This window comes from Rhizobium sp. Root1203, assembly GCF_001424945.1.
In the GTDB taxonomy this organism is placed as follows: domain Bacteria; phylum Pseudomonadota; class Alphaproteobacteria; order Rhizobiales; family Rhizobiaceae; genus Rhizobium.
Window position 1 is genome coordinate 392713 of the sequence record NZ_LMCW01000012.1, and the last position, 56349, is coordinate 449061.

Sequence of the window (56349 nt, forward strand, 5' to 3'; positions counted from 1 at the left end):
CCTGGAACTCGCCGGAATTGCGGTCAGCAAGCTCCTGCGGCGTAATGCCTTCGGCGCGGGCCGTCTGCTGCATCTTCTGGCCGTGTTCGTCAGTTCCCGTCAGGAAGAAGACATCCTTGCCATCGAGGCGCTGGTAGCGCGCCATGGCGTCCGTCGCGATCAGTTCGTAGGCGTGGCCGATGTGCGGCTTGCCGTTCGGGTAGGATATCGCGGTGGTGATATAGTAGGGTGTCTTGTCTGTCATGGCGGCCATTCTTGTCCGGCTTACTCTATAAAATTTGTCAGCCGCTCCTTAGCGCATGTGACGGCGAAGCGAAACACTAAGTTTCGAAAGGATCAGGGATTGAGAGGCTGCCGGCCCGATGAGCTTGACTCGCTTTTTGCCGCACTCTAGGCAGGAGGAAGGCAAGACAGGGCGACAACAACGTGACATTTCAAGCACCCCGCAGCGGCGTTTCACGCCAAGGCTCGAGGCCCCCGGCTTGACCTTATCCAGTTTCGATCCGCTTTATTCATTTTCAGGTTTCTTTGTCGGCGCCCTCGTCGGCATTACCGGCGTTGGCGGCGGCTCACTGATGACGCCCTTGCTCGTTCTCCTCTTCGGCATTCACCCTGCGACGGCTGTTGGAACCGATCTGCTTTACGCCGCGGTGACCAAGTCTGCCGGGACGGCCGTTCACGGCATGCACGGCCGGATCAACTGGCGCGTCGTCGGCTGTCTTGCTGCCGGCAGCGTCCCGGCCGCCCTGCTTATGCTTTTCCTGATGGCAGGGGTCGACCGCAAAAGCGTCGAGGTTGCGCATACCATTACGACTGCACTCGGCTGGCTTTTGGTGATGACCGCTTTCATGCTTGTCTTTCGTCGGCAGGTGCTCGCACTTCTCAAGCGCAAGATGGGCGACCGACGTCCGATGCGGCCGGTGACGATCGCCATCCTGACAACGCTGCTGGGTCTGGCTCTCGGCATTCTGGTCACCCTCACCTCGGTCGGCGCCGGCGCTCTCGGCGTTACCGTCCTGTTGATCCTTTACCCACGCCTTGACGTTCGTGAAATCGTCGGATCCGACATCGTGCACGCAGTCCCGCTTACCCTCATCGGCGGGATGGGCTACTGGATGATCGGAGAAATCGACTGGGGGATCCTGCTTGCGCTGCTCGCCGGATCCATCCCCGGGATCATTGCCGGCAGCCTGCTGGCCCCCAAGCTGCACGAACGGACGATCCGCCTCGTGCTCGCCGGCACGCTGGCTGTCGTAGCCTGGAAACTGCTGGCCAGCTGATCTCAGCCGATCATGGACCTGGCTGCTTGATATCGCCGAGGATGCTCAGAACCGTCTGCTTGCGATCGAGATTGTAGGCGTCAGACACCGTCAGTCGTTCTGAAATGTCCGAATGGAGGCGCGAGAGCCTCTCGGCCGTGTCGACCTGCCCCGCCATCGCAGCCGCCCGAGCCTTCTGCATCAGATCATCGCCGACGTGGTTGGTGAAAAACTCGAAGATCGTATCGCCATCCTTGCCCGAGATCGCATCGGCCAGCCGGTGCATTGCCTTGCGCGCCGAAGCTCCGTGCGACGTCAAGACATCGTTATAGGCCGCAATGATCTCGCCGCCTCCGTAGTTGACGAGCTTCAAGGCCTCGCCGACGCTGCCGTGAGCGATTGCAAGCAGATCTCGATCACCGGCGTCGATGCCGAGATTGGCCAGCGCACTGCCGAGGGCATCATCGCCAAGAGGCGAGAGCTTCAACGGCAGGCATCGCGAACGGATCGTCGGCAACAGCTTGCCCGGCGCATGCGACACCAGAAGAAAGAGCGCGCGCTTTGGCGGCTCCTCCAATATCTTCAAAATGGCGTTCGCCGCACTGCGGTTCATGTCGTCGGCCGGATCGATGATGACGATTCGCCAGTTGCCTGTGCCGGATGTCTGCGAAAAGAAGCGCCCTGCCCGCCGGACTTCGTCGACCGTGATTGCCGACTTGATTTTGCCGGTCTTTTCGTCAACCGGGCGCGTAAGATAAAGCAGATTGTGAGAGGCGCCCGACGCGATCTGTCGGCTGACGGCCGAGTTCGGATCAGGATCGGCGATCACCTCCGGCGCGGTCGCCGGATCAGAGTGGGTGAGGACATGGTTCGCGAAGCGAAAGGCGAGCGTCGCTTTCCCTATCCCAGGCGGCCCCTCAAGCAACAGGGCATGATGCCCCTTGCCCGAGCGGTAGGACTGCGCCAGAAACGCTTCCGCATCCTCATGTCCAAAAAGTCTCGGGTTCTCCGGCGGCCAGATGGCGCCATCAAGAAGACCTGGCCGTTCGTCACTCATGAGCCGCTTCCGCCATTTTCTGTGTGTTTCGAGGCGCCAGGCGTTGTTCGACAATCGCGAGAATTTCGGTGGCGAGGGCTTCTTCGGTCTGCAGAGCATCGACGACATGGCAGCGCTCGGGCTCTCTGGCTGCGATGTCGAGAAAGGCTTCGCGGCGCTTCTCGTGCGTGTCCAGTTCCTCCTTCTCGAACCGATCAGGAGCCACGTCGCCGGCGACGCCACGCCTTTGTGCACGTGCAAGACCCGCCCGCGCCGGCAGGTCGAGAATGAGTGTACAATCCGGAACGACACCGTCCACCGCTACGCGCTGCAGCGTTTCGATGAAGTCCGGCTGCAGGTTGCCCGTCACGCCTTGATAGACACGCGAGGAATCCATGAAGCGGTCGCACAATACGACCTTGCCTTCATCGAGCGCCGGGCGGATGACCTCCTCGACGTGATCGTTGCGAGCCGCTGCAAAAAGGATCGCTTCCATTCTCGTGCCGAAGGACTCGGCCGCGCCCGACAGAAGCACGTGACGCACCGCTTCCGCACCTGGCGATCCGCCGGGCTCACGCGTCAGAAGCACATTATAGCCTTTCGAACGCAGAGCTTCCGCAAGGCGACGAATCTGGGTCGATTTGCCCGCGCCTTCACCGCCCTCAAATGTAACAAGCAATCCAGTACCGGATAACAATGACAAGTTCCTGCATTTCGGCGCCCGCGCCGCGCCACTGCCGTACATCTAGCGGAAGTTCGCCGTGAGCGGAACCGCCCAGCCATCAACTCGAAGGCAGTTTGCCTCACAGTGAACAGCGAATATGGCGATCACGTGGGCTCCGGCTTGTCCCACAGCCAGGAAAAGAGAAGTGACTCGCCAAGCTCCAGCAGCGCATCGACCGCGCGGCTGCTCAACGAACCCGCTTCGACCGCATCCTTGGTATAAAGCGGAACCTCACGCAGCAGCCGGCTGCCCGCAAATATGCGCAGCGTACCTGCTTCCCGGTCCGCAGCGACGGGCGCCGTCAGTGGCCAGCGATAGACGATCCGGGCGGCAAGCCGGTCGGGGTTGTTCACCGGAATATAAACGCTGACCATGCTCTTGGCGACGAGATCGACACTGCGCGAGGCACCTCCGTAGACGCTGGCCGTGCCGACCACCTCCTGATTGGCGAACAGCTGCCGGATCTCGAACGCGCCCAATCCCCATTCGAGGACGCGTTTTGCCTCCTCGGTCCGCTCCTTGTCGGAGGCCATGCCGCCGAGGGTCATGAACAGCCTGCGACCGTTGCGCTCGGCGGAGGCAACGATCGAATATCCCTCACCTTCGGCAAAGCCAGTGGCGAGCCCATCGACGCCGAGGCCGAAACCGAGCAAGGGATTGCGGTTGCGCTGGAAAATCTTGTTCCACTCGAAATCGGGCAGAGCAAAATAGGGATAGAAATCGGGATAAGCCTGCTGCAGCTGCACGGCAAGCGTCACCATGTCGAAGGCAGTCGTCTTGCTCCTGCCGTCAGGAAGCCCGGTCGAATTGCCGAAGATCGACCGTTGCATGCCGAGTGTCCTTGCCCGCCGCGTCATCGTCTCGGCAAACGCAGGTTCACCGCCACTCATTCCCTCTGCAAGGATAATGCAGCTGTCGTTCGCGCCCTGAATGGTGATCCCCTTGACGAGGTCCTCGACCCGCACGTTCGACTTGAGCGCCGCAAACATGGTTGCCGCGCGCGACGGCGCTCCGCCTGTTCGCCAGGCATACTCAGACACCGGATATTGTGTATCGAGCGTAATTTGCCCCTTCGTCAACGCATCGAAGACAAGCTCCACTGTCATCAGCTTGGCAAGGGAGGCCGGCGAGAACGTCTGGTGCTCATTCTTTGCCAGGAGCACCGTGCCGGTCGACGCTTCGATCATGTAGGCTTGGGAAGCCTTGGTCACAAAACCGGGATTGGAATCGGCAGTAGCCGCCATGGCGCCGCTCGCGAAGAACAGCAGATTGGCCGAGAGGCAAAGCACATGTTTCAACATCCAAACCCTCATCGACCAGATCCCTGCCAGCCTCCTGGAAGAATCGCAGAAGCATATCACTTCAGCGCGGGTTTTGCGGCCTTCTGACGCTTGAACGAGGCGAGAATGGACTCTTCGGTCATACCGTCGTTGCGGACCATGACGGCATCGAAGGCAAGGTCGACGGTGACGGTCTTCACGCCATCCTCCTGGTAACCCATGGCGAGCGAACCTCCCTGCTGCCAGCCAAAGGGACGCTCGTAGGGACGCGGACCGATTTCAGGCAAAACGACCATCTGGTCGAAGGGCTGCGCGACGGCACCTGATGACATCGGCCGCGGGACAGGTGCGGCATTGTACGGCGCGCTGGGTGTTGATCCGGCATAGGATGTCGCGGAAACAGGAACCGGCACGTTTTCCGGCTGCGGCGGTGTGAAGCCACCGAAGCTCTGGATCTCGTCGGCGGTCATGCGCTTGTTGTTGGATGCGACCATGACGCCGCTCGCAATCTGGCCGCCACCCGGGTTGTTGATGCCGGGAATACGGCTGCCCTTCGGCACATACGAGGCCATCAGGTAGGGCATGTCGTGTCCGTCCATGCGGGCGCGGCCGACATATTGGACGCGTACCTTGCCGGTGCCGCTGTGCTGCAGATCCAACATATCGGCAGTCTTGTTCGAAAGATCGATCAGGCGACCTTCATGATACGGCCCGCGGTCGTTGACGCGGACAATGACCGACGAGCCGGTTTCGACGTTCGTCACGCGGGCATAGCTTGGCAGCGGAAAGGTCGGATGCGCGGCGGAAAGGTGCATCTGATCGTAGACCTCGCCGTTGGCCGTCAGCCGGCCGTGAAAGGCCGATCCGTACCACGATGCCATGCCCACCTTGTTGTAGGAAAAGTCCTCCTTGGGGTAGTACCACTTGCCCTTGACCACATACGGATTGCCGACGAGATATCGGCCGCCGCCCTTGGGTATATTGTCACCGGAGGCGACGCGAGGGCTCGCCTTAACGCCATATTCCTTCTCGGAGAAGTACTCCTTGCCGTGGGTTCGCTTGGCTGTAACAGACGGCGCAGTGCCACAAGCCGTCACCGTCGCACAGACCAGCGATAGCCCCACCCATCGCATTCCCGTTGCCAATGACGCCGCCCCGAAGTCTCGTCTCATATATCCCACGCCGCACTCAAGACCGTTATGGTTAAGAAATCCACCCTCATGGGTAAGACACCCCTAATACCTTCAACCTAACGAGACTTTAATCATGCGGCTTTCATGGCAAATTTGCGAAAACTTTCGGCAAGATAGGAACAATTCTAATTAGTATGGTTAATAAATCACTAATATGCCTTGCAATGCCTCTGCCGTCGTAGTGACGGAGGCATTGTTCAGGTCGAAAAGATCGCGGCGAGCCGATCAAGGTCTGCCCGCCTCATGTCATCCGAAACGGGTTCGATGTTGTTGACCCGGAACCACTCCGCAGCCTCCCTGACACGGTCGCCGTGCGGTGCAGGATAGGCGCCCAACCTTGTTGCCCATTCGCGGACCGTTTCGCGTTCCATACGGCCCGCGCGGTACCGATCGTGAACTGTCGTCGCCGACGCAACCAGATCCGAAATGCTATTCACGGGCGTTCCTTGGTTTGGTTGTGATAAAAGACTCCGGCTGCGTAGCCGCTGTCGCCAATAGCATCGTTCTGGGCGCGCCAAAGGAAATACTTCGCCAACGATCTGAATTCTATAGAATGGTGGCGGAAGAGGTGTCCATCGATAGAGACACCCTATGTCCTTGAAATTGGCTCTCTAAATTTCGAGAGGTTGAGGATGGTGCCCACATAAATGCCCGCAATCTTCACCCCTAGAAATTTGGCCGTTTCTTGCTCCTTTCGGGCTTGAAACCTTCATGCTGACTAGCTCGAAGCTGCCATCACCCCGAATCCTCATGGCAACCTCGCAACTCATGTCATCACTGCCGTAATCAATCCCGACGAATACCTCCGCCATTACGACGCCTTTTTGACGGCAACGGCTTCGGGCCGGTTATCCTGCCAAGCTCTAATCTCCGATGCTCTCCACCGGACACAGTTCGCGCCGAGCTGCCTCGGCCGTGGGAAGGTGCCGGCATCGATCCAGCGATAAATCGTACTGCTTTGGACCTTCACTATATCGACGACTTCTTTCAGCTTTAGAAATGGGTCGATCGACTGGATATTACTCTGCTCTTGCATGCGGACCTCCGGCGTCGCGCCCGATGGCGCTGGCACTGAATACGTGGGGGAATTGGCGACAATGGTCGCCCCGTGGTCTGTCCGCGCGGACAATATGCGACAGCATGAGAAGATATGCAAGCGCCTGAGACGGCGGTCAGTGCATTGCCGTGACTATCCACACCAGGCAGATGAGGAAGGCGACAGCAATCACCCTCCCCTGTGGTTTCGCGGCTTCCGTGAAGTGCCTTGCCTTAAGCTTCGTCATCGCGGCGCCTCCTTCTACGCGCAGCCGGTTGGCTGAGCTCGGCGCTCCGCAGGCGGAATGCCTTCAGGACTATCTCGATGATGATAACACCCGCGAGCCCCATGATGAAACCGCCGACGCTGGCTGCTTGTTCCCCGGCGACCTCAAGGTGTCCGAGCGACCACTGGAACAAGGGGACGCCCAGTGGCGCCATGAAATAGGCGGCAACGGCGCCGACAAAGAGGCGCCGGATGCCCGATCCGATTCCATTCCACTCCATCACGACGGAGACGGCGGAGCCCGCGATCCCCGCCACTGCGATTTCACCTTTGCCGCTGCTGAGCCAGTCGAGGATATTCACTTTGGCAGCCCCCCTGTGGCGCGCCGAAATTGCTTGTAGGTATCTATCGAGATCGAGCAAGAGAGCAGCTCGTCGTAGATGGACCGTGTGAACTGGGCGAGCTCTCTATCGGACGCGCCCTTGGCCGGCACCGGTGGGATGGCCGGGCTTGGGAGCTGCTGGTCCGGATTGTCCTGGGATTTGTATTCGATCGCCGGGCGTGACACCGAGACCTGCTCCTTGGAGGAGACGCAGCCCGTCAAACAGAGCGTCGAAAGGACCACTATTGCCGCAAGCGGTACCATCGGTGGCATCGTCTATATCCTTCTTGATGCTGGCCATTCGAACTGCGACGTCTTTCTCGGCTTGAGCCTTCGCCAGTTCGGATTTCAGGAGGGCGTCCTTCTCGGCCACGATCCGGTCATGGTTCGCAGTGGAGACTTCTAGATTTGCATTCGCCTGATCGAGCTTTTGCTGAACCATTGCCTTTTCAGCGGTCAGCGTATCGATCGTCTGTCCTCGGCTATGGGAGAGCAGTGCCAGCCCACCCAACGAGAGCAACAGCACTGCGCAGACGACAATGAGCGCCTTTTCGATCATGCCGCGTTCTTCAGCGCTGCGTAGAAGGTCTTGGCGATGCCGGCGACTTTTTCAGCGCTCTCCACGCCATTGATGATCCGGCGGCCGTTAACCCAATCGTTCTTGGTGCCATTGAAGAAGTCGCCAAGCTTCGCCCCAGTGAAGAGCCCCTGGATCATTCCCAAAAACATGATGTCGATCGCGACCGGCAAATCCATTGCTCTATCGGGATCGGCAACGAGGTCGACACCGGTTGCCTTGGAGAGCTTCTGGTAGTTGGCTTTGTGAGTGAGCTGGGGGAAGCCGCGGCCGAGCCACGATTTCCCGTCGGCATCCTTGCGCCAATATGGGGCTTTTACCCAGGGCAGTTCCCGGTTGGCGTATGCCCGGTCGAGAATGCGGATTGCTTCGTCATCCGTTGAGGCTTTCGTCTCACGAACAGGCTGCATGGTCTGAGCCGTTTCCCAATAAGCGGTAGCAAGGATATAGGCGAGCCAGCGAGGATCGAGGGGAGCTTTGTCATTTTCCGACAGGATGGCGTTGATGCCATTCACCTGCGACTGGGCCATCCCCTTTGAAAACAAGACGGGCCGGATTTGGTCGAAGAATATGCTGGGATTTTTCAGCGCAATTGAGGCCATTGAAGCAGCTCCGATGAAGAAGCCGCACGTCTTGCGCAGTCATCGGTTCAATATCATGTGGTGCTTATTGCAACAACACACCATTTCCAGTATTTAGAGCGTGACTGCGCAAGACGTGCTGATTGTCCTCACTCAGGAGATTGGCACTCATGGCCCCAGTAACAGTCGGCTTTGGCGATCCCAAGGCTCAGAAAAAGTGGTCCGGTAACCTCTTCATCGCGACCTTCCAGAAGAGCTATTGGGACCGCAAATTCATCGGCGAAAGCGACGAATACGCTATCCAGCGTCTCACCGATCTTGAATCGGATGCAGGCGACACCATCACGTTCGACCTCTCCGTGCAGCTGCGCGGCAAGCCCACCTACGGCGACCAGCGCCTTCAGGGCAAGGAAGAAAACCTCCGCTTCTTCTCCGACCAGATCCTGATCGACCAGATGCGTCACGGCGTATCTGCTGGCGGGAAGATGAGCCGCAAGCGCACGGTTCACAATATCCGCAAGATCGGCAAAGACCGTCTTTCGGATTATTGGTCGAAGTTCATCGACCAGATGATCTTCATCTACCTGGCCGGCGCACGCGGCGTGAACGAAAACTTCATCGAAAGCACCGATTGGACTGGTCACGCCACGAACCCGATCGAAGCGCCCGATACCGACCACGTGCTGTTCGGTGGCGACGCAACCAGCAAGGCCTCGATCGACGCGACGGACAAGATGTCTCGCGGCTTGATCGAGAAGGCGGCAACGAAGGCCAGCATGATGGCGGCCGTTTCTCCCGAAAACGCGCAGATGATGCCGCTTATGATCAACGGCGAATCCCACTACGTCACGGTCATGAGTAAATTCCAGTCTTATGACCTGCGCACCAACGACACTGGTGGCTGGCTGGAGATCCAGAAGGCCGCGGCGACCGCGGAAGGTCGGAATAACCCGATCTTCAAGGGCGGCCTCGGGATGATCAACAACGTCGTGCTTCACGAGCATGAAGACGTCATCCGTTTCTCCGACTACGGCGCCGGCGCGAATGTGGCGGCTGCCCGCGCGCTCTTCATGGGCCGACAGGCTGGCGTGGTCGCCTTCGGCTCCACCGGCGGCTTCCGCTTCTCGTGGACCGAAGAAATGCAGGATCACGGCAACGAGCCGGTAATCTCTGCAGGCGTGATCGCAGGCGTCAAGAAGACGCGTTTCAACGGCAAGGACTTCGGCCTCCTGGGGCTCGATACCGCTGCCAAGGATCCGAACTCCTAAGCATCAATGGCGCGGCTCTCGGGCCGCGCTCACCGCCTTTCACCTTACGCTCACCGGCTACCGGCGTTTTCAGGAGATTTCCAATGGGGCTCATTCAGAGCAAATACGCAAAGGGCATAATCGTCCCTCCGTTCCCGGCTTTCGCCGGAGCGATCGTGGCGCACCGCTTCTTTCACGACTTCGCGGCTGCACCGGCCTTGAACGACATCCTCGAGCTGGCCGTCATCCCGGCTGGTGCGCGTGTCGTCGACATGATCCTTGACTCGGATGATCTCGACAGCGGCACGGCTCTCGTGTTCGACCTCGGCATCATGTCGGGGAAGTGGCAGGAGAACAACGGCGCGCGAACGGTCGGCGCGGAGTTCCTCTCTGGCTCAACTATCGGTCAGACCGGCACCACAGCGCGCCCGACACTCAAGACGGCGTTCCGCACGGTCCGAACTGGGGCTGACCGCTCGATCGGGCTAAAAATCGCCACGGCAGCCGGCACGTTCGCCGCTGGCCAAGTCGGGCTTACGCTCCTGATCGAAGGCTAAGCGGCCGCCGCTTTCATGCATTGAGAGGGGGCCTCGTTTCGCGAGCCCCCTATTTTCTTTCAGGGGACACCATGACGTTAATCCAATGCAAGCTCGGTCCTGTTCAGCCCGTCGTCGGCGACCATCAGTATCAGTTCACGGCCGACGGACACGGTCGCTACGTTGCAGAGGTTCATAACCTCATTCATCAGCGGGTTTTCCTGTCGGTCGAGCACTACATCGTCGCTCCCGAGGTTGCGGAAGAGCCGCCCCCTGTCGAGGACGATGGGGACGTCACGGACCTTCCGCCCATCCTGACAGCCCCTCGCTTAGCCGCGAACACGGATTCTGGCCAGCAGGTGCGCCGTCGCGGCAAGCGCAGGAGCTAGTTCATGGACGCCAGCTCAATCATGCTGAGTGCTTCGACGCTGCTTCTCGACGATGAGCATGTTCGCTGGCCCCTGTCCGAGCTCGCAGGTTGGTTGGATGAGGGGGTGCGGGCGATTGTGACCGTCAAACCTTCAGCTTCCAGCGTGACGATGGAATTGTCGCTCGTGAGGGGCACAAAGCAAAAGCTCCCCGAGGACGACACGAGCATCCTTCAATTGCTCGATGTGCTGCGAAACATTGAGGGTGTCAACGGCGCCGGCGGTCGGGCTATCCGATCAGCGTCCCGGGCCGAACTCGATTCCAACCAGCCACGGTGGCACGATCCATCGTACGTCCAGTTCCGAAAGGAAGTTCGTCAGTTCGTGTTCGACGAGGGCCTGCCGCGCGAGTTCTTCGTTTATCCGGGGAACGACGGGACCGGGAAGATTGACGCCGCGGTTGCCAAGCTCCCTACCACGATCGTCAGCAGACACAGCGGATCGGTAGACGACATTTCGACTTGGGCAATCGGCGTTGGCATCGCTGACCAGTATCAGCCGGCTCTGCTCGACTACGTGATGTATCGGGCCTTCAGCAAGGAAGATCCAGCAGCGGCGCCCCAACGTGCCGTTACGCACTATCAGGCGTTCGCGACCGCGATCGGATTGCGGTCTCAAGTCGAGAGCGCAACCAGCCCTGGGAGGAAGTAATGGTCAAGATGATCGACATCGACGACTTCCTGCCCGAAGCGTTGCGACACTCCCCGAATACCAGCGACTTGGTGGCGCAGCGCCATATTCTTGCGGCGGCACGCGAGCTTTGTGCTCGCCTACGGGTTTGGCGCGAAACTGATACCTTCGAGGTCACCGCACCCGACATGCAGGGCGTCTGCACCTATCGCGACGCCGCAATTGAGAAGATCGAGGCCGCCTTCCTAAACGGCGTACCACTGGAACCGAAAACGGTGGCGTGGCTCGACGAAAACGAGCCTACGTGGTCCATCGCCGACGAAGCGACGGGCAACGCGCGATACGTGACGCAGTTGGAGCCAAACACTGTCACGGTGGTACCGCGCATCGCAGGAACCATGAAGATACGGCTGATCCTGAAGCCCGCCCGCGACGCATTTTCGCTGCCCGAGTTTCTGCTTGAGGACTACTCCGACGAGATCAGCCGCGGCGCTGCCGCTCGTATCCTTACCGACGCTAACTCTACCAATCCTCAACTCGGCTTGGACCATCGCGCATGGTTCACGGATCGTCTCGACTACCTCGCAATCAAGGTAGCCAAGGGACAACAGAGCGCGCCGCTTCGAACCAAGGGATCCAGTTTCTGATGTCTGCGAGCACATACGCTGCCCACGCCATTCTCAATCTCTTCCTTCGGGGTGTTGCCGTAACACCGCCGACGAGAGTGTACGTCTCCTTTCATACCGCGGATCCCGGCAACGCCGGCGCAAACGAGGTGACCACTGGCGCCTGGCCGTCGTACGTGCGCCTCGATGCCGCCCAGGGCGCCGCGATCGCGACAGGTTTCAGCGCGGCTGCAGCCAAAGCCTCCGCAAACCTCAAGGAACTCCTATGGGCGGCCAACGACGGGGCTGCACCGGTGACCGTCACCCATTTTGGTATTTGGGACGCCGCCACCGGGGGCAACCTCCTGTTTCACGATGCCCTCACCGCTTCGAAGACCTTTCAGCCGTCCGACGAAGGCGTTCTGCATGCCTCCGCCCTCAACGTCACGGTGGACTGATGTTTTCAAGAGGCTCGATCAACGGCAACCTGATCAACGGAATTGCGATCAACGACGGCAACTTCGTGATGGAGGTTGACGCCGTCAGTTCTGTAGCGGTCGCCGCGGAAGCCGTAGTCACTCCTCGTAGGGGAATACTCGGCACCGTCTCCACGCACATAACGTCTGGTTTCGGTCTTCTTCGGAGAGCCGTGCTGACGGCTCATGTCGCGTCGACAGCGGTTGGATCGTGCGCACTGGTGCGGCGACCGGTCTTTTTGGGGCAAGTCCGGCTCTTTTCACCTTCGTCGCTGCAGCTCACGCGCCGAGTTTCGCATCAGCTCTCGGCCACGATCATTTTTCGAAGCATGACGACACCGGCGTGGCGATCGCTTCGGCCGACCCGATACGCCAGAACTACTCTGGTATCTGAGCGGCGGAGTTTCCATCAGTCTCGCGATGAGCGCTCTGCACTTGTGGGTAAAGAACGGCGCTTTGTATCCGTGCCCCGCGATCGGGAGACAGTTCGATGAGCCTCGGTGTCATCACAAAAGCGCCGGCCGATGTGCTGGATTATGATTTCGACTTCAGCCGGTGGATGCCGGATGGGGATCGCATAGCCACAGCGGCCGCCGCCCTGGGAGGATCAACTGCTTTGGTTGATCGCATCGACACATCAGACACGACGGCACGGGTGTGGCTGTCCGGCGGACAAGCAGACGAAACTGCCGAGCTAGCCGTCACCATTTCGACCACCGAGGGTCGAACCAAAATTGTAACCGTCAGCCTTCGCATCAGGGAGCCTTCGTGATGGCGTTAAAATTTGCCAACAGTGCAGCATCAACGCTTGCTGGTGCCATTCTCGCCACCGACACGGTTCTGGCGGTCGTATCGGGCGATTCATCAAAGTTTCCCACGCTTTTGGCGGGCGATTGGTTCCCGCTGACCCTTGTCGATGCCGCGGGCAACATCGAGATCGTCAGGGCAACGGCTCGATCGGGTGCCAACATCACGGTAGTTCGTGGACAAGAGGGTACCACAGCCAAGGCCTTCGCCGCTGGAACGCGTGTAGATCTCCGCGCTACAGCCGCAATGTTTCAGGCTTTGGCGCAGCTTGATTCGCCAACCCTGTCTGGCAATCCTACGGCACCGACGCCGGCTCCTGGTGACAACGACACGACAATCGCGACAACAGGTTTTGTCACCGCGGCGTTAGATGCGCTGAAAGATGGTGTTTCCTCTGCTTTCGATACTCTGAAGGAGGTTGCCGACGCGATAGGCCTCCTGTTGCCAAAGTCCGGCGGCACAATGACTGGACCTATCGATATGGGAGGATACCCCATATTGAAGGTTTCAGCCCTCAACAATGGCCCGCTTGGAGCGTTACGAAATAGGTTGATCAATGGCGGCATCGATGTCGTAAGCTATAATCAAATTCCGACAACGGGGCAAACGATAGCGGCTGGCGGGACCGGCTACGTATTAGATCGATGGGTAGTTTCAAACACCACCGACAAATCCGTGGTCATCAGCCAGCAAGCCATGACGCTCGGTCAAGCGGCTGTCCCGGGAAGCCCGAAATACAAACTTCGGGCGGCATTCGCAGTAGCGCCGACGACGGGAAAACTTAGGATCGCACAGCGCATTGAGGGTGTCGAAACTCTCGCCGGGTATAACGCTTCGGCCCGAGCTCATTTTACCGGGCCAACCGGGTCGGAGGCGCTGCAATGTGAAATCGTGCAGAACTTCGGCACGGGCGCGTCTCCCTCTGCCGCAGTGACAACGGCGGCGGCTTCTCTTGATATCGCCACCATTTACGACGCTGGAACACAGGTTCGGAAAGCGCAGTTCGTTGTCCCATCCATAAGCGGCAAGCTTCTCGGTAGTGCTGGCAACGATTACCTGGAATTGGCGTGGCTCATCACGCCGAGACAGGCCGGAAACTATGAAATGGCCCGAGTGTCCTTTGTCGAGGGGGATGCATCGTCCGAGATCGATCCATTCTCTCCGCGCGGCCTCAATCTGGAAACTGTGCTGTGCAAGCGCTACTACGAACGCACATTTCGTTACAGTAAGCAGTTCTATTTCCCGGCGGGATATACGCAATACGAAGCCTATCCATGGGTGGTTGAAAAGCGGGGGACGCCGTCTGTTTCGCTCATCTATTACATCACGGCCGGCGGCATCCAGGGGGCATTATCCGGAACCAACTTTGGTTGGCAAATGGCAACAACCAAGGATGCTAGCGCTGGCGTTATGTCGTTCGCAGTGGAGGTAAGTGGCAGTGCAGAACTTTGATGTTATTGGCTATCAAGCCAACGGTTCCATAAAGGCTGTTATCAACGGCACGACGTGGTTCGTCCCCGATGATCCCAGTAACGCCGATCGCGCGCTCATCGCGGCGTGGGAATTCGACGAAAGCGGCAATCGGGTAAACACGATCCCGCCTTACGCTGCCCCGCCCGCCAACCTTTATCTTCCTCTTGACCCGGTCGATTTCAAACTCGGCATGCTTTCGCTAAATGTCACTCCGGACATGGTCGACAGCGCTATCGACGAATTGAACGAGCCGGACCGAACAATAGCAGGCATCTATTGGACGTCGGCCAAAAACTTCTATCGCGACGACGTGTGGCTCGCGCTGATCGCCAGCAAGTTCAACAAGACCGATCAACAGATCGACGAAGCGTGGATCTATGCCTCGTCCCTTTCGGCTTCGGTGGACTGAATGCCGGTCGTAAAGCTCTCGGCATTCGCTGGGGAAAAGCCCCTTATAACGCCGCGGCTTCTTCCTGAAACTGCGGCAACCGCCGCTTTCAACACGCGGCTGAACGATGGCGCTCTGACCCCGACGAACAAATCAACCACGACGGGCGCATCCTCGACAGGGCCAGCCGACAAGACCATCTATCGGCATGGTGATGATTGGCTTTCGTGGAGTGGCTTGGTTTCGGCGGCACCCGGCCCAGTCGCGGCAGACCGCCTTTACTACACAGGGGACGGCGCGCCGAAAATGCGCGTCGGTGGCACCGTGTACCCGCTCGCTGTGCAACACCCAATCGCGGCACTCACCGCGACACCGAGCGGCACCGGAACCGGCGACGTGCAAAGCCGGGTCTATGCATACACATTCGTTACCGACTTCGGCGAAGAATCGGCGCCCTGCCCCGCCTCTGCAGTGATCGACTGGCAGCCCGGAAAAACCGTCATGCTTTCCGGCTTCGCCGCGGCACCTGCCGGACGTGCCGTCACAAAGCAGCGCATCTATCGGTCACAATCCGGCTCTAGCGGCACGTATCTCTATTTCATCGCTGAGCGGGCAGCGTCCGCGTCCGACTATGTCGACACCGTCGCAGTGGATGCTTTTCAGGAACCGTTGCCATCGGCCAACTGGAACGAGCCACCCGACACCCTGCAGGGCCTTGTGGCGATGCCCAATGGCATGATGGCTGCCTTTTCTGGCAGCGATGTCTATTTCTGTGAGCCGTTTCGCCCTCACGCCTGGCCACAGGGATACGTTCAGACCTGCGATTTCGAGGTGGTCGGGCTACGCGCTATTGGATCGGCCCTTGTCGTCATGACGAAAGGTCAACCATATCTCCTAAGCGGATCCGCCCCTGAATCGATGCAGAGTTTAAAGCTCGAGGCGAATTTTCCGTGCATCAATGTGAGGGGCATCGTCGATCTCTCTTTTGCCATTTGCTACCCGTCCAATCTCGGGCTCGTGGCAGTGCGCGCTGACGGTTCGATTTCGCTGGCGACACAAGAGCTGTTCGACCGCGACGCCTGGATGGCCTTTTCACCCGAGACCATCATCGGTGCTCAGCATATGGGCAACTACGTCCTGTTCTACGACACGCTCAACGCAAAGGGCACGCGCACCTCTGGCGCAATGATGATCAACATTAATGCCGCGCAATACCTTGTGCGCAGCGGCGAGGTCGCCGACGCGGTTTTCTACTCGCTGGAAGACGAAGGCCTATATTTCAAGCGTCCCTCGGCGCCCGGCATTTTCCGGTTCGATTCTCCTGAAGGCGCACCCGAGACTGTCTATTGGCGGTCGAAGGAATTCTGGCTAACCCAGCCGGTTAACTTCGGCGCAATGCTGATCGATCTCGGGGTCGATACGTCGCTCAAGAGCCAAGCGAACATTGACGCGGAAACGGCTGCAATTATTGCACAAAACACGGCGATACTGGCGACAGGTGACCTGAGATCGTCGATCGATGGACAACTGATCAACGAACTGCCGCTGAATGGCGATTCATTGATACCATTGCCGAGCTACGAAGGTATCTCGGTCAGCGTTTACTGCGACGGGAAGCTGGTAAGGACCGAAATGATTGCTGGACGCATCACTCGGCTACCTGCGGGGTTCAAAGGCCGCAAGTGGGAGATTTCTGTCTCCTCCAACGTCCAGATTACGCAGATCATCATTGCGGGAACCGTCGACGAGCTGCGGGGTGCTGCGTAGTGACGAAGTTCGACACTGAAAAGCTGGAAGTACTAGACGGGTCGCGGGCAGGCCCTAAGAGCCGAGCCGCCGTCCGACTCGAGGATCTTGCTGACCTACTCCAGCTCGGCAAGGTGAAAACCGCTAAGGTTACAGCGGCGCCGACGGCCACAGACTTCAACTCCCTTCTGGATGACATAAGGGAAATATCCGACCGATTGAACGCGGTCGCGCTTTCAATCCAGAAACGGCAGATGCGATGAAGGAAGTCGTCTACGCTCCAGGCGAGGAGATGGTCTCGTGGGCGGAGAGCCGAATCTCCAACTGCCGATTCCGCGATGACGCCTATGCGATCGGCATGCGCGACGAGGCGGGTTATCTCGGCGTCGTTGTCTTCGACGCCTTCACCACGACAGGCTGCTGGATCAGCGTAGCGTCTAACGGCTCGAAAAACTGGCTCACCCGCGAGTTCATTCTTCGAGTTTTCGCATATCCGTTCGTGCAGCTGCTCTACCCCAGGCTCAATGCGTTCGTGTCAGTGAACAATCAAGCATCCATCGACTTCTGTGAAGGTTTCGGGTTTTCACGTGAGGGCCTGATGCGCGAGGCTGGCTCCGACGGCGAGGACCTGATTGTTTTCGGAATGCTCCGCCGTGAATGCCGCTGGCTGCCCGAGAGGTTCTCTGGAAAAGTCGGAAAACTATCTGTATAAGAGGGAAATCCGTCGCGCAGGAGTGCGACCTCTCCATTGAGGTCAGCACATGGGCAAAAGCAGCACGTCGGCACCAGCACCAGATCCAAAGATCGGCGAATCCGCTCTCCTTCAGGCACAGACGGGAGAGAAGTGGCTCGGATTTGCCAAGGATGCCTTTGCCGTATCGCAGCAGCGTCAGCAGGAGCTCGATGCGCTCACCACGAAGGTGACGCAGCAGCAGCTTGGGCTTGCGACTGACCAGGCCAATTGGGCTCGGGAGGATCGCAACCGGTACAATACGACGTTCAAGCCGATCGAAGACGACTTCATCGATAAGGCGACCAATTACGCCACCCCTGAAAAGCAGGCGGAGGCGGCAGCGGAAGCGCGAGCCGATGTCCAGACCGCCGCGGCGAACGCACGAGCCGCGACGGAACGGCAGAGCGCGTCCCTTGGCATCAACCCCGCTTCCGGCCGATTTGCGGGCATTCAGGCCACCACGGACATGAACCAGACGCTTGCTGAGGCCGGCGCATCGAACACGGCTCGCCAGAGCGTGCGTGACAAGGGGCTCGCTCTACAGGCCGACGTGGTCAATCTCGGCAAGGGCTTGCCGGCACAGGCCGCGGCCGGCGCAGGCGGTAGCGTCGCAGCGAGCGGTACCGCCCTCAGCGGCAACCAGGCAACCAACGCGCAGGCGCTCGCGGCACCGAGCATTGTCAGCCAAGGCTATTCGGGCGCGATGCAGGGATATGCCGGGCAGGCTTCTACGCTCAATCAGCAGTACGGCTTGCAGCTCGACGCCTGGAAAACCCAGCAGCAGGCCGCGGCCCAGGGCGCGTCTGGTCTTGGCAGTTTCCTTGGCGGTATCGCTGGCATGTTTAAGTTCCCCTCGGATGAGAACGTCAAGCATGACAAGGCGGATGTTCCAGAGGGCAAGGGCCTCGATGCGGTCAACAACATGCCGGTGACAGAATGGACCTATGACGAGGGCGTCGGCGATGGCGCCCGCCATGTCGGACCGATGGCGCAGGACTTCCAGCGCGAGACCGGCAAGGGCGACGGCAAATCGATCGCAGTACAGGACGCGATCGGCATCACGATGAAAGCTGTGCAGGATCTCGACAAGAAGGTCGACAAACTGGCCGGCGTCATCGGTCTTGGGGCACCGGCCGCCAAGCCGAAGAAGGTGCAATCTGACATGAGGATGGCGGCATGAGCCTCGGTGCAATCGGTATTGGCCTTGGCGGCTTTATGGATGGCTATCAGGCCTCTCGCAAAAATCGCCTGGACGAGGAGCGCTCCACCGCGCTCCTCGATCGGCAGAAGAAGCTCGACGCCCGGCAGGACGTCGAGAACGCGCGCCAAGATGCGCAGTACGCACGCGACGAGGGCCAGCGCACGGCGATCGCCGATATCGGTGCAGAGACCAAGAAGAACTTCGATGATCAGGTGAAAGCCGGAACGCAGCAGGCTGGCGACTTCGATACGTTTTGGTCGAAGTATGCTGTCCCCAAGCTCCAACAGACCTACCTCGCCAGCGGCGACATTGGGGCGGCGAAGCGGGTGCAGGAGTGGGGCGACAGTACCGACGCCAAGGCGGGCGGAAAGCTTGCCATGGGCGCACTTCTGAAGGCACAGACGGGAGACGCCGACGGCGCACTGGCTGACGTGATGGAGGCTGGAAAGCTGCAGGGTTACATCAACCACGGCTACGAAGTGCTTGGGCACGAAAACATTGCTGCGCCCGATGGCTCTATTGCCGGATACCGCATTCGACTGAAAACGCCCAGCGGCGAACCCGTCGAGCAGGATATTCAGAAAGCCGATCTGCCACGCATGATCGCCACCTTCATGAACCCGGAGGCGGCTTGGCAGAGCCAAGAGACTGCGCGCGGAGCCGCTGCGAAAGACGCAAAGGATCTTGAGACCTACGAGGCCAAGAAGAAAATCGATAAGCAGTACGGCACGGGCGAGAACAAGACCCGCGGCGATGCCATTACCGCTTTGCGCAAGCGCATGGACGGCGGCCTAGCTGATAACGAGCAGAAGTTCGACGATCTTCCGCGGCCGGATCAGGAAAAAATGATCGCGCAGGAGATCGAACTGCAATCCGGCCAGCCCGGGCTATCTGCAGAACCCTCCCAGGGTGCGGCGCCGTCTGGGCCACCACGTCGGGTGCTTGTCGACAAAGTAACCGGACGTCCGGTTTCGGAAGCTCCGCCCGCCCCTCAGCCACAGCAGACACCATCAACGCAGCAGCCCGCTCCAAAGCCGAGCCGGGAGGATAACGTGCAGTATCTGCTTCAGTCGGCCGACCAGGCGATCAAGTCCGGCGAAAGCCCGGAACGGATTGCACAGGAGCTGCTCAACAATGGCGTGCCGCAAGAACAGTGGCCCGAGTCCCTCGCCACGGCCTTGTCCGTATCCAAACAAAACCAAATCGGCATCGGCCGGTAATCTGGCACTTCACGAAAGGAAGTTTCAATGGACCACGAAAAGAAGATGCGCGCCAAGGTGCGAGTAAGTGCAGTGTTCCCAACTCAGGTCGGCACCGAGCGTCTGATGTTGTCTGGGGTCGCGAAGAGCGACGGTCCCTACCCCGCGGACGGCAGTGATGAGAACAATAGCTTCGCCCGATGGTCTCCCTCCGTATCCATCGACATGCACATCGCAAATCCCGATCTCGTCGGAACCTTCGGTGTAGGCGACACCTTCTACGTCGATTTCATCCCCGCACCGAAGTAAGCACCGCCGTATACCGATCGAAAGGCCGCGCTGGTTTCCAGCGCGGCCTTACGTTTCGGCCGTGCGGCTAGGAATTACCCCTGCCCTGTAGAGGGACAGGAATTCTTCGAGCATCTCTCTCAGAGCCATGCCTCGTTCGATCCTGTATCCATATCTCAGTTCGCAGATATCCAGCAGCTCGCCCAGAGTGTCGGGCGGAATTGGAACAACGATCGGGCGGGGCTCGCAATCATGTTCATCAGCCTCAATGAAATCCGAGCCCTCAGCCCACTCTTGGAGCATCTTTCGTATCTTCTCCGCCCTCGAAGGCGCCGGATCTCGCCAGCTTCCGATTGAATCGATGAGTTTCAAAAGGTCTGGCTGCAACCGAACCTGCACAGGGACACCCTTCCCCGTCGAAGGTCGGCCTCTCTTCTTCCGCTGCACTTTATCCATTGTCGCGGTCCCTGATTTGTGCAACCATTAATTCATAAGACGTGTATTTTGCCAAGCAAGTCGATTGTTTAAGGCAGGGAGATTGCCGGAATGTATGAGGGTGCATTTGTATCGCGTCGAAGCTTCATTGTTGGAGGGCCGGCGGCCGGCGTGGCGCTTCTGACAGGGTCGAAGGCTAGCGCTCTTTCTACGCACGAACCGGTAATCGGATTACTTCAGCGCCACAAAGTTACACTTGCCGAGAACTCGCCCGAGTGTCTGGAAATCGAGAAATGGATCTCGGAAAACCCTCCTGTCGTTCAAACCACCGAAGGCGCTTTGCAATGCCTTCGCAGCGCGCTTCGCGTAGACAATATGGACGGCTTCGAATCCGCGCTTGTGTCCTCTGCGTTGAAATTTCTGGAGCGCTAGAAGCACTGCCCGTTGACGCAGGTGTTCTGCCAACTATTACCACGGCTATCGCGACCTGTCTGAAACGACGTGCCGCCATAGGTATGTGTGTCCTGCGACCAGTTTGAGCCAGTGCGCGAATTGGTGCCGTTCATGTGTGTCGAACCGCCATATCGCTGGATAGAATACGAATTTCCGGTATCGGCATCGTAGCAAGTCGAAAACGTTTTCGTCCCAACACAGCTCGCATGAGCGATGGTTGCGCTGACAAGCAACGCACAGAACGAAATCAAAAACTTATGCATGTGGCTTCCCCTTGATTGTTATCGAGAGAATGCTTGTTTGGAAGTTGGTTGTAAAGCCGGAGCGACCCCATCATTTATAGACGGGGTCGGCTAACTTTTCGCGCAATCGGAGGCTCAAGATCTTGTTCCGGATCAAAACGCCATCCTCCCTCTTCGCAGCGTTGCCGGCGCGGGTCTTGAGGGACTGTTGGAGCGTCTCCTTTGTGATCGGAATCCCGCCATGAACCGGAACGGCGTTGAATCGCTCGATCGCTTTCACAGAGTCATCGATTGCGTCGTCATCTTTTGCCAGCGCTGCCATAGCGAACTTGTTCACCAGGCGCTGTCGATCGTCCATCACGCCGCGTTCCGCGTTCTTCAGGGACGTGTTGCGGTCCCATGTCTCGGAGATACGCGCCGGAGTGAAGCCCAGCGCCTGGGCGATGATATCGTGATAGCTGATCTGGTCCGCTGCCATGATCTCGTCGCCGCCAACGGTTGCCAGCCCGTCAGTGGCGTATCGGTACGATTTCATGAGATCGCGAACAGCCTTTGGAGCCATCATCTCGATACCGCGAGCTACGTCTCCGTCCCAGACGAGGTTGGCGCCAGTGAATAGTGTTTCACCAAGGCCTGCCGTGGCGCCGAGCGCTTGTGTTAGCCAGTACTGGTACTCGTCCTTGCCCTGCAGTTCGCGTGTTGGGGATCGGAACCACAGATCCGGCATACCTATGCGGCTCGATAGATCCACGCCAAGGTAATGGCCCGGCACTCCGTTGAGGAGCACTCCCCCGAGTTCTGGTCCGAGCACATCGACGACATTCGCACGAAACTGCTGCTCGAAGTCCATCGGATCGTCGTCATCGCCGAATACCATGCCCGCTAGCGCCATCGCTAGATGGAAGCCGACGGTACCGGTGACACCCGCCATCAGTGACATCATGCCCACGACGCCCGCCAGCTGGTATCTGGCTTCCTTGCGTGCTTGCGGTGTTTCGCCCTTCACCGACTGATGAATGTCGCGGAAGAGCCGATACAGCATGTTGATGTTGTGCTGGCGGAATACCAACGTGACCTTGGCGATGTCGTTCTGAAGCAGCGTCGGCCGGGACGAGTTGGCGTAGTCGAAGTGGGTCTTCCACGTCAGGTCATGCGCCGTATCGATCGCGTCTGACATCGACTGGCCGGCATCGCGGGCCATGCGGTAGGCTGCCAGCGCGGTAACTTCGCGGTTCCAAACCTCCGCCCGGTGGAACGCCCACGAGATCACTCCCATCACCCGAGCGCGCAATGGCGTGTACTCGACGCCGGTCTCGCCTACGCCGGCAAGGTCATGGCTCTGCGTCCGATCGATCAAGCCGGATTCGTAGAACGCTTCTATTGCCACCTTTTCATCCTTCGAGAGGCTACCATTGATAATGGAGCCCCGGCCCCTGACCGTATCCATTGAGGCTTGCGCCAGTGCCGACGATGCCTTCGCGAAGCCCCCGAACTTCGCCGACAAGATAGGCAAACCGAGCATTGCCGTCTGCGTCATGTTGACGATCGCGGCGCCTGGAGAGGCGGCAAGAAACCACACAAACGCAGTGCTCGTCATGGTCTGCGCGACCTTGCTGCCGGTTGGGTTCATTACCCAATCATGTCGGCTCGACATCTCGTTTGCCAACGTCACGCCGCGTGTCTGATCGTCACTCTCCTTCGCCTGATCCATGGTCTGGTCGACGAGCTCCTGCAGCTCGAGGCCGTATTTCAAGCGGGCGATCTGGTGGGCCGCGTGGAACATGTGGGACGAGAACACCCGCAACGCGTCATTGCTGAAACCGGACGTCCCCTTGCGGTGGATGAACCGCTTCCGAGCGGAAAGGTCGGGCATGCTCTCAAGGTACCTCTGCCATATCTGATCCATCACGTCGTTGCCAACGCCGGCGCCGCCGAGAATTTCCTCGATCTCGGCTACAATGCGTGGGTCCATGGCCTTACGAAGGTCACTCCCCGCCTCCATCACGCCCACCTCGACCTTGCCGGACGAATAGGTGCGCCGCATTTCATCGGCCACCCGATTGCGCGCCGCGGCTGTCTCATGCTTGGAGAAGCTGATCATTCGTCCGTCGATGTCGCGCACGGTCACAAAGTAGCGTCCGAAACGACCGAGAGGGAAATACGGCGCCTCGACACGGCTGCTTTCGAAAGCGATCCTCATCTTGGTCAGCCGAGCCTTGGCCGCCCATGTGGCCTTCGTGGTTTCGGCCTTGTGTGCGCTCGAAGCGTCCTCCTCGGCCTTCTTCCTATCGAGGCCAGTCAAACCGCTGTCCCGGATTGCCTGCATCGTTTTCCGGTACCGCTCTTCAGCACGGTTATGGGCGATCTGCTGCGCCTTGCGGACGTTGTCGAGCAGGATCTCGTCAAGCTCTGTAGCCTGCTCGCGATAGGCATCGCGGACCTTGCTGTAGAGCTCGCGCCCCTTTTCCGGCAACGCGAGGTACTGCTTGCGAAGAATGGCATAGCCTGGCTTCGCAACGTTCTCCTCGTCTGTTTTCGATGGGTCAGCGCCAGCGAGTGTGCTGTCGTGCATGAGGTCGGCAAGCTGTTGGGCCCTGGACTTGTCTTTGCCCAGGAAGCCCAAGCGGGCGTATTTCAGCCAGTCACCTGCGATGGCATCCGCGGCGGCGTGCTTCGTTCCACGGTAGGCGTCCATGAGACGCTTGACGCGGAGGTAGTCGCCGACGGCAGTCATGTTCGGCCGCGCGAGCTCGGTGAAATAGTTCAGTGGAATGGTCTTGAGAAGCTTGGGCTGAAGGTCAACCAGTTTGCCATTCAGCTCTTGAACGACACGAGCCTCGGTTACGCGCTTTCCGCCTGAGACTTTTTCTGGATCATTTGGCGCGCTTCTTTCAGATAGCCCTGTCGGGCCGGATCGTGGGCTGGCCACTTGCTGATCGAGCTTGCCCAATCCTTCCATGTCTGCAAGGTGTCGAACGGCGTTGGAGGATCGATCAGCCCCGGCACTGCTTGTATCTGGTTTGCCATTTTTGAAGAATGCCCTCGTTAGTTTTAGAGCAGCCTCGTCAATCTTCCGATCAAGCCCCGGAACCACTGACACATCATAAGGCTTGCTGGCGGAAAAGTCGATGATGCCGGCGCGTTGCATGACAAGCGCCGCGAAATGATGGAAGGCATCTCGCGCTGTGCCTTCATCAATCTTCTGCGATTTCAACTGGCTCTGGATGAATGGCTCAACCTCATGAGAGAGCGCCGCCATACTGTTCAGCATGGTAGCGCTGTCGCGAGCGAAATTGGCGCTGGTTGAGAGGTACTGACGCGCGATCGGCGTGAGGCTGCCCGCTGTGTCGTATCCATTATGACCGAGCGCATAAATCGCGTGGACGCCGGGATAGACAAGCGAGGCGAGATCGGGCGCGCTCAAGGGCGTTGCCGCCGGATGATTGTGATAGAGCACCAGGCGCCGGTCTGGATTGGACATCGCAGACGCAAGCTTGTTGCTCATACCCGTGTAGCGGGCATCATTCGCAGTGCCAAAGTCTATGGTGGATCCATCGTCATCGATGGCGACAAGGTATTCGTGCCCTGTCAACTTGCCATGATCCATAATGATCCGACGAGCCCAGTCCGCATACGTTTCATCGGCGGCTTTGGTTGGAACAGGCACTTCCTTGAATCGGCCGTCGCCTCGAATTACCGGGTCCGGCCGCTTCGCCACCGCGGCGGCGCCTGCGGACTTCTGCTTTGGCTTCAATGCATCGAGGATGCGGCGATGACGCTCAGACGTCTCCTGCAGCTCCCCGGCATTTCCCCAGGGGCCAATCTGCTTTTCAAGCGCTGGTATCTGGCCTTTCGCTTCGGCAATGCGCTCTCGGTCCTGCTCCGGCAATGTGGAGAGCTTTTTGACCGTGTTGATGACCCGCATACCAAGCCCGGTGGCATCAACGTCGGCCGCGTCTTGCACATGTACGTGATAGTCACGCTTGCCCGAAACGGTCACCTCAAACGCGCGGTCATACTGAAGCTCGATCGAAAGGAGAAACTCGCCATACTTACCGATGTCGGCTTCGCCTGTACGATCGATCAGTTCCTTACGCATCGCTGCCGCGATCGCTGCGCCGAACTCTTTTGGCTTATCGAATGTCTCATCACCGATCGTCGCCTCAAACGGCGTGTTGGCCAGCGCCTCGGAGCGCGCTGCATCGGTGTTAACGGCACCGGAACGAGCTTCGAGCTCGTCGGCTTCCTGCGTCAACGCCCTGATCTTGCCCTTGATGCGATGCTGTTCACGGTCATGCTCGACAGACTGTCCTTCCAGCTGCCGCAGCTTTCGTCGGGTCTCCATCTCTTCGAGGATCAACGGATTTCCTGAAGCCGCGGCCTTCATCTCAGCGGCATTGGTGGCTTCGCCTGCGATATCCTCGATCTCGCGGGTTTTCAGGTTGCCCTTTCGGACCTGCTGAATGAATCGGGCTTTGGCCTCGATCCCTTGCCACTGCCGAGCATCGAGAGTGTTCTTGGTCGCATAGCGAAGGATCTCGATCTCGAAATTGTCGGGATCTTCGGAATAGAGCTCGTTACCTTGGCGGATACCGCGGCCGTCGCGCTGTTCGAGATCAGACGGACGCCACGGCGCATCAAGGTGATGAAGCGCGACGAGGCGGTTCTGCACATTGGTGCCCGCTCCCATCTTTGGCGTGGAACCCAGGAGGATTCGAACGCGGCCTGAACGAACCTTGCCGAAGAGTTCCTCCTTCTGCGCCTCGGTGTTGGCGTCATGGATGAACGCGATCTCGTCGGGCGATACGCCGCGGTCGATGAGCTTTTCGCGGAGATCGTCGTAAACAGAGAAGGTGCTCTGGAGCGCGAGAAAGTCGTCTGGCGACATGTTGTCGAGCTTTTCCTGAGCGGCCTCGTCGCCCTGGTCGGCCTTCTGGATCAACGCACGAAGCTCCGCCTCTTCCCGCGCCTTCGCCTTCTTCGGCGTAGATAGGTCGATGAAAACAAGCTGCGTGCCGCGCTTGCCGGCCCACTTGTCGTGGATCCTCTTCATATTGTCGGCGGCAACGTGGACCTTGGAGCCGGGATGGTCTCCATAGGCCGGGTCGATCAAGCGCATATCGAGCGCTGCCTTTCGGGCGTCGGACATGACCTTAAGCATGTTGTCGGCGCCCTTCTCTGCTTTCTTCGGCAGATTTTCAGCGCGCCACACCAGAGATCCCTTCGGAAACTCAAGGTTTCCGAGATCGTCGGTCTTCCCTTCGCCGATGAACGCCGCCTGGTCGCGTGAGCGTTCGACCGTGACGTTGGTCGGCTTACCGCCCTTGACCTTTGGCAACGGCAGTTTCTTGCCGATCGCCGCCAGTTGGGCCTTGATGTCGTCGTTGGTGATGACGTCAGCGAAGCTGAGATATCGCTGCATCAGCTCGGGCATGTTCACGAATTTCGCAAACCGGCTGTTCAGCTTGTATTGGCCGCTTGGCGAGAGCTCCCAATCCGTCACTACTTCGCCGAACACCTTTGCCCAGGCATCGAAATGGGCGACGCCTAGATTGCGCAGCGTTTTCTCGTCGAGATAGCGCTGCACGGTATACATTTCGGCCATGGTGTTGCTGAGCGGCGTCCCCGAAAGGAACGTGACGTTATTGCCGCCGGTCTTTTCGAGAATGAACCGGCTCTTCATGAACAGGTCGGATGCCTTCTGGCTGCCAGCCTGATTACCCAAGCCAGCAACACGGTTCATCGACGTCGCGAAGGCGAGGTTTTTGAACTCGTGCGCCTCGTCGACATAGAGGGCGTCAACGCCCAGCTCGTCGAACGTGAGACCATCATCCTTTTTGCCGGCGTCGAGTAGGCGCTCCATCTTCGCCTTGAGGCTATCCCGCCACTTAGTGAGCTGTGCGACGTTCCGGGACTTCTCCCCTGTGTTCTGGCGCAGTTCCGCAATGGAAGCCTCAAGATCATCCATCTGCTGCTGGATGAATCGGCTCTCATAGTTGGGGTCCATGCCGATCTTGCCGAACGACGAGTGGGCGACGATGACAGCATCCCAATCGCCGGTGGCAACACGAGCGAACAACCGCTTGCGATTGTCCTTTTCGAAATCGCGCTTCGTAGCGGCAAGCACCTTGGCGCCGGGATAGAGCCGCACAAAATCGGCAGCCCACTGCCCGACGAGATGGTTCGGTACCGCGAACATTGGCTTGCGAGCCTGCCCGATACGGCGCTTTTCCATAGCCGATGCGATGGCGGCGAACGTCTTGCCTGCGCCTACGGTATGGTCTGCTAGCGCGGTACCGGACTGCAGCGAGCGCCAGACGAAGTTCTTCTGGTGGGGGCGGAAGGAGATGATGTCATCACCTACCTTGCCCGGCAACGTGAGATGAGACCCGTCAAATGTCCGCATGATGTCGGTGTTGAAGGTATCATTGTACAAACGGGTGAGCTCATCGCGCCGCGCGTCCTCGTCCCATACCCAGCGGCGCCACTCGGCCTTAACCCGCTCAGCCTTCTCATTGGCCGCATCGGTCTTGGCTTGGTTCAACACGGTGCTGCCGTCCGACATACGATCGGAGATCGTGATTGCCTGTCCGTTCAACACAGCACTGAGGATAGAATCGACGCTGGCGCGATCGGTGCCCCAAAGCGTCTGCGCAGCGGCGGTGGGAGATGGGACGTCGATTACCCACTTAGCGTTGGCCGCCGAATAGTAGGCCTTTGGCTTCACACTGCCCTGACCGATATGGCGCAGGAAGTCCACGATGTGTTTCGCCGGCACCCAGGGAGCGCCCGGCTTCACATCAATGTCGATCGCCTCGATGTCAGCGGGCTGCACATCGCGCAGCGCGTTGACGTTGCGTCGGAAGTCGGGATCTGTCTGCGCTGCACGCTCTGCCTCGGCGAGCTTCTGCTTGACGTTCCCAGACAAGTAGGCGTCCGATGTTTCATATGAACCAGATGGGGTCCTATAGAGCAGCGGACCGAGTTCATCGACCATGGCGGAGCTAGGCTTGCCGTAAAGCCGTGACATGGCAACGAGGTCAACGCGTCCGAGATCGTTAAGCACCGTCGCCAGCGCATCCTTGGCGCTGCTAGCGCTCGTGGGCCTGCGATACGGCTGCTGCGTTCGCTTGGTGAAGATAGGCGCCTTGTCGGCCGCCGCGGGGCGGGCTACCTCCCCTGTCGTCTTGGCAACGCCAGAGCTGATCCCCTTGTCGAAGTTCTGCTCAAGCGCAGAAATCTGGGGCCACGTCGGATCATCCCGGAACAGGCGCTTGTTTGCATCGGCATTGATCGGGCCGTGCTTCTTTACAAACCCGTCGTAGACCGTGTTGAGCCGCTTGCGCAGGTTCTCGATCTGCTGATCGCCCGTGCTCTCATCGATCTGAGCACGACGAAGGCGCGCGAAGGCATCTCGGACGCGGACCATACCGGACACCCGTTCACGAGCCGTATCGTTCGGGAAAACGACGGGCTGCGACTGCGCCTGGCCAATGGAATCGGACTGTCGCTGATGGATGGTCCCGTCCGGCGCAGCGAACATCGCGCCGACTTGCACGTCACTGACGGTCTCCGGAACGACAACGGTCTCGGTGGAGACCTTGCCCGGCTCGACCATAACGTTGTCAGGCAGGGTTCGGATTGCCTTCGCGAGCTCGTTAGGCAGGCTCTGCCCCTTCCGAGCCACTAGCGCCGGCTCATCCGGACCGTACATGGTGCCGAACGCGCCGAAATCACCGAGCATCATGTCGGGATGGTCAATGAAATATCGATTGAGCGGAACGGACTTTCCGTCGGTGCCCTTCCATTCTCCTACGTCGGTCCAGTTGCCTTTCGGCTCCTCACCCGGCATCCGCTTCCGCAGTAGAACGATGTCCGTCGTCACCTCGGTACCGGCGTTTTTCAGGAACGCATCATTGGGGAGACGGATGGCGCCGATTAGATCGGCCTGCTTTGCGATCATCTCGCGTGCAGTGGCGTTTGAACCGTCGAGGAATCGGTTCGTAACGACCATGGCGAGGACTCCGCCGGGCCGGAGTGCCTCGACACTCTTTGCGAAGAAGAAGTTATGGACCGACAGCTTATTTAGGTGGCGCCGTTCCTTGTCGTATACCTTCTCACTGCCGAAAGGCGGATTGCCGATCGCGAGATCGAAATATCCGTCCGGAACCACCAGCTTTTCAAAGCCGACGGGTGCCTGAATGTTGGCGCTTGGGTAAAGGTTCTTGGCGATGCCGCCGGTGACACGATCGAGCTCGACGCCGGTGACCTTGGCTTCCGTCTTCACCTCCCCAGGCATCAAGCCGAGAAAGTTGCCCGCGCCGACCGATGGTTCGAGCACCTGCCCGCCCTTGAAGCCAAGCTTGCGAGCAATATCCCAGACTGCGGAAACCACTTCCGGCGCTGTATAGTGAGCATTGCGCGTCGAGGATTCGGCGGCGCTGTATTCCTCTGGCGACAGCAGCGATTTCAGCTCGTCCGCCTGCTTCTCCCAGCCCTTCGCAACCGAACCGCCCTCACGGGCGAATGCCTGGCGCAAACCTCCCCACCCTACCCACTGGGCAAGAACTGACTGCTCGTCGCGGGTCGCCGGCCGCTTCTCCTCGTCGAGTTTGCGGAGGAGCTTAATGGCTGCGACGTTCGCATTGAATTTGGCCTTCTGGCCGCCCTCCCCGAGATTGTCGGAATCGCTGATCGTGTAATCGACAGCCCGCTGCTGCGCTGGCACCGCGGCCGATTGGACATCGCGAAGGCGGTCGGATATATTCTCTTCTGTTCGCGGCGGGGTTGATGCAGACCGGTCACCCCACAAAGCACTGAGACGGCGTGAACTTTTCTCAGAGCGCCGCGAACCATTCTCAAATGCAGTCAGCAGCCAAGTTTTTGCGGTGCCGTCGTAGTCCAGGCGCACACCGGCATTGCCGCCATCGTCACTGAGCTGGATCCGACGAGCTGTGCTGCGATCCTTGTCAATGTGAAGACGATCGATGAAACCTTGGAGATCGCCGAGCACCTCGGGATGCCAAGCAAGCAGCTTAGCGAGGCCAGCTCCGTTGCCCTGGTTGGTGCCGGCATTGCCCCAAACAAGATCGATCGGGCCGACATCCGGATGAGACAGGGCGCCAATAGCGTCTCCGGACTGACGGCGTTCGAGCTCCAATGCCGCTTCGCGCCACTTCCCCTCGTAGCCGCGGAGAATCGGGCCGAATGGGCCTTGCTCTAGGTGTCCATCGTCCGCTGACCGTTTGCCGCGGCCTTTGCCATCGCGTGTGTCATCGACGGCTTCGGAGCCGGGCTCGCCGCCCCTTCTTCCGGCAGCAAGAGATAGCTCTCCCTGCTCATCTGCCACGCCTCGTCCGGACTGTACCCGCTCTCCTCGAGCTGACTCGTTTCGCGGTACGTCTGCTCTGCTGCGTCTTTCAGCGCCTGATCCAGCGTCCCGGCTGCTTTCAGCTCCCGGTACCGGTTCGGAAGGTGTTCCTTCCAGTGCTGGCGACCCATCTCGATCCAGTTCTGCAGATTCATTGTTCTCTCCTGCGATCGAGGCGACATCGATCGTATCCACCTCTGCCGCGCTCGACATCCCGTCGAACACCGCGGCACGAGGATCATACTTTACACCCATATACCACGATTTCAGATACGGGCGCGCGCTCTCGCCTAGATCCTCGATCATGGCGCTAGCGTAGGCCGCGAATGTGCGGGCGCCTCTTTCGATGTGGTAGCCGGCGAGCGTAATGCCGGCCTGAAGCAGCTCTGGATCGACACCAGAGTTGAGCTGGCCGCGGAACTTGCGACGCAGCAATTCGCGGGCCTTCTCGGCTGCGCTGGCCGTGAAGATCTTGTTTTCAGAGACCGGCGGTTTGGCCTTCGTCGCTGGTGCGGTCGGATCGACAATCTGGATGATGTCGGGGTTTATGATCTCGTAGACCTGATACGCGCCCGTGCCGCTGGCGTAAGTCACAACGTCATAGCCCCGATCGCGCGCCTCGGCCCGGATAAAGGCCTCGCGTTCGTCCATATTGAACCCCGGCCGGTTGACGGATGCGTTCAACACATCGGTGAATTCGGCCGATCGGTTCCGCAGCTCCTTGCGATCGAGCACTTTGGCGGTAGTTGGGATCTTGATCGAGAGCGTGTCACTGTCGCGCTGGTTGCCGAAGCCGGTCGCTGTGTCGCGATCGGTCGTGAACATGATGCCTAGATGGGTCGGGCGGAATTCGAACGTGCCGGCTTTGATCTCCTCGATCTCGGCCTTGCTTGCGCCGCGCCAGAGGTCGATGCCGGGCGCGTCGGCTGCTACGGTCTGCGGCGGCCGCGACTGTGCGTGTTCTTGCGGAGCTGGCGCTGTTTTCGCTGTCGGAGCATCCGTCGGCGGCTTAGGATTGCCACCGGATAGTTCGGCGTATGCGGCCTCCGCCTGGGACGCGCGGATTACCCTCGCCTTGCCGTCGCGAGCAGCGGCATAACCCATGTAGTAGGGTTCGATCGGATTAATGCCGTGGCCGCTCGCGTCAAACGATGACGCCTTCTGTTTGGTGGGAGGAGATCCTGCCTTTTGGTCCATCCAGCCCCGCGCGATATCGTAAGCGACGGGACTTTCAGGATGTGGTGTGCCCATTTGGGTAGCCGCGATATCGGCGTAGGCCGTCTTGAACTCCTTGGAGCGAAAGACCTCGCGCACCTGCGTGGCAGTGATCCCATCTTGCACGATGGCCGTTTTCGGTTCACCCCGAGTCGTTTCCCGCACCTCGAAGCGTTTGACGGGAGCGAAAGGTTCGCTCGTTTTGCCGGACTTTAGCCAGTCCTTGAAACCGGCAAGGGTGGTCGAGCTGATGTCCCCGAGTCCCTTCCAGTCCTTCATGTAGTTTTCGAGATATGCCGCGCGTGCCGATTCCTCACTATCAAAGCCCAACATGACCTTGTGCTCGTCGAACCGACCGTTTGCCCTGCGCTGGTCGATGACGAACACCTTGGCGCTGTCGCCGAGTTCATTCGTCCCCTGCCGAACGAAGACATCGATGTGGTCTTTGTCCTTGCCTACGGTGCCTCGGATGTAGCCGTAGTGGCTCTTCATCTCCACGGACCATGGCTTGCCGCTGGCGTCGGCGCCCTTGCGCTCGGAGCCCGCCGGGTTCTCGATCGAGATCTCAAGTCCGCCGAGGCTGATGCGGCCAACCTTGTAGTTGCCGGCTTCCTTCTGCGCCTGTGTCGGTTCGGGCAGATCGTTGTTTGGCGACGTTGCGGCTTCGTGCGCTGCCTCGTCTACTGTGACGGGTGCAGTGGGTGCGATCGCGCTGGTGAACCGTTCGCCACCGTTTTCGTCGATGAGGTCAACGTACGACGGCGCCGCGTTCTCCAAGCCCGCGCGATCATGGTAGTACGCTGCAATAACCGCGTTAGCCACTTCGGCATTGTCGGTGAAGTAGACATCGTTCGGGATCTTGCCAGCTTTGCGCGCCTCTTTCAGATACGCGACGAGGCGCCTGTATTGGTCGGGGGTGGACTTCTCCGCATCGTCGAGACCGAACCTCACGGCGTATCCGCCTATGAGGGCGTCAGCGACATGCCGGATCTCGTGTGCAACGACGTCTGGCGGGGTGTCTTTCGTAATCCTAATCGTTCCGCCCTGCGCCGTGGCAGTCGCAGTAACATCTGCGCCGGCCTCTACTGCAACACGGGCATTGCGGAGTGCTGGATGGTCGCTCTCGACAACTTCGACCTTGATGCTATCGGCCAATTCCGGAGCCGCCGCGCGAAGCTTTTCGATAGCCTCTTTTGCGGCCTTCACGCCCTCGCTATCGGTCGATCGGGTTGATGTATCGCCGTTCTGGCTTTCCGTGCCTGCTGCCTCGTCCACGGTCACTGCCGCGTTGCCAGCCTCGCGCAGATAGTTGAGGCCTTCGCGTGTCGCTGAGGTCCGCACGGCCTGCAATGTGGCCGCTGCTGCGTCCGAGATCTTACCTTGGGCATCGGCGCCGATCTGCTTCCCAAAACTCGATATCCGAACGTAGCCGTCAGTCGGAGCGTCGATCTCGGCCAACCGGCCGAAGAACTCGGCATGATCGCCGTTCGGGTTTGACGTCGCGTTGAGCACCAAGAGCTTGCCGCCGGGCTCGATGATCGCGCTCTCCTGGCCGTTAGTGCTCTCCGCAACGCGGCGGGCGAAGTCACTTGGTGAAACCCGCTTCGCCATATCCTTGTGAATGGAGGCAACGGATTGCCGGCTAAGCCATTCTGCCTTCCGAGCCTCCATATCGTCGACTTCGCTGTCGACTTCTGACTCATCAGTTTTGTCAACTGTCGACGCATTACGCAGCTCTTCCAGCTTCTTCTGAATCGCCTTGGAGTGCGCAGACCACTGAACACGCTCGTTGCGCTTCACGCCGGCGTCGGCGAGCATCTTCGTGCGTTCCGGGCCGGTGAGCTCGATATCCCACCAATGCGCCATGTCATCGGCGCGGGCCTCATAGCCCGGCTCCTCCTTGGCGCGATCGTTCTGCCACTGCCGCAAACGCTTGTCGTTGACCGAGTGCATCTTTACGGGAAGCTTGGAGTTCGCGTCCCGTGCAGCCTTGTCGACGCGGTACCGGTAGTCATCGGCCATCGATATGACGGCAGTCTTTGAGACCTTGAAGGCCTCTGCGAGACGCGCCAGCTCGTCAGCCCCAACTCGCTCAAGATCGGTATGAGCCGACCGTCCGAGTTTCTTGGCGATGAATCGAGCCTTGCCGAGATCGAAGAGAGCCGCGTGGTTCTCGTCCGGCATTACGACGGTGCGGCCAATGACGGCACGGCTGTTCGGCCCAGCGTCGCCGACCTCGCGCTCGATCGCGGGATTTCGGTCGAGCTCCTGCTTTTCGATCTGCTTGGGCGTCAGCTTGTCGGTGTAGAGTCGATCGACGGGCACCTGCAGCGGCTCGCCATCGTCGTTGACGACAAGCGCCTCCTTGTTGCCCTCCTCGTAGCTCTCCACCTTCGCTGCGAAACGGCCACCATTCGGATCATCGACGATGACACGCTGTCCTGGAGACGGGCGTCCGCGCAAGCGTTCCATGGCTGGCTGCTGCTCACTGCGGGACGGCAGTGGCTCACTTTTGATCTCGCCGGCAATAGGCGCCTGGGGTTTCAGCGCCGGATCGTTGGAGAACTCCGGGATTTGATCGTTGATCGGGACCGGGCCCTTTTCGATGGGGTTTTCTCGGTTAATCGCTTCTGGCGACTTGGCAATTTGCGAAATGCTGGTGGCGGGAACCTGATAGATTTCGCCACTGCCGCTATCGATCAGGACGGCTTCCTCACCCTCGTAGCTGTCAACGCGCGCCATGAAAGGCTCAATGCCATCATGATCCACCCGGACGGTCGCGCCGATACTCGGTCGACCGTCGGACGAACCACCCTGTTCCCGTGCAATGTCGCTGGCCGCCCGATCCGCACGGCTGCGGATCTGTGTCTCGGCGTGCTGAACGGCGCGTCCGATAGGGCCGCTCGGTTGAGGAACCGGATCGCGCGTTGCCGCCGGCACGGCCTCCGCCGCGGCCGTCGAATGTTCGGGGGAAGCCGGGCGGAACGCGCCGCCTGCGCCGCCCATGCCAGCACCCATAGCGCCGCCAGCCGCGACGCCTGATGCGACAGCTTCCCCCACGCCTTCGGTCAGAGACTGGCCTGGATCAGCCCTCTGAACGGCAGCGTTTTCCGCGATTGTCTGTGCTGCGCCTTGCGGCGCCTCTTCAAGCAAGCCTTCACCAACGAAGCCGCGGGTCGCGCCACCGACGATGCGCCTCATCACGCCACCGCCAACGCCTTCGGCGATGATCTTCGCTAGCGCGCGGTCGCCCATGCCACCGAACATGCCGGTTGCGACGCCCGCCGTGAGGAAGGCCTGCGACGCTGCATCCTCGGTCAACGCCTTGATGGCCTCGTCCTGAGACATCCCGCCCTGCACCATGGCCTTGATGGCGTCGCTCTGCGCCAACTGGTCACGCGGGATCTTCCCGATCCTATCGCGGACGTTGCGCGCGGAATCGGCGCCGCCCATGGTGCCCTCGGTAATGGCACCGGCGAGCGTGGCAGTGCGTGCAGCGGAGGCGGCAGCAACGCGCTCGCCAAGGCCACTGGCGATGGCGCGTAGGTATGCGCCGCGGGCCAGAATGCCGCCGGGTAGCATTGTGATGACGGTGCTAGGCGCGCTCTCGCCCACCGTACGGAGATAGCTGCGCGGATCTCGCCATGCGGGGCCAAACGTGTGCTTCTCGCTGTCCCACCATTTTTTCTGGTCAGCTTCCCCTTGCCTCTCGGTCACGCTCGCGTTGGCGCGCTCCTGGGCATCGTTCATCTTCTGATCGATCGGCTTGCCCATGGCCCAGCGGTCGATGTCGTCGGATGCTTTCAGGAATGCATCTCCGCCTGGGAGCTTGCGGAAGAGCGTGTCTGCCAGCGACGAAAGGCTCTGCCCTATACCGATGGTACCGGATTTCAGGATTCGAGCCGTATCCCCGCCAACGCCCCCGGAACGGTTCTCGGTCTCCCATTGCTTCTGCCAGTTGGGCAGCTCGGCTTCGTCGATGGAGATGTAGCGGTCGGGATTTTCCGCCTCGAGCTGCTGCTGACGTGCGCCAACAGCATCATTGTGCTGCTCGGTAAATGCCCGCATTCGGTTCTGCTCAAACTGGGCGTTCGTCGCCGTCTGCCGCTCGTCCTGTTGCGCGATCTGCGCCGAGACAGTTTTCTGAATCGGGTTACCTTCGGGATAGAGGCCCATCGGGTCTTTCACCTGAAAACCTGCATCGGCCGCGATAGTATTGCCAGCAGCGGCACCGCCTGCGGCGCTGCGTTTCTCTGCGGCTGCAACCGCGTCTTTTTCGCTGTCGAAACGGGCAAAGACCTGACCGTTCTTCTGCTCGTATCGCTTCATCGAGCCGAGGATGCTGTCCTCGTCGTCTGCTTTGAACTGCTGCGGGCCATTCTTGCCCATCCAAAGCGATGGCACGTTCACCCACTTGCCATCTGGCAACTGCCAAGTCGTGCTGATTTCGGTCGAATATGTGCCGTCGGTGTTGGGCCGCGTTTCGCCTGGCCGAAATGGTCGCAACTCGCCACCGGCCGTATCATCGCGTCCGCTCCGTGCATCCGTGGTCTCGACATGCCAAGGCTCATGACCCATCGGGAACGTGAGGCCATACTTACCAGCGTTGGCGTGAACCCAATCGCGGACCTCTTTCGGCGCGTTCGAGAACTCTTTCCCAGCCCAGCCGAGGTCAGCGGCATCGCCGTGCTGGTGACGTGAGCCACCGGGCCGGCCGATATTCTTGGACATGCCGGTTTCGCGGAAGATCGGCCGCCACTTTTCGCCGGCGGCAACCGGGCCCATCGCACTGACGTCGGAAAGCCAAGCTTCGCGATCAATGCCATACTTTCCGGAATTCTCGGCGATGATCTGCGCCTGGCGTTCCGGCGATCGGGCGCCCGACAGGATATCTAGGCCATTCTTCACGAAATCGGGTGCCTCACTGAACATGGCAGTGAGGCCCGACTGAAGGCCGGGTTTCATGTTGTTGATGTACTCGGCAGGCCTGCCGGGCTGCAGCTTGCTGAGAAGAGCCGTCGTGTCGCCTGCCGCTGGCTGCTGCTTCTGATCCTTCGTCGGGTTCAGAACGGCTTCGAACGGATCATCGTAGCTCGCGCTGAGGCCCGGGGCGTATGCAGTTGCTGTGCTGTCCGCCCGCTGTTGACCAGACTTGTAGAAGACGTGACGGCCAAGCTTCGTGGTCTGGGGCATCTTGGATGCCCAATCAGGGTTCACGCTGTCAGCATGGTAGTGGTCCGCGCCGCCGGTCGGATCGCTGATCGAGCCGCTGAGTACACCGTCGAGGATGGCCTCGGCGCGCTGCCGCAAGGCGGGATCCTGTTGAGCCTTGACTGCGTCGGGGCCCGGATGCTCATACCCGGTGAACTGGCTCTTCTGCCTCACCACGTCGGCCGGGCTCAAGCCGCGCTCGTTCGCACGGTTGCGTATGACAGCGGCCACGGCGGTCATACCTGAATCGCCCTCGCCGGCGGCCTCAGCAATGATCGTGTTTACAAGATCGTTGCGGTCCTGATCGTTGAACGAAGGGCGCGCGGGTGCGTCGCGCATATTCGGAGTGCTTTTGGGTAAATCCGGCGAAGAGGATGCTGGCGCCGGAGCCTTGCCACCATAGAGGTTGAGTGGGTCTTTCCAGCTGTCGTCTTTGCCGAGACCAATAACCAAAGGCATGCGCGGGCTCCATCGTAAGAGCCGCACTCATGCGCGGTAAAATGACCACCGATTTATAGGCGGAGGGTAAACGAATTGAAAGGGTCGATTGTCCTCATGATCCAGCAATATCAAATGAAAAACAGACGAGCGAAGATAGGCTCTTGAAGTATGCAGCGCATACCTTATGTTGGTATGCAGCGCAAACGTCACTGGAGACAATTGATGATTGGGAAATTCGAGGAGCTCGCGCTTCTGGCTTTGGTCAGAGCGGGGCCGAATGCTCACGCAGCAAAGGTTTACGAAGTGCTAGAGAAAACGCAAAGCAAGTTGCCGGCTTTTGCCGCCCTTTACACAGCTCTCGATCGTATGGTCGCGAAGAAGCTCGTGTCCGAAACTAAGGACCCCAGCGACAAACGTGCCAAGCGGCTCTTTACCATTACTGGTGAAGGCAATGCTGCTCTGAGAGAGGCACTGAATGCGACCCAATCCATTGGCCTGCCGGCAGGATGGGGTGTCGCCCATGTCTGATGAAGCCTCCGATCTCGAACGCTCGATGCAGGAGCGTCTTTCTTTCCTCCACAACTCTATCGAGATTACCCGCGAGGAGCTTGATGAGATGCTTGATGAAATATCCGACAAGATTGGGATCGTTCCTCAACAAATCGCAATAGACAAAGCGATTTTCAATCATGTCACACGGATGGACGGCTATATGGCGCTGGCCGACGTGGAAAGGGCCACTAGACTGTTGGGACGGCTGGCTTCAGCCTATGAGCCCAAAGCTGAGCCGCCCTCACTGTTTTGGGTGGAATTGCTCACCCCCGCGTCCGCAGGTCCCGATTTCGTGTTAAACTTGGAGGAGGTCTATTTTGACCGTTGGCTTCCGAAGTACGGAGCTCGAAGGGCACGTTTGATCGTAATCTCGCAGGGGATCCAATTCGTAGGCCGGCAATGGATCGGCCCCCTAGTAAAACTGTTTGATCGGCTGAAGTCCTTCGCCCTTGGATAGTTATAGCGAAAACCAACGTCTCGCCTTGGCGATAGTTCAAGGCGCGGCGCGTCGCTCTCTAGCCTCTCAATCCGTCGCTCTTTCATCCGGAAATCCTAAATGCCGAAGTATACTCGCGCCTCATCAGGCCGTTCGATAGTTATGTTCATTGCTGGCTCTCTTACTGTGGGGCTTCTTGTCGGCGCTGCGTTTTTGGGGTGGAAAGCCCATCCCGGCGCCTGCTCTGAAGGCGGCACCTATGCCTGTATGACCGCAGCGGACTGGGGAAACTTCTTTGCCGGTGTGTTCGCTCCTATTGCCTTCATATGGCTGGTGGCGGCCGTTTGGATCCAGTCACAGGAACTCGCGGAGCAACGCGAAGAGCTTCGATTGACGCGGCTGGAATTTGAAGAAAATCGCACGGTCATGCAGGAGCAGGCTAACGAGGCAAGGCGACAAGCTGAATTTATTGGTCTTCAAACGGAGATCCTGAAACGTCAGGATTCAGACCGGGTGTCCGAAAGGAGCCAAAAGGACCTTGATGATGCGATCCAAACAATTTCGGACCTTATCCACCACAACCTTTCAGATGTTAAAATATTGGTGGGTACGGACATCAATGGCCAAGAAGCATGGGTTGCCTTCACCAAGGCAACTCGATCGAAAGATGATTATATTCTCCATTTCGTAAGTATGATGTCACGTTCACCGGAGTTTTTCGGAATCGTTGGTCACTATTCGGTCAATCCGGAGGTCTTGGATATGATCAACCTTGCGAGCCAGATGGTTGACGGGATCATAGCCTTGGGGAAAGCTACCGGCCCCCGGGGGACCATGACCATAGAACGCCTTAAAATTAAGGAGTTTTCTGTCTGCCTGACCAGGATGCTGGCGGACCATCAGGCAGCGGGTGCGCGTCGCATCGCGGAGGCTCTTCTGAAGAGCTGAAACAGTCTAAAGTTTCGGCAGGATGATCTATAGGTCGATTTCTTTATTCTGGTTCGTTCGGCGGCCGCGCATCCATGAAATCCCGCTCGAAGGTCGCCTCGTCATAGACGCCAACCAGGCCGTTGGCATCGCGCACGATGTAATCGTTGCGCAGCGCCTTTGCATCTTCCGGCCCTGTCAGCAGCGTAATGCCGTCCGCGGAGATGATCATCTGGCCATCCGCGTAGATTTGGGCCAACCAGCTTGGGAACTCGCTCCAATCGTCTTCAGGCGAACGGAGGATCTGGTCCACCTGAAATGCTTCCACCGAAATCGGCATTTTGATGTATTCACCCATCGCTTTATCTTCCTCATGGAGATAACTGAAATCGTTAGAACTCAGCGTCATCGCTTAGGCGCTCAAAAACCGAGCGCGAAAATGACGATCGCCCACAGCGCGGCCAAAAAACCGAGCCAACTGACCCACAAGTGGAACGTCTGCGACTGGGGGTCTTGCGCCGAGAACTGCGATATTGTCGCAAGCAGCGCGGTGATGAGCACGGCGACGCGCGCCCAATGCCCTCCGTACTGTGCGATGATAATAAGCAGCAGGAGCGCAAAGAGTGTTGCCGCGACTGCGCAAACGACACGCCTGGCTTCGCTCATGGCTTCGTGCCCCCGCTCTTACCCGTCCTCGTCCCGATCGTCAGCACACGCAATGCCAGCCACAGAAGCAGGACGAGCAGACCGCCTATGAGCAGGTCTAAGAATGAGGATGCCACGATCTGAAGGAGGATGAGCGCCACGGCAATGACCGTGAAAATGCTGACGAGGCGCTCTCGGAGAAAATGGATGAACCGCTCGATCATTTGCCGAACTCTGCCTTGATGCCATTCGCGGCGCGGGTCGATGCCTGGACGAAGGCGGCAAGCGTCTTGCTGTCAACGCGATCGGTGTTGACGTAGACGCCTGCAGGCCACGAGATGGTGCTCACCTTGCTCCAGTAGTTGAACGACTTTGGATAAGCGTCGCCGGGGATCTTGGCATACTCGTAGAGCGGCTTGCCCTTGATATCGACTGCATCGTCGAAATCACGATCGTTGGCACCCACCAGTGCGACTGTATCGCCGAAGGTGGCATCCGCTTCATTGACGGTGCCATTTTTCAGCCCGGCCGGCACCAGCATGCAGGTGGTATCGCCGCTCGACACAGATGAAAGCGCCATGATGCCGCCCTCGTTGGAAATCGGGACTGAGCCGTAATCCTCGTCTTCGGATATCAGGTTCTGCCAGACCAGCCATGCGCCAGAGCCCTGCTCACCAATCGCGATGCTGTATTTCGCTGGATCACTCTCAAGGTCGCCCAGATCCTTGACGCCGGAGGCCTTGTTGCAAAGCACGTGAAGGTATTCCCGGTGCAGGCTGGCGACCTGGCGGACCTTCTTCGCGTTCGCAGGTGACGATCGGGAGATATAGACCGGTCCATCCGGCTGGCCGATCATAGCATTGCACGCCCTGGGGTCGCTCGGCGCGACAGTCAGCATTCGGTCGAGGTTGTCGATCGTGCCCTCGGTCTCGACGACTTCAATGTCGACAGCCGCGCCGGCCATCTTCTTGATCATGTCGCCGGCGGCGAAATACACACCGTTGGAGGCGCCTGTGCAAAGGCGGATGGTTTCGGCTGTTGCCGGTGCTGCACAGATCATGAGGCCGACAAGCGCGCCAATGATCCTCAATACGTCAATCTTCATCGCAAACTTCCTGCTTGGAGAGATTGGGGCGCGGTAACGTCCACGAACACAGACGCGCGTTGCTTCTTTGCATACCGCGCCCCGGTCCGCTCGGGGGTTATGGGAGACGACTGGTTGCGGAGGCTGGATTTGAACCAGCGACCAATAGGTTATGAGCCTAATGCGCTACCGGGCTGCGCTACTCCGCGTCAGTCGATATGCTGAGAAGAAGGAGCGCTAGGATTTTTGTCAACAGGCTGAAATCAAGCCTGCGATGTTCCACACAGCGATGGAAGGACCGGGCACTCTTGCGCCCTCGTGTCCGCTATTTCACTTGCAACAACTCACGGCCTGCCCCCGGCAACGGGAGCAACTTAACTTCTTGGTCTGCCTTTACGTCGAACGCGAGATGGGCGCAGCGGCCACTCTTTTCCTTGAGGACGATTGTCCCGACACCCGGAATTTCGACGGTCTGTCCGATCTTTACCGTGAGATGGAGCAATTGAGCCTCACTGAGCCAAGTACTGTTCGCGCTTGGCTTCTGGGAGGGCGGCGAGCGCCTTCTCGTATGCCAACGAGTCATTCTTGGCGAGAGCACGGTCGAGGTGGGCGAATTCGCCCCCATCGTCAGTGTCGGTCGGATCGGCAGCCGGGATATGTGCCAGCGTGGGCGGTGGATCACCCCGCTTTTTGGTTGGCTTTGTCGTCTCGGTCTGTTTTCCCTTGCCGGCGCCTGGCACCGTATCCGTCTTAAAGGCCGACGTGATTTCACCGGATATCTTGGCGTGTGCCTGCTCAAGGATCTTCGGATTGAGCGGATTGATTGCCGTAGACTGGAGCGCCTTCACCTCGGCGTCGAGTGCATTACGCAGAAACTCAGATCGAGCGTATTCCGGATGATCGCTCATGAACGCTGGAACGTCACGACCAACCCAGTTCTCGATCGCTGTGGTTCGGGCAACCTGGGCGCTGATCTGGCGCGTCTTGAGCTCGTCCGCCTGATCTTCGAGGGGGGCGAGAGCCTCGTTGTACTCTTTCGCGGTTAGCTCGCCCTCGTCGAACTTTTCGGCAAGCGCGGCGCGCTGATCCTTGATGTCCTTCATTTTGGCCGTGAGGTCAGCGGGGAGGATCCAGCTTGGCGCCCGTTCCTCGGGTTCGTCTACAGGCTCAACCGGCTTAGCGGCTTCGGCTGCAGCAGCTGCCGCGGCTGCGTCGGCGGCTTTTGGGTCAGGCGTTGCGACAGCAGCGGCGGCGGCATCGGCAGCATCATCAGCGTCATCGCCTTCCGCAGCAGCGGCAACGTCAGCGGTTGTCGTGTCCTCGGAGCCTTCGTCGCCTTCCTCAGCGTCTCCGTCCTCGTTGATCTCTTCGAGGTAACCCTCGCGTTCCTCATCGGTGAGCTGCGCGAGCTCTTCTTCTGTCAGTCTCGGGTTCATATTTCGCCCTCTCGGTTAACCCAACCCAATTTGGGCTGGCTCGTTACCCGCCGGTGCGGCTGCCCCGGGCGGTATCTGCTGTTGTGGTGGTTGCTGCGCCGCCGCGGCGGCCTGTTGCTGCGCAGCGGCTTCCGCCAGTGCGCGCAGATTGCTCTCCTGCTCGGTGCGGGACATGAATCCCGCTTCGTGCAGCATGTGGTCCGCGACGTCAGCAAGTGCCGGCGCGATCGCAACCTTGCTGGCTGCATCGAGGGCGGTGCTCTGAGCGTTGATGTTGGTCGCTGCTATCTTGGCTTCGACTTCCTTCGCGATCGCCTGGCTCTTCGCCGCGTCCGCCTCGGCCTTCACTGCATCGGCGAGAAGCTTGCGAAGCTGAGCCATGATGGTCTCAGACTGAAGCTGCTGCTGCTGGGCCTTTGCCTGGGCCTGGGCCTGCTGTTCCGGATCGTTCTCTTCTGCATCCGGGTCCACCATTCCAGTGACTTGGCGGATTCGCTTCACAAGCTCCTCACCTTGCGGAAGGTCCATGCTCTCGACGATGAGATCGAGGGAAACGACGGCAACCTGCGGCGCCACCGGTGCCAGCTTGCCCAGCAGCTCGAGGAGCTTGTCGACCTGCGCCTGACGGACGGTCGCGCGCCAATCGTCCTCTGAAATGACGAAATCGGCTTTGGTGCGGATGATGTCGTTCTCGGGCAAGCCGTCGTTGATATCGATCCATTCCGGCCGACCGCGCTTGTTCGTGATCCGGAATTGCTTCTTCTGATCCATGAACTGTTCGGTGAGCGACAGCTTCTTCTCACCGCGGATCTGCTGCGCCAGACGATGGTTATCGAACAGTCCGGAAGTTGCGAGCTGGCCCTGTGCCTGCCTCGCCTCGATTGCCACGCCGGATACTGCGTTCGTCGATCGACCAAGGTTCTCATCCGTGACGCCGCCGACCTGCTGCAGCATCTGGATATTCCGGGACATGAGCTCGAGGTGCCACTGGGAAAGCTCGCGGTCCGCATTGAGCTCGAAGCGCTTGCCCGACGCTACGACGAACACGGCGTCTGGACGCGCCGCTTCTTCGGCCAGCTCGGTCACATCGTCGACCGCACCATCCTCCATGATGATCTTGTTGGACGAGAGGATGTGCAGCGCCTTGCTGGCGCGCTTGTTGATATCGGTCTGGATGTCGCGAACATTGCGCACCAAGCCGTATGGCATGCCGTCGCGGCCGCGGCGTTTGTACCAGATCGGCGTGAACGGGTACTTGTTGTGCCGGTAGGGAGATGGCGAGAGCCAGAGCATGCCGGCAGATGTGAAGAGCGCGACATAAGTCCGCATCATCACCTTCTTTACGACTTCGGCCTCGCCATTCTCCACCTCGTCGGCGTGACCGGGCGAAAACTCGTCGAAGATTTCACCGGAGAAGACGCCGCCACGCATGCGTTCGGTCTCAACCGGCATGCGGAACCACAGTTCGAAGATGCGCAGACGGTTCCGGCGATAGCCCGTCACCCGGTCGCTGGTGTAACCGCTGTCCCCACGGCCCTGATTTTCGAGCTCGATCTGATCCATGGGGTAATCGCCATAGGCATCGAGCATCGCGAAGTTGTCGGCGTCATCGACTGATCGCTTGAGCATGGCCTTGCGCTTTGGGAAGGTCGCGATGGCGACGTCGAGGTCTACCCACTTCGAGCGGCCGACATAGCGCCCGTCCTCGATATCAAGCTGGGTGGCCGTGCTATCCCACAGCATGTTCCGCCAGTTTTCATAGCGGGCATAGATCGGCTCTCCTTCTTCGTCACCCTGCCAGCCGTCTTCCATCCAGCCTATGCCCACCTTGGCGCCATCGGCAAAAGCGCGACTGACCTCGAAGGGTTCGCGGTTCACGTCGGAAAGGTATTTCAGGAGTTCCGTCTTCTTTTCGGCTGGCTTGCCGTCTTCCTTGCGCCGCGGGAGCACGCTGAAGTCGGTCCGCGCATTCTTCTCGGTACCGATGACCCAATCGACAGTCGTCGCTGTGACGTTGAAGACGAGCGGCACCTGGCCACGATCGCGAAGCGTCTGGGCGTCGTCTTCGCTCCACTGGATGCTGTCGTAGACATCCTCATCGATGGCCATGTCGATGCGGTTCGCCGCCTGCCGATCGACCTCACGCTGCCAGATGTCGAGAAGACGCAGATGAAGCCGCGTCATCGCACTGCTGTCGAGCTTGTTGCCCGCAACCTGCCTCACCGGCGCCGGCGTGTCCGGAATCGGGGACTTGTATTTCTTCTTTCGGACGGAGCCGTCATCCGCCTGAAGGTCAAACATCCTTCATCTCCGTTTCCACAGTCCTACCGGTGCTGTGATCAATCAGGACCGCTTCCGCGACCGTCGGTGTTTCGAGTGGCTGGTATGGAGGGATCGACAGGAGATCGCCGAGCATGTCGTTCACGAACATCGCGAGGCGAATGATCGTGCTCTTGTCATGAATCGAAAGCTGAAGGGCTTGGGCGAACAGGAACGCAGTGCGGGCGGCTTCCGCGGGATCGCCAATCTCCTCAGACCAGATCCACGCGCGGTTCTGGGTGACCACACACGGTATCAGCCTGTCGTCTAATTCGCTGCCCGTCCGAATTAGAACCATGCACGGGCGAAAACTTTCGTCTCGCCTAAGCCATGTTCCGATAGCGGTAATTGGGCCTCGGGTTTTTGTCCATGCCCTGTGATCTAGGTCGATTGCGTGGCTCAAAGTTGTCCTCCTGAAAGATGGAGGACGTCTTGCCCAATGGTGAAAACTGGCTGGAGATCATGCTGCCAACCCTGATCTGTTGGCACGCCGCGGCCGTGTCGTGGTGCCGCCATGCACTGTGAGGCGACGGACATCGTCACGTGCCTGCGCCTTCTGTCGCAAAGCGTCGGCGGCATGCTGGTGCCCATTCTTCATCGGGTACTCAGTCCACACCTGCATACTGTCGTTCCACTGCTTGCGGTAGTTTTCGAGGTGAATGATGCCGGGGGCGCATTTGACCTCGTCGAAGAAGTATCCGGAGAAGTCCTCGCGCAGCGCCTGGATACCAACGTTGACGAGATCAGTGACGCGCGGCACGATCTGGATATTCTTGAGACCCAGTGCTTGGAGCATGTCCCTCGGGGTCTCAAGGGCCATCGTGCCCGGCCTGCGCTGATCGCCGTCGTGAGGGAGGAAGTGATGCCCCCACACATACCCACGCTTCTGCAGCTCGGCGACGACGAACGAATACGCCTCGTCGCTGCACTCGAAATAGTCGATGAAGTGATCTGCTTGGCCGACGGCTTGGTGGAACCAGATGGCGATGTCATCGGCCACGCCCAAGTCCCAGAACGTGTTTACGGGAATGCCGGTCCGATATGGAACCTTGCCGATGCGATCTTCCAGGCGGGCGCGCTGCAATTGCTTGCGGAGCCAGACGCCTTCCGTCGAGACCTTGAACGCTTCTTCCAGTGTCGTCGGGTACTCCGACCACATCTTTTCATTGTCGTCGCCGAATGTGCCGCGCCGGGTGGCGATGTACCAGGCGCGCTTGCGCATCGACAATGGGCGCTTGATCTCGCGTTCCATGCGGTCGAAATAGTCGTGGTCGCGGGCATCGATGAAGATGCCTTCGGGCTCGATCTCGTACTCGTCGGCATCCCACCACGACGCGAAGTGCAGGCGATACTCAAGCTTGGACAGCTTCTTGCCGGATTCGGCGTTGTTCTGCGCCTCGATCACCCGCTTGTAGTAGTCGCCGTCCCTGCCCTTCGAGGTCGACTCGATGAAGATCATGCCCTGCTCGGCCGCCGGCAATGCGCCGGTCACGATCTCCTCGGCTTTCAACGGATTGAAGTAGCAGATGACACCGTACTCAGAGACATGCAGCCAGTTCAGCGTGGTGCCGCGCGCTGACGTGGATACGGAGATCGACGAGCCGTTGCTGAACGTCTTCTCGGACACGTTGTCCTTGATGATGCGGGCGGCGCTCTTGATGAAGTCCGGCAGCCGATCGTAGGCGAACTCGATCTTGTCGCGCATGATCTTCTCGGCGGTCTCGCGGTCCTGGGCGATGACGGCGGCCGTCTGGTTCTCGACGAAGAGGCAGGCGTCCAACATCATGAGCTGGATCAGGGTGGAGAAACCGCGCTGCCGAGCCTTCGGCACGATGTTCCGGTACCAGACCCGCGAGAGGAAGAGCTCCTGCACCTCGTTGGGCGTGAAAAGGACCGTCTTCTTGTTCTTGTCGAGAATGTAATAGAGGTTCCGAATCCGCCATTGCGGGTCTTTCAAGCTCTCAAGGAGCTGTTCCTCTGTATACCCGCTAAGGTTTTCGTACATTCGGGTCCTGCTCGTCGTCGACCGGCGTGAAGGCTTTGCCTTGTGTACCGATCGCAGAATTTGCAGGACCGTCTTGGTCCACGGGTGAAATTGCCCTGCCACCTACCTTCTGAAGGAAGGAGCCGAGCGCGCTATCCTTTTCTACATCATGTTTGATGTGTCGAACATCCCGCCAGATGCCCGGGCGGCGGTTCTGCAGCCACCACATGCCTGCCTTCACATCTGGCGGCACGTGCTCGATGATCTCGACGCGCTGCGCCTCGCCCTCGATGACGACGATCTTCTCGCTGTCGAACGAATAGCCGGTGGCGCGCTTGAACAGGCTATCCTCAACCTTCTTGTCCGCGGCTTCCTTGCCCAGCTCCAGCGCTGCCCGAAATTCGGGGTGCTCCAGCTTCCAGCGATGAATCGTCCTGATGCTGACTTCGAACGCCTGGCTGATTTCGAGATCCGTCGCGCCGAGCTCGGCCAGCGTCATGGCGATCGCGATGTTGCGGTCATCCCACTCCGACGGGCGGCCACCGTAGTTGCGCGGGTCCGGCCGGAAGGCATCGCCGAAATCCGGATGCTCTTCCTTCCACCACTCCATGGTCTCGGCGTCGATGCCGATGACCTCGGCGATATCCTTGTCGGGAACCTTCGAGAGGAACATCGTTCGCGCGAGGCCGATGAAGTGCTTCTGGAACTTCACCGGCGCCTTCATCTCCGCCTGGGGCTTAACAGCCGCCTTGTTGGCCGCCTTCGGCTTCCGTGGCTTTGCGAGGCTCTTGGCCTTCGCAGGCGCCTTCGTTGAGTTCGGCGCAACCTTCCCGGCTACTGCTTTCCCACCCTTGGCCGGAGACTTCGGCTTTAGGGGTGACAAAACCTCGTCGGGCTTGGTCTCAACGGCACTGCGCTTACGTGGGGCCATCAGAGTGAGTGCTCCGCCTTTTCGACAATGCGAAAGTTGACGCCGCGATACAGAAATGGGCGACCAAGACGAAAATCTGGCAAGTCGCGGTGATGGGTCATGAGAACCTTAGTCACGCCTTCCGCCACCTTGCTGAGAAACATTTCGGCGCCTCGTCGCGGCAACTCGATTGTCACCGTTGGAGAACCGAGCATGCCCGCTTCGGTAGCAAGGCCAAATGCCATTTCGTCCAATATGGCAATAGCTCTGTTCGGATTAACCACTTGCTGGCTCCTTTCCATGCCCCAGAAGCGCGTGACGAGCAATGCGCTGGAAATCCCGGCATGCTTCGCGCCACGTCCCATCCGTCATGTGCGTCCACGACGATCCTGTAGGATGGGCGTCGCGAATGCCCTGGAGCGCGAATACCAGCGCTTCGATCTCCGTCGCCTGTTGGACGATGAGCTCCGCCGCCTTTTCAGCGGTGTCTATCGTGATACTGATCGCGTCCCGGCCGTTGCGCCGAGCGCGGCCCGCCCAGGTCACAAGGTCGTTGTGGATGCTTCCCATCATCCCAACCCCCGCACACGACGCAGGCGATTGGACGCAATCAGGCTCATCATCTCCTGCCTGCCCTTCCCATCCCCATTCAAAGCCCGAATGAGCCGGTCACTGGTGGTCAACGACGATAGTGGTGGGCGGCTGAAGTCGATCTCGCCCTCTGGTGCCACACCCACTGACGGAGAAGAATTACTTATATATGGCTCTGGCTCTGGTATTACAGAGCTATTGCGCTGCATTTGCTCTTCGCCGTCACTGATTTTGTTGCGAAATCTGGCGTTGTCGCCGTCATCTCGCCTTGGTTTCATCGCGCTTTCAGCTCGTTTTCGCGAGATTTTCAGCGCGTTTTCTATTTCGGTCTCGCAACGATGGTTGCTGATTTGGCCCTGCGAATTGATGAAAATCTTCCGCATGGTGAGCAGATCGGACAGCAACGCCCGCACCTTCCGAAGCGAGCAATTGAGCTGACCGGACAACCAACGCTCGTTGTTGTCGATCGGCCCCCCAGCGTCATAGATGAGGTCAAGAATGGTCGTGTAGGCGCCACGCTGCTCAAGATCGAGCTTTGTGTAACCCTGCAGCGCATCACCGTGGTACCGGCGATGGTAGGGCATGGTTCTACGGCTCATGCTGTCGCCTCGTGCAATGGAACTTGAAACATTCTCGGGCGTTGATTCCTGGCCTTTTCTCCGCTTGAAGGAATGGAGCAATGGACCTTAAAACGTGGAAACACGCCGTTGTCTTTCAAACGCATTCGCTCGGAACGATACACACCGTTAAAAACACCAAGGCGGCGGCGGAATGGCTGCTTCTCTACTGGCCGCTGTCGCAGGGGGATGACCATAGTGCTGCGATGGAGGCGTGCCTTCGAGTACTTGAGGGCAGCGCGCCGGTAGAGGTCGCGCGCGAAGCCTTCATCGATGCCTGTAAGGAAGCCGATATCTTTGTGCTGTCTGCGACCTTCCAGAAAACTCGCAGACAGCAGAACGCGGCGGTGAATAACCGCTCTTCCAATTGAAAGAGTATGCGCCCACAGGATCATATTGCGCGCCTCAAATCATGCCGAGGGCGGCTTTGTAGGTGTCGAGGATCGATTCCTCTTCGAGGCGTTCGTTGGCGTCCTTCTTGCGCATTTTTATGATGGTGCGGATCGCTTTAGTATCGTAGCCCCGGCCCTTCGCCTCTCCGATCACATCTTTGATATCGTCGGAAATTGCAGCCTTCTCCTCCTCCAGGCGCTCCACACGCTCAATGAAGCTACGCAGCTCGGCAGCCGCGACATTCTCGACTTTGGTCTGGCCGGTCTCGTCGCGGCTGAACGCTTCCTCCTGGCCAGTGTCAGCCCTACCGACTTTGCCGATTGCTGCTTGGGTCACTGCCTTAGCCGCCGCCTTCTGTGCACCCGTCATACCTGCACCAGTTTCGCTATGCATTCTCAGTCCCTTCCTCATCGAGCTGCGCCTTGAGCCCCGCGGCTGTCGGTCGCCGTTTTGCTTTGCGTTGGTCCCGGTTCTGGCGCTTCGCGAACTCCCGTTCAGAAAGCAGCCGCAGCCGGCCGTGTGTCTTGGTGCGCGGAGGGAGAATGGTTTTCACTGCGCCGTTGATCGGATCGATCATGGCGATGAATTGACCGTTATCCACGCTCGGCAGCCCCAAGCGGACAGCGAGCGCAAGGCCCGGAGTCCAGATCAAATTTCGAACCTGTCGGATGGTGAAGCCGGCGGCGTGACAATGCGCACGGGCCTCTTCCTTCTTGCTGGAGAACTCACCGTCGAGCTTGGTGTGCAAAATACGCTGCACGTAACGGGTGATTGCATGATTGGTGACGGCCAAAAGCGGATCGTCGCGTATCAGCAGCATCATGCGCTCGACGGATGCCGTCTCTTCACTATTTGGGAGATCCGGCATTTGTGCCCCTTTCGAGAACTCGGTCGTAAGCTTGAACCAGAACGGCCAACTCTTGCCGGCGCGAGAAAATCTCGTTTTCGGGGCGTTTGCGGGGGCCGGCAGAGAAGCTCTCCAGCCACCAGAGTTTTGAGGAAATGAGCTGTTTCAGCCCAGTTGCGATTGCAGCGACTGAGAGCACGGGCGTACGCGCCAGTGCCATTCCTTCGTTGATCTTATGTTCTTCGGCCCGCCGAATGATGTTGTCGGCCGACGTGTATGTTTTCACCTTTGCTGTCCCTCATCCTGCAACGACCTGAAGCCGCTCGCCCTGCAGCCTCGCAATTTGCTCGTCGATCTCCCTCGCCCGTTCATGCCTGGCGGCGTGCTCAACCCATCCCGGCCTTTGGCGGAGGCAGGCGTGCAGCAGTGAAGGACCGAACGTGGTGAGAAGGATCATGAAATGCTCCACCGACGGCTGTGACCGCCGATGAAGCCAGTTCTCGACACTGGCGGCGGGAATGCCCGTCCTCGACTCGACGTGATGTATCGTCGATCGCGGGAATTGCTCTCGCAGCCAGCCAATAAGCCCCTCAACGTCAAATAAGATTGCTGAGTTTTTCCCGTAAAGTTGCGGTCCCTTCCCGGCGGAACCGCGCCACTTCCTTGTGCCAATGTTCTGGCACTGAGGATCGTCTTCGAAGAGACCCGTTTGTCCGAACCCCAACCCCTCAGAACGAGAGAGCGAGAGGTAGGGCCGGTGCAAGGTCTCAGACGATTGGCGAGGCAACAAGGCAATCAGGTGCTGCATGCGGACAGGGTGCACGATCATGGCTTGCTGGCTCACCCGCAAAGTTGCGGGCTTTTCGAACCGATCGGTGATGTAGCTGAGGAGCTTCTGGATCGGCTTCGGAGGGGAGATCGCCGGAATGGACCAATCATCCATTCCCGCGACGGTCAGAAGTCGGCGGTGACCGACCTTCCGGGGAGAAGTGAAGGAGGCGCTCATTGACCGACCGCCCCCGGAACGCCTGCGAGATCGAAGAATGCCGGCACGAGCTTGGTTCTCGGTATGCCGGTGACTTTCTCGATTTCAAGGATGGTATTCAGGTCGGTGGGTACGCCCAGCCGCTCCCAACGCAAGATGCTGGTCTTGTGGTAGGGCGGATTGAAGCGCTCGCCAAAAGCCTCGAGACTGAGGCCGGCCTTCTGCCTGTATTCCTTGATCGGTGAAATGTTCTCGTCGTCGCTCATAGCGGAAATGGTTGCGTATAAATCAACCCACGTCAAGGGGGTAGCTTGTTTTTCGATAAGGCGATTAAAGAAACCGGCTCTGGTACAAGTTGCTTCATGAGCAACGTCGATGAGTCTACAGAGCACCCTCGCCGCCATTTCATTCCTGAATGGGCTGAAAAGCGCGGAGTAAAGCAGGCTGATATCGTTCGCGAGATCGGTGCCGATAAGGGCGCGGTCTATCGGTGGTTTGCTGCTGGCATCATCCCCACAGAGAAGTACCTCAAGCCGCTCGCCGACTACCTTGGCGCGGAAGAGGTGGTGGCTCTTTTTCGGCATCCGGATGACGACTGGCTCGCAAAGATGTTTCGCGATAAGACCGAGGAGCAAAAAGAGGCCGCGATCCAGATGCTCACCCTCTTCTTCAAGAATACAGCCTCTGCCTCTGAGAGGACCGAGCCGGCCACCAATCGAAAGAGCCGCTCATCTTGAGACCTGCCATGAGGCTATTGATCTGCTCTTTGGCAGCTCTGGCGGGAACGCTCCAGCCAGTGAGCGCCCTAGAGTTCGAGCCGGTCAAGAAAGACAACGGCGAAAAGTGGCTCATTGCCCAGGGCGACATCAACCCGGGAGACGGCGAGCGCCTTAGAGACGCGCTTAGATCCGGCGCCTATGACGGCGGGCTGTTCGTAATCAACTCGGATGGTGGTTCGGTAGCTGACGGGCTTGAAATCGGCCGTGCAGTTTGGCGTGCGAACATGACCACGATGGTCGCGCCGCATGGCCAATGTTTGTCAGCTTGCTTCTTCGCATTCATCGGCGGCCGCAAAAGGCACGTTCCTGAGACGGCGCAGCTCGGCTCTCATCAATTCTACCACGCACCAGGCGCCACCGAAGATGGCGCTGAAGCAATGACGACATCTCAGGCCGTCACCGGCGAGATTTTAACCTTCGCTCTGCAGACCGGCATCGACCCTCAAGCCCTTACCTACATCCTGCAGACAAAGCCGACCGACATGTTTGTGTTCGATCGGCTGATGCTGACGAAGTTTCGGCTTGATGATCCGATCGGAAAGCCTCCGAAGTCAGAGGGGCCGATCGTCCTCCCAAGCGGGTCAGCTAAGCCCGGCTGCACGTTCCCGGATGGCTTCCTCGCGTCCGATCCCCTGGGGCTCTATCCTCAGTGCCGCTAGGCCATTTGCCTCAGATAATCGATTAGATCCGAGTTAGAAGCGCGACGTTGTCGTCAAAGGCAACCAACTGACGAATGCTCACATTCGGCAGGTTGATTTAAAATATACTATTCCGCTTGACGTCGGTTGATTTATACGCAACCATTGCTCCTACGAAGCGAGTGCTTCGGTTCTTGGGGAGCACATCATGAAGAGCTTACTGGCACTGGCCGGCATCGCCTCGTTCGCGCTAATTTCATCGTTTCAGTCACACGACATGGCGGTGTGCCTCGCCGGCCACGCGTTCGATGTCTGCCACTACGCCCTCAATCGATAGGAGGCGCACGTGGCTCTTTGGCTTTGCAACTCCTGCGGCAACGCGGAAGATCTGCAGTTTCAACCCGATTGCTGCTCACTCTGCAGCGGCACGATGGAAACGCAGGATGGGCGCAGCACCTATCCGCTGACGGATAATCGGCATGGGCCTGATGCGCTGACGCGCTGTGCAGCCGATGAAGGCGATCCAGCATCCATCATCGAGCTCTGGCACGCCGGCATCGATCTCAGCGTCCGTCAGCTCGAAGTTCTTCATGAAATCATGCTCGGCAACCGCGTTGACCTGATCAGCCGGTCCTACGAGTTCGTTGGGAGGGCCGCCGCATGACGGCAACGGCTGAAATCAATTCTGTGCAGCCGTTCGTTTCGTGGGTGGACAGCCGCCCACCGGCGAACCTGTTCGAGAATGCTCTGTCTGAGGCCGTAAAGGTGCAGCAGGACGCACGCCGCGCCCTTCATGTGGCATTCGACGCCCTGCTCTGCCTGTATCCTACCTATGGCAGCACTCGTCTCGCGATCCGCCTGGGCTATCTCAAGCCCGCCAACGCTACAGCCGCTCTTGCCAGCGCCAAACTCCAGTTCTGGTGGAACGACTGCCACGTCGACGAGGTGATTGGTGCGCTTGTCGCCGACCAGTACGGCGAAAGGGCGAATTGAGTGGGCCTGTATTCCGATTTTCCGCGCAAGAAGCACGACGAGTATCTGACGCCTTTCGAGGCAGCGCGGCCCCTGAAGGCGTTCCTGACCGGTGTTCGCACGTTCATGGAGCCGTGCTGTGGCGACGGGCGGCTGATCAGGCATATCGAAGGCTTTGGCCCTCTCTGCATCTACAGTGGCGACATCCAGACCGGCACCGACGCACTGACGGACAAGGTTCTGGCGCGGACGACAGCCGACGCAATCATCACCAACCCGCCTTACACGAAGGAGCTCCTGCTCCCGATGATCGCGCGGTTTTCTGAGATTGCGCCCACTTGGCTGCTTCTTGAGGCCAACTTCAAATACAATCTCTATGCCGCGCCGTTCATCCCGATGTGCACCGATATTGTGCCGATCGGCCGCGTGGTTTGGTTCGAAGGGACCGACGAGGGCAAGCAGAACTACGCTTGGTACCGCTTTCACTCGCAGCACACGCGAGGCCCCACCTTTCATCCCGCACAGAAATTCCCGCCGAAACCTCGGCAGAAGAAGGCCGTGGCCGCGGCCTGATTCCGATTTTCAACCGCCGTCAGAGGCACACAAGGAGAGAACTATGCTTGATATCCCTACCCGCGCCGTTTCCGCCATCAAGACCAAGTCGCCATCGCCTGTCGATGCTGAAATTGGGGGCCGCATCCGGATGCGTCGCAAGCTGCTTGGCATGTCACAGACCGACCTCGGGGCAAAGCTCGGCGTCACGTTCCAGCAGATCCAGAAATACGAAAAGGGCACGAACCGTGTCGGCGGCAGCCGCATGCAGCGCATCGCCGAAGTCCTCGGCGCACCAGTCGGCTTCTTCTTCGAATCCTCCCTTTCTCAAGGCGCAACGGTTGAGGAAAGCGAAATCCTCTCGTTTGCGTCCACGTCCGAAGGGCTCGACTTGATCCGGGCCTTTTCGAAGATCCAGAGCTCCAAGGCGCGCCGACAAATCATCGGCATTGCTCAGACGGTTGCCTCCCAGGGCACGGAACACTGATCGGTTCCGGTTGCCGCCCGTCTCGGCGGGCGGCTTCCCGAACCGATCGCAAGAGGGATCATCATGAACGATACCGCAATTCCCACGCGCCCCAGGTATGGGTCACAAGAGGTCCGCGCCCTCGCCATCGAGGCGATGCTGGACGATCTAATCGAATGGCTCGATGGATCGGATATTGATCGCGATCGCGTGAGCAATCAGCTCGCGGCGTCGTTCGAGAGAAACGGCTATGATTTCGCTCGCAGCTTGGACCGCAGGCACGGATGGGAGCCAGACGCTCGGCTGGTCGAAATACTCGACAATGCGGATCTCTCGTCGGCGCACCGAAAGGTGCAGTCCGATTGGGTGAAGGCATACGGTGTCGTCGTGCCCTTCACGGTTGGCGACTATGTTTCGACCGCCAGCTATCCGAAAGCCCGCATCGCCGCGATTTGGCCCGCGACTGCCGAAATTGTCCTCGTGCCCGAGCGCGAAAAGGAACGGTGGTCCGAACAGCCAGGCTGCGGTTACGTCGTCGCCTTCGAGCAGGCCACGGCTCTTGTCGGCACGCTCGGCGAAGAGGTGTCGGCATGAGCGGCACCTCCCCGCTTCTCACGTTCGATCAAGCGCTCTCCATCAACTCGCGCATAGCGAAACGGTATTTCTTGGCTAACGGCCTGACCGATAACCCGGTTTTGCCCTCACTCAACGACGTATCGCTAGCTGAGATGCTTACGGCAGTCCAAATGGTGCGAGAACACAATGAGAACAGCAAGCCAGTAAATGGCACGCGGCACCTGCACGTTGTCCCTGATGACCGGTTGGTAGCCGCTGTCTACGTGGCGATCCACTACAGCGTGGATGCCGAACAACCGATCGTCATCGAGCCTGAAAAAGACGAAGACGGCCGATGGGTGATGAAGGCTTTGGCCATCGTCGATGTGACGGATAGGGCAGAGCTTCGCGGGGTCGAAGCAGCATGACTGATCATCCCCTGCTCTTCTCTGCACCGATGATCCGCGCCCTACTCGATGGGCGCAAAACACAGACGCGCCGGCTATTCAAGAAGATTGAGCAGCAGCCAAATGGCCTATGGCACATATTCGGTGGCCTGCTCAACGTGGCCGAAGAGGACGTGCCCAATCACGCGCCGGACTATTCCCGGTTTCAAATAGGCGACCGGATATGGGTCAGGGAAACCTGGCGGGCTCATTCATGGGCAGCGGACGTTGTCGAGATAGCCTACGCGGCGCAGCGCGGGCTCGTGGGCTGGTCCGAACAGCACGAGCAGATCCGATATCCGGATGGGGATAAGAACGCTTTCAAATACTATGCACCGAAAGGTTCGCATTTCTGGCGTCCGTCGATCTTCATGCCGCGTTGGGCGTCGCGCCTGACGCTGATCGTGACCGATGTTCGGATCGAGCGGCTGCAGGCCATCAGCGAGGAAGACGCAATTGCCGAGGGCCTCGAATGGATCGCGCCCACATGGGGCATCAAGGGCGATAGCGGGACATGGAACGGAAATCCTTGTTTGGCGTACGCGGGGCTCTGGGATTCGATAAACTTCAAGGCAGGTGTGGGCTGGGCTAATAACCCATGGGTAGTCGCCTACACCTTCACAGTTGCCAAGCAGAACATCAACCGGATCGCAGCATGACGCCGGAGGATGTCCGCAACCTGCTCGCAGTCCTTCGCAGCATCGACCGTCACGACATCGAAGATGCCGGACACGCGCTCGCCGACGAGGAATGGATTTCGTTTTGCTTCGACCCGTATCCGTTTTTCCTGCAGGCGCC

At 59.3% G+C, this 56349-nt stretch carries 60 protein-coding genes and 1 tRNA gene (2 of these 61 cut by a window edge); 32 read left to right on the top strand and 29 right to left on the bottom strand.

The features are described from left to right. Positions 1-244 carry the 5' portion of a methionine--tRNA ligase gene (gene metG, locus ASC97_RS12415; protein ID WP_057469339.1) on the bottom strand. It extends 1307 nt beyond the left edge of the window, so the window shows 244 of its 1551 coding nt (coding positions 1-244); its start codon is at positions 242-244; its stop codon lies beyond the left edge, outside the window. A 238-nt stretch (positions 245-482) separates the two neighbouring features. Between metG and ASC97_RS12420 the strand changes: the two genes are divergently transcribed. Continuing rightward, positions 483-1280, top strand: coding sequence for a sulfite exporter TauE/SafE family protein (locus tag ASC97_RS12420; RefSeq protein ID WP_057468639.1), 798 nt, complete (start codon positions 483-485; stop codon positions 1278-1280). A gap of 10 nt (positions 1281-1290) precedes the next feature. Here ASC97_RS12420 and ASC97_RS12425 read toward each other — a convergent pair whose 3' ends face one another. The 9 genes from ASC97_RS12425 to ASC97_RS12465 all read right to left on the bottom strand — a co-directional run bounded on the left by ASC97_RS12425 (position 1291) and on the right by ASC97_RS12465 (position 8314). Further along, complete coding sequence (locus tag ASC97_RS12425; protein WP_057468640.1) at positions 1291-2316, bottom strand: DNA polymerase III subunit delta'; 1026 nt, start codon at positions 2314-2316, stop codon at positions 1291-1293. Then, positions 2309-2992 carry a dTMP kinase gene (gene tmk, locus ASC97_RS12430; protein WP_057468641.1) on the bottom strand — a complete coding sequence of 228 codons (684 nt, stop codon included), beginning with the start codon at positions 2990-2992 and terminating at the stop codon, positions 2309-2311. The genes ASC97_RS12425 and tmk overlap by 8 nt, the downstream gene beginning before the upstream one ends. 131 nt (positions 2993-3123) lie before the next feature. Beyond that, on the bottom strand, positions 3124-4320 hold the full coding sequence (locus ASC97_RS12435; protein WP_057468642.1) for a D-alanyl-D-alanine carboxypeptidase family protein: 1197 nt from the start codon (positions 4318-4320) through the stop codon (positions 3124-3126). A 56-nt stretch (positions 4321-4376) separates the two neighbouring features. Next, complete coding sequence (locus tag ASC97_RS12440) at positions 4377-5471, bottom strand: septal ring lytic transglycosylase RlpA family protein (protein ID WP_057468643.1); 1095 nt, start codon at positions 5469-5471, stop codon at positions 4377-4379. A 218-nt stretch (positions 5472-5689) separates the two neighbouring features. After that, entirely contained in the window at positions 5690-5929 is a 240-nt protein-coding gene (locus tag ASC97_RS12445; RefSeq protein ID WP_057468644.1) for a hypothetical protein, read from the bottom strand. Between the two features lie 374 nt (positions 5930-6303). Beyond that, positions 6304-6528, bottom strand: coding sequence for a helix-turn-helix transcriptional regulator (locus ASC97_RS36240; RefSeq protein ID WP_057468645.1), 225 nt, complete (start codon positions 6526-6528; stop codon positions 6304-6306). Between the two features lie 233 nt (positions 6529-6761). Beyond that, complete coding sequence (locus ASC97_RS12455; RefSeq protein WP_057469340.1) at positions 6762-7115, bottom strand: hypothetical protein; 354 nt, start codon at positions 7113-7115, stop codon at positions 6762-6764. 105 nt (positions 7116-7220) lie between these two features. Continuing rightward, complete coding sequence (locus ASC97_RS12460) at positions 7221-7694, bottom strand: hypothetical protein (RefSeq protein WP_057468646.1); 474 nt, start codon at positions 7692-7694, stop codon at positions 7221-7223. After that, positions 7691-8314 carry a hypothetical protein gene (locus ASC97_RS12465; RefSeq protein WP_057468647.1) on the bottom strand — a complete coding sequence of 208 codons (624 nt, stop codon included), beginning with the start codon at positions 8312-8314 and terminating at the stop codon, positions 7691-7693. The genes ASC97_RS12460 and ASC97_RS12465 overlap by 4 nt, the downstream gene beginning before the upstream one ends. A 149-nt stretch (positions 8315-8463) precedes the next feature. On the opposite strand from ASC97_RS12465, the gene ASC97_RS12470 reads away from it, so the two are divergent. From ASC97_RS12470 to ASC97_RS12540, 16 genes are all read left to right on the top strand, one after another. Further along, positions 8464-9561 (top strand): N4-gp56 family major capsid protein, encoded by a 1098-nt coding sequence (locus tag ASC97_RS12470; protein WP_057468648.1) that lies wholly within the window; start codon positions 8464-8466, stop codon positions 9559-9561. Positions 9562-9644: 83 nt separating this feature from the next. Continuing rightward, entirely contained in the window at positions 9645-10097 is a 453-nt protein-coding gene (locus ASC97_RS12475) for a hypothetical protein (RefSeq protein ID WP_057468649.1), read from the top strand. A 71-nt stretch (positions 10098-10168) separates the two neighbouring features. Next, a complete protein-coding gene (locus tag ASC97_RS33950) occupies positions 10169-10465 on the top strand; it encodes a hypothetical protein (RefSeq protein ID WP_156390361.1) in 297 nt (98 codons plus the stop codon). A gap of 3 nt (positions 10466-10468) precedes the next feature. After that, positions 10469-11155 carry a phage adaptor protein gene (locus ASC97_RS12480; RefSeq protein WP_057468650.1) on the top strand — a complete coding sequence of 229 codons (687 nt, stop codon included), beginning with the start codon at positions 10469-10471 and terminating at the stop codon, positions 11153-11155. An 8-nt stretch (positions 11156-11163) separates the two neighbouring features. Beyond that, positions 11164-11781: a hypothetical protein gene (locus tag ASC97_RS12485; RefSeq protein ID WP_200959462.1), complete on the top strand. Its 618-nt coding sequence runs from the start codon at positions 11164-11166 to the stop codon at positions 11779-11781. Beyond that, a complete protein-coding gene (locus tag ASC97_RS12490; protein ID WP_057468652.1) occupies positions 11781-12197 on the top strand; it encodes a phage tail fiber protein in 417 nt (138 codons plus the stop codon). The genes ASC97_RS12485 and ASC97_RS12490 overlap by 1 nt, the downstream gene beginning before the upstream one ends. Positions 12198-12426: 229 nt before the next feature. Then, on the top strand, positions 12427-12609 hold the full coding sequence (locus ASC97_RS34865) for a hypothetical protein (protein WP_156390362.1): 183 nt from the start codon (positions 12427-12429) through the stop codon (positions 12607-12609). Positions 12610-12705: 96 nt separating this feature from the next. Next, positions 12706-12987 carry a phage fiber-tail adaptor protein gene (locus tag ASC97_RS12495; RefSeq protein ID WP_057468653.1) on the top strand — a complete coding sequence of 94 codons (282 nt, stop codon included), beginning with the start codon at positions 12706-12708 and terminating at the stop codon, positions 12985-12987. Further along, positions 12987-14474, top strand: a complete 1488-nt coding sequence (locus ASC97_RS12500; RefSeq protein ID WP_057468654.1) for a hypothetical protein — start codon at positions 12987-12989, stop codon at positions 14472-14474. The genes ASC97_RS12495 and ASC97_RS12500 overlap by 1 nt, the downstream gene beginning before the upstream one ends. Further along, positions 14461-14904 carry a hypothetical protein gene (locus ASC97_RS12505; RefSeq protein ID WP_057468655.1) on the top strand — a complete coding sequence of 148 codons (444 nt, stop codon included), beginning with the start codon at positions 14461-14463 and terminating at the stop codon, positions 14902-14904. The genes ASC97_RS12500 and ASC97_RS12505 overlap by 14 nt, the downstream gene beginning before the upstream one ends. Then, positions 14905-16650, top strand: coding sequence for a hypothetical protein (locus ASC97_RS12510; RefSeq protein ID WP_057468656.1), 1746 nt, complete (start codon positions 14905-14907; stop codon positions 16648-16650). Then, complete coding sequence (locus tag ASC97_RS12515; protein ID WP_057468657.1) at positions 16650-16892, top strand: hypothetical protein; 243 nt, start codon at positions 16650-16652, stop codon at positions 16890-16892. The genes ASC97_RS12510 and ASC97_RS12515 overlap by 1 nt, the downstream gene beginning before the upstream one ends. Then, the gene (locus tag ASC97_RS12520) at positions 16889-17341 is read left to right on the top strand and encodes a GNAT family N-acetyltransferase (RefSeq protein WP_057468658.1); all 453 of its coding nucleotides are present in this window, start codon (positions 16889-16891) and stop codon (positions 17339-17341) included. Before ASC97_RS12515 ends, ASC97_RS12520 begins: the two co-directional genes overlap by 4 nt. A 49-nt stretch (positions 17342-17390) precedes the next feature. Beyond that, complete coding sequence (locus ASC97_RS32920) at positions 17391-18542, top strand: tail fiber domain-containing protein (protein ID WP_082529980.1); 1152 nt, start codon at positions 17391-17393, stop codon at positions 18540-18542. After that, entirely contained in the window at positions 18539-19783 is a 1245-nt protein-coding gene (locus ASC97_RS12535) for a hypothetical protein (RefSeq protein WP_057468659.1), read from the top strand. The genes ASC97_RS32920 and ASC97_RS12535 overlap by 4 nt, the downstream gene beginning before the upstream one ends. A 27-nt stretch (positions 19784-19810) precedes the next feature. Continuing rightward, entirely contained in the window at positions 19811-20071 is a 261-nt protein-coding gene (locus ASC97_RS12540; protein ID WP_244481452.1) for a hypothetical protein, read from the top strand. A 48-nt stretch (positions 20072-20119) separates the two neighbouring features. On the opposite strand, the gene ASC97_RS12545 is transcribed toward ASC97_RS12540, so the two are convergent. Both ASC97_RS12545 and ASC97_RS12555 read right to left on the bottom strand, forming a co-directional pair. Continuing rightward, positions 20120-20506 carry a hypothetical protein gene (locus tag ASC97_RS12545; RefSeq protein WP_057468660.1) on the bottom strand — a complete coding sequence of 129 codons (387 nt, stop codon included), beginning with the start codon at positions 20504-20506 and terminating at the stop codon, positions 20120-20122. Positions 20507-21271: 765 nt separating this feature from the next. Next, on the bottom strand, positions 21272-37435 hold the full coding sequence (locus ASC97_RS12555; protein ID WP_057468662.1) for a PLxRFG domain-containing protein: 16164 nt from the start codon (positions 37433-37435) through the stop codon (positions 21272-21274). 204 nt (positions 37436-37639) lie between these two features. Here ASC97_RS12555 and ASC97_RS12560 point away from each other — a divergent pair, with 204 nt between their 5' ends. The 3 genes from ASC97_RS12560 (at position 37640) to ASC97_RS12570 (ending at position 39353) form a co-directional block, all read left to right on the top strand. Next, a complete protein-coding gene (locus ASC97_RS12560) occupies positions 37640-37945 on the top strand; it encodes a PadR family transcriptional regulator (RefSeq protein ID WP_057468663.1) in 306 nt (101 codons plus the stop codon). Next, a complete protein-coding gene (locus ASC97_RS12565; RefSeq protein WP_057468664.1) occupies positions 37938-38426 on the top strand; it encodes a hypothetical protein in 489 nt (162 codons plus the stop codon). Before ASC97_RS12560 ends, ASC97_RS12565 begins: the two co-directional genes overlap by 8 nt. Before the next feature lie 99 nt (positions 38427-38525). Beyond that, positions 38526-39353 carry a hypothetical protein gene (locus tag ASC97_RS12570; protein WP_057468665.1) on the top strand — a complete coding sequence of 276 codons (828 nt, stop codon included), beginning with the start codon at positions 38526-38528 and terminating at the stop codon, positions 39351-39353. A 43-nt stretch (positions 39354-39396) separates the two neighbouring features. Here ASC97_RS12570 and ASC97_RS12575 read toward each other — a convergent pair whose 3' ends face one another. The 13 genes from ASC97_RS12575 to ASC97_RS12635 form a co-directional block, all read right to left on the bottom strand. Further along, complete coding sequence (locus ASC97_RS12575; protein ID WP_057468666.1) at positions 39397-39690, bottom strand: hypothetical protein; 294 nt, start codon at positions 39688-39690, stop codon at positions 39397-39399. Positions 39691-39752: 62 nt separating this feature from the next. Continuing rightward, entirely contained in the window at positions 39753-39998 is a 246-nt protein-coding gene (locus ASC97_RS12580; protein ID WP_057468667.1) for a hypothetical protein, read from the bottom strand. Then, on the bottom strand, positions 39995-40201 hold the full coding sequence (locus tag ASC97_RS12585; RefSeq protein ID WP_057468668.1) for a hypothetical protein: 207 nt from the start codon (positions 40199-40201) through the stop codon (positions 39995-39997). The genes ASC97_RS12580 and ASC97_RS12585 overlap by 4 nt, the downstream gene beginning before the upstream one ends. Beyond that, positions 40198-41082, bottom strand: a complete 885-nt coding sequence (locus tag ASC97_RS12590) for a TAXI family TRAP transporter solute-binding subunit (protein ID WP_057468669.1) — start codon at positions 41080-41082, stop codon at positions 40198-40200. The genes ASC97_RS12585 and ASC97_RS12590 overlap by 4 nt, the downstream gene beginning before the upstream one ends. A 111-nt stretch (positions 41083-41193) precedes the next feature. Next, a tRNA-Met gene (locus ASC97_RS12595) sits at positions 41194-41270 on the bottom strand. Positions 41271-41570: 300 nt separating this feature from the next. Beyond that, positions 41571-42497: a hypothetical protein gene (locus tag ASC97_RS12600; protein ID WP_057468670.1), complete on the bottom strand. Its 927-nt coding sequence runs from the start codon at positions 42495-42497 to the stop codon at positions 41571-41573. Positions 42498-42512: 15 nt separating this feature from the next. After that, positions 42513-44798: a portal protein gene (locus ASC97_RS12605; protein WP_057468671.1), complete on the bottom strand. Its 2286-nt coding sequence runs from the start codon at positions 44796-44798 to the stop codon at positions 42513-42515. After that, the gene (locus ASC97_RS34640; RefSeq protein ID WP_200959463.1) at positions 44791-45063 is read right to left on the bottom strand and encodes a hypothetical protein; all 273 of its coding nucleotides are present in this window, start codon (positions 45061-45063) and stop codon (positions 44791-44793) included. Before ASC97_RS34640 ends, ASC97_RS12605 begins: the two co-directional genes overlap by 8 nt. Positions 45064-45276: 213 nt before the next feature. Next, the gene (locus ASC97_RS12615) at positions 45277-46821 is read right to left on the bottom strand and encodes a hypothetical protein (RefSeq protein ID WP_057468673.1); all 1545 of its coding nucleotides are present in this window, start codon (positions 46819-46821) and stop codon (positions 45277-45279) included. Beyond that, the gene (locus ASC97_RS12620) at positions 46805-47731 is read right to left on the bottom strand and encodes a hypothetical protein (protein ID WP_057468674.1); all 927 of its coding nucleotides are present in this window, start codon (positions 47729-47731) and stop codon (positions 46805-46807) included. Before ASC97_RS12620 ends, ASC97_RS12615 begins: the two co-directional genes overlap by 17 nt. After that, on the bottom strand, positions 47731-48036 hold the full coding sequence (locus tag ASC97_RS12625; RefSeq protein ID WP_162246687.1) for a hypothetical protein: 306 nt from the start codon (positions 48034-48036) through the stop codon (positions 47731-47733). The genes ASC97_RS12620 and ASC97_RS12625 overlap by 1 nt, the downstream gene beginning before the upstream one ends. Beyond that, the gene (locus tag ASC97_RS34445) at positions 47987-48283 is read right to left on the bottom strand and encodes a hypothetical protein (RefSeq protein ID WP_057468676.1); all 297 of its coding nucleotides are present in this window, start codon (positions 48281-48283) and stop codon (positions 47987-47989) included. The genes ASC97_RS12625 and ASC97_RS34445 overlap by 50 nt, the downstream gene beginning before the upstream one ends. Then, positions 48280-48900 (bottom strand): DUF1376 domain-containing protein, encoded by a 621-nt coding sequence (locus ASC97_RS12635; protein ID WP_057468677.1) that lies wholly within the window; start codon positions 48898-48900, stop codon positions 48280-48282. Before ASC97_RS12635 ends, ASC97_RS34445 begins: the two co-directional genes overlap by 4 nt. Before the next feature lie 80 nt (positions 48901-48980). On the opposite strand from ASC97_RS12635, the gene ASC97_RS12640 reads away from it, so the two are divergent. After that, complete coding sequence (locus ASC97_RS12640; protein WP_082529983.1) at positions 48981-49289, top strand: DUF982 domain-containing protein; 309 nt, start codon at positions 48981-48983, stop codon at positions 49287-49289. 34 nt (positions 49290-49323) lie between these two features. On the opposite strand, the gene ASC97_RS32930 is transcribed toward ASC97_RS12640, so the two are convergent. The 4 genes from ASC97_RS32930 to ASC97_RS12665 form a co-directional block, all read right to left on the bottom strand. After that, complete coding sequence (locus ASC97_RS32930; protein ID WP_244481477.1) at positions 49324-49632, bottom strand: DUF2312 domain-containing protein; 309 nt, start codon at positions 49630-49632, stop codon at positions 49324-49326. A 64-nt stretch (positions 49633-49696) separates the two neighbouring features. Continuing rightward, positions 49697-50179, bottom strand: coding sequence for a hypothetical protein (locus ASC97_RS12650; protein WP_057468678.1), 483 nt, complete (start codon positions 50177-50179; stop codon positions 49697-49699). Positions 50180-50456: 277 nt separating this feature from the next. After that, positions 50457-51164, bottom strand: coding sequence for a hypothetical protein (locus tag ASC97_RS12660; protein WP_156390364.1), 708 nt, complete (start codon positions 51162-51164; stop codon positions 50457-50459). Next, complete coding sequence (locus tag ASC97_RS12665; protein WP_057468681.1) at positions 51161-51409, bottom strand: helix-turn-helix domain-containing protein; 249 nt, start codon at positions 51407-51409, stop codon at positions 51161-51163. Before ASC97_RS12665 ends, ASC97_RS12660 begins: the two co-directional genes overlap by 4 nt. A gap of 45 nt (positions 51410-51454) precedes the next feature. Here ASC97_RS12665 and ASC97_RS12670 point away from each other — a divergent pair, with 45 nt between their 5' ends. From ASC97_RS12670 to ASC97_RS12715, 11 genes are all read left to right on the top strand, one after another. Continuing rightward, entirely contained in the window at positions 51455-51880 is a 426-nt protein-coding gene (locus ASC97_RS12670) for a helix-turn-helix domain-containing protein (protein ID WP_244481453.1), read from the top strand. A 59-nt stretch (positions 51881-51939) separates the two neighbouring features. After that, positions 51940-52581: a hypothetical protein gene (locus tag ASC97_RS12675; RefSeq protein ID WP_057468683.1), complete on the top strand. Its 642-nt coding sequence runs from the start codon at positions 51940-51942 to the stop codon at positions 52579-52581. A 187-nt stretch (positions 52582-52768) separates the two neighbouring features. Beyond that, a complete protein-coding gene (locus ASC97_RS35930) occupies positions 52769-52897 on the top strand; it encodes a hypothetical protein (protein WP_274534152.1) in 129 nt (42 codons plus the stop codon). Positions 52898-52906: 9 nt separating this feature from the next. Beyond that, on the top strand, positions 52907-53224 hold the full coding sequence (locus ASC97_RS12680) for a hypothetical protein (RefSeq protein ID WP_057468684.1): 318 nt from the start codon (positions 52907-52909) through the stop codon (positions 53222-53224). Further along, entirely contained in the window at positions 53221-53553 is a 333-nt protein-coding gene (locus ASC97_RS12685) for a hypothetical protein (RefSeq protein WP_057468685.1), read from the top strand. The genes ASC97_RS12680 and ASC97_RS12685 overlap by 4 nt, the downstream gene beginning before the upstream one ends. Beyond that, positions 53554-54105, top strand: a complete 552-nt coding sequence (locus tag ASC97_RS12690) for a hypothetical protein (protein WP_057468686.1) — start codon at positions 53554-53556, stop codon at positions 54103-54105. It abuts the gene before it with no gap. A 43-nt stretch (positions 54106-54148) separates the two neighbouring features. Further along, the gene (locus tag ASC97_RS12695; protein ID WP_057468687.1) at positions 54149-54571 is read left to right on the top strand and encodes a helix-turn-helix domain-containing protein; all 423 of its coding nucleotides are present in this window, start codon (positions 54149-54151) and stop codon (positions 54569-54571) included. Between the two features lie 63 nt (positions 54572-54634). Continuing rightward, positions 54635-55144: a hypothetical protein gene (locus tag ASC97_RS12700; protein ID WP_057468688.1), complete on the top strand. Its 510-nt coding sequence runs from the start codon at positions 54635-54637 to the stop codon at positions 55142-55144. After that, positions 55141-55533, top strand: coding sequence for a hypothetical protein (locus tag ASC97_RS12705; RefSeq protein ID WP_057468689.1), 393 nt, complete (start codon positions 55141-55143; stop codon positions 55531-55533). The genes ASC97_RS12700 and ASC97_RS12705 overlap by 4 nt, the downstream gene beginning before the upstream one ends. After that, positions 55530-56210, top strand: coding sequence for a hypothetical protein (locus ASC97_RS12710; protein ID WP_057468690.1), 681 nt, complete (start codon positions 55530-55532; stop codon positions 56208-56210). Before ASC97_RS12705 ends, ASC97_RS12710 begins: the two co-directional genes overlap by 4 nt. Then, a protein-coding gene (locus ASC97_RS12715) for a hypothetical protein (protein ID WP_057468691.1) crosses the window boundary here: on the top strand, positions 56207-56349 show its 5' portion. The gene runs 61 nt beyond the window's last position; only the first 143 of its 204 coding nucleotides appear in the window; it begins with the start codon at positions 56207-56209; its stop codon lies off the right edge, out of view. The genes ASC97_RS12710 and ASC97_RS12715 overlap by 4 nt, the downstream gene beginning before the upstream one ends.

Bases quoted from the DNA above. Each gene is read 5' to 3' on its own strand.
- ASC97_RS12425 (WP_057468640.1), bottom strand. From the start codon at position 2,316: ATGAGTGACGAACGGCCAGGTCTTCTTGATGGCGCCATCTGGCCGCCG.
- ASC97_RS12435 (WP_057468642.1), bottom strand. From the start codon at position 4,320: ATGTTGAAACATGTGCTTTGCCTCTCGGCCAATCTGCTGTTCTTCGCG.
- ASC97_RS12440 (WP_057468643.1), bottom strand. From the start codon at position 5,471: ATGAGACGAGACTTCGGGGCGGCGTCATTGGCAACGGGAATGCGATGG.
- ASC97_RS36240 (WP_057468645.1), bottom strand. From the start codon at position 6,528: ATGCAAGAGCAGAGTAATATCCAGTCGATCGACCCATTTCTAAAGCTG.
- ASC97_RS12460 (WP_057468646.1), bottom strand. From the start codon at position 7,694: ATGATCGAAAAGGCGCTCATTGTCGTCTGCGCAGTGCTGTTGCTCTCG.
- ASC97_RS12465 (WP_057468647.1), bottom strand. From the start codon at position 8,314: ATGGCCTCAATTGCGCTGAAAAATCCCAGCATATTCTTCGACCAAATC.
- ASC97_RS12470 (WP_057468648.1), top strand. From the start codon at position 8,464: ATGGCCCCAGTAACAGTCGGCTTTGGCGATCCCAAGGCTCAGAAAAAG.
- ASC97_RS12475 (WP_057468649.1), top strand. From the start codon at position 9,645: ATGGGGCTCATTCAGAGCAAATACGCAAAGGGCATAATCGTCCCTCCG.
- ASC97_RS33950 (WP_156390361.1), top strand. From the start codon at position 10,169: ATGACGTTAATCCAATGCAAGCTCGGTCCTGTTCAGCCCGTCGTCGGC.
- ASC97_RS12480 (WP_057468650.1), top strand. From the start codon at position 10,469: ATGGACGCCAGCTCAATCATGCTGAGTGCTTCGACGCTGCTTCTCGAC.
- ASC97_RS12485 (WP_200959462.1), top strand. From the start codon at position 11,164: ATGATCGACATCGACGACTTCCTGCCCGAAGCGTTGCGACACTCCCCG.
- ASC97_RS12490 (WP_057468652.1), top strand. From the start codon at position 11,781: ATGTCTGCGAGCACATACGCTGCCCACGCCATTCTCAATCTCTTCCTT.
- ASC97_RS12495 (WP_057468653.1), top strand. From the start codon at position 12,706: ATGAGCCTCGGTGTCATCACAAAAGCGCCGGCCGATGTGCTGGATTAT.
- ASC97_RS12500 (WP_057468654.1), top strand. From the start codon at position 12,987: ATGGCGTTAAAATTTGCCAACAGTGCAGCATCAACGCTTGCTGGTGCC.
- ASC97_RS12510 (WP_057468656.1), top strand. From the start codon at position 14,905: ATGCCGGTCGTAAAGCTCTCGGCATTCGCTGGGGAAAAGCCCCTTATA.
- ASC97_RS12520 (WP_057468658.1), top strand. From the start codon at position 16,889: ATGAAGGAAGTCGTCTACGCTCCAGGCGAGGAGATGGTCTCGTGGGCG.
- ASC97_RS32920 (WP_082529980.1), top strand. From the start codon at position 17,391: ATGGGCAAAAGCAGCACGTCGGCACCAGCACCAGATCCAAAGATCGGC.
- ASC97_RS12535 (WP_057468659.1), top strand. From the start codon at position 18,539: ATGAGCCTCGGTGCAATCGGTATTGGCCTTGGCGGCTTTATGGATGGC.
- ASC97_RS12540 (WP_244481452.1), top strand. From the start codon at position 19,811: ATGGACCACGAAAAGAAGATGCGCGCCAAGGTGCGAGTAAGTGCAGTG.
- ASC97_RS12545 (WP_057468660.1), bottom strand. From the start codon at position 20,506: ATGGATAAAGTGCAGCGGAAGAAGAGAGGCCGACCTTCGACGGGGAAG.
- ASC97_RS12555 (WP_057468662.1), bottom strand. From the start codon at position 37,435: ATGCCTTTGGTTATTGGTCTCGGCAAAGACGACAGCTGGAAAGACCCA.
- ASC97_RS12560 (WP_057468663.1), top strand. From the start codon at position 37,640: ATGATTGGGAAATTCGAGGAGCTCGCGCTTCTGGCTTTGGTCAGAGCG.
- ASC97_RS12565 (WP_057468664.1), top strand. From the start codon at position 37,938: ATGTCTGATGAAGCCTCCGATCTCGAACGCTCGATGCAGGAGCGTCTT.
- ASC97_RS12570 (WP_057468665.1), top strand. From the start codon at position 38,526: ATGCCGAAGTATACTCGCGCCTCATCAGGCCGTTCGATAGTTATGTTC.
- ASC97_RS12575 (WP_057468666.1), bottom strand. From the start codon at position 39,690: ATGGGTGAATACATCAAAATGCCGATTTCGGTGGAAGCATTTCAGGTG.
- ASC97_RS12580 (WP_057468667.1), bottom strand. From the start codon at position 39,998: ATGAGCGAAGCCAGGCGTGTCGTTTGCGCAGTCGCGGCAACACTCTTT.
- ASC97_RS12585 (WP_057468668.1), bottom strand. From the start codon at position 40,201: ATGATCGAGCGGTTCATCCATTTTCTCCGAGAGCGCCTCGTCAGCATT.
- ASC97_RS12590 (WP_057468669.1), bottom strand. From the start codon at position 41,082: ATGAAGATTGACGTATTGAGGATCATTGGCGCGCTTGTCGGCCTCATG.
- ASC97_RS12600 (WP_057468670.1), bottom strand. From the start codon at position 42,497: ATGAACCCGAGACTGACAGAAGAAGAGCTCGCGCAGCTCACCGATGAG.
- ASC97_RS12605 (WP_057468671.1), bottom strand. From the start codon at position 44,798: ATGTTTGACCTTCAGGCGGATGACGGCTCCGTCCGAAAGAAGAAATAC.
- ASC97_RS12615 (WP_057468673.1), bottom strand. From the start codon at position 46,821: ATGTACGAAAACCTTAGCGGGTATACAGAGGAACAGCTCCTTGAGAGC.
- ASC97_RS12620 (WP_057468674.1), bottom strand. From the start codon at position 47,731: ATGGCCCCACGTAAGCGCAGTGCCGTTGAGACCAAGCCCGACGAGGTT.
- ASC97_RS34445 (WP_057468676.1), bottom strand. From the start codon at position 48,283: ATGATGGGAAGCATCCACAACGACCTTGTGACCTGGGCGGGCCGCGCT.
- ASC97_RS12635 (WP_057468677.1), bottom strand. From the start codon at position 48,900: ATGAGCCGTAGAACCATGCCCTACCATCGCCGGTACCACGGTGATGCG.
- ASC97_RS12640 (WP_082529983.1), top strand. From the start codon at position 48,981: ATGGACCTTAAAACGTGGAAACACGCCGTTGTCTTTCAAACGCATTCG.
- ASC97_RS12650 (WP_057468678.1), bottom strand. From the start codon at position 50,179: ATGCCGGATCTCCCAAATAGTGAAGAGACGGCATCCGTCGAGCGCATG.
- ASC97_RS12660 (WP_156390364.1), bottom strand. From the start codon at position 51,164: ATGAGCGCCTCCTTCACTTCTCCCCGGAAGGTCGGTCACCGCCGACTT.
- ASC97_RS12665 (WP_057468681.1), bottom strand. From the start codon at position 51,409: ATGAGCGACGACGAGAACATTTCACCGATCAAGGAATACAGGCAGAAG.
- ASC97_RS35930 (WP_274534152.1), top strand. From the start codon at position 52,769: ATGAAGAGCTTACTGGCACTGGCCGGCATCGCCTCGTTCGCGCTAATT.
- ASC97_RS12685 (WP_057468685.1), top strand. From the start codon at position 53,221: ATGACGGCAACGGCTGAAATCAATTCTGTGCAGCCGTTCGTTTCGTGG.
- ASC97_RS12695 (WP_057468687.1), top strand. From the start codon at position 54,149: ATGCTTGATATCCCTACCCGCGCCGTTTCCGCCATCAAGACCAAGTCG.
- ASC97_RS12700 (WP_057468688.1), top strand. From the start codon at position 54,635: ATGAACGATACCGCAATTCCCACGCGCCCCAGGTATGGGTCACAAGAG.
- ASC97_RS12705 (WP_057468689.1), top strand. From the start codon at position 55,141: ATGAGCGGCACCTCCCCGCTTCTCACGTTCGATCAAGCGCTCTCCATC.
- ASC97_RS12710 (WP_057468690.1), top strand. From the start codon at position 55,530: ATGACTGATCATCCCCTGCTCTTCTCTGCACCGATGATCCGCGCCCTA.